The 56,024-nt window shown below is 75.2% G+C and carries 55 protein-coding genes, 1 tRNA gene, 2 pseudogenes and 1 riboswitch (2 of these 59 only partly in view); of the genes and pseudogenes, 30 read left to right on the plus strand and 28 right to left on the minus strand.

Annotated elements, in window-relative coordinates:
* Nucleotides 1-88, minus strand: the 5' portion of a protein-coding gene (locus CLV35_RS18170; protein ID WP_121194921.1) for a citrate synthase 2. It extends 986 nt beyond the left edge of the window; 88 of the gene's 1,074 nt are visible here — the first part of the coding sequence; the start codon lies at nt 86-88; its stop codon lies beyond the left edge, outside the window.
* A 112-nt stretch (nt 89-200) separates the two neighbouring features.
* On the opposite strand from CLV35_RS18170, the gene pdxH reads away from it, so the two are divergent.
* A complete protein-coding gene (gene pdxH, locus CLV35_RS18175; protein WP_121195014.1) occupies nt 201-821 on the plus strand; it encodes a pyridoxamine 5'-phosphate oxidase in 621 nt (206 codons plus the stop codon).
* An 11-nt stretch (nt 822-832) separates the two neighbouring features.
* Here the strand turns inward: pdxH and CLV35_RS18180 are convergent, their stop codons facing one another.
* Entirely contained in the window at nt 833-1,540 is a 708-nt protein-coding gene (locus CLV35_RS18180) for an ArsR/SmtB family transcription factor (protein ID WP_121194922.1), read from the minus strand.
* A gap of 99 nt (nt 1,541-1,639) precedes the next feature.
* On the opposite strand from CLV35_RS18180, the gene CLV35_RS18185 reads away from it, so the two are divergent.
* The 3 genes from CLV35_RS18185 (at nt 1,640) to CLV35_RS18195 (ending at nt 7,296) form a co-directional block, all read left to right on the plus strand.
* A complete protein-coding gene (locus CLV35_RS18185) occupies nt 1,640-2,935 on the plus strand; it encodes an MFS transporter (RefSeq protein WP_121194923.1) in 1,296 nt (431 codons plus the stop codon).
* Nucleotides 2,886-4,196, plus strand: coding sequence for a citrate synthase (locus CLV35_RS18190; RefSeq protein WP_121194924.1), 1,311 nt, complete (start codon nt 2,886-2,888; stop codon nt 4,194-4,196). Before CLV35_RS18185 ends, CLV35_RS18190 begins: the two co-directional genes overlap by 50 nt.
* Nucleotides 4,197-4,347: 151 nt before the next feature.
* Entirely contained in the window at nt 4,348-7,296 is a 2,949-nt protein-coding gene (locus CLV35_RS18195) for a S8 family serine peptidase (protein ID WP_121194925.1), read from the plus strand.
* Nucleotides 7,297-7,321: 25 nt separating this feature from the next.
* On the opposite strand, the gene CLV35_RS18200 is transcribed toward CLV35_RS18195, so the two are convergent.
* From CLV35_RS18200 to CLV35_RS18225, 6 genes are all read right to left on the minus strand, one after another.
* A complete protein-coding gene (locus tag CLV35_RS18200) occupies nt 7,322-8,209 on the minus strand; it encodes a hypothetical protein (RefSeq protein WP_121194926.1) in 888 nt (295 codons plus the stop codon).
* 2 nt (nt 8,210-8,211) lie between these two features.
* Nucleotides 8,212-9,009: a CDP-alcohol phosphatidyltransferase family protein gene (locus CLV35_RS18205; RefSeq protein ID WP_231122031.1), complete on the minus strand. Its 798-nt coding sequence runs from the start codon at nt 9,007-9,009 to the stop codon at nt 8,212-8,214.
* Nucleotides 9,010-9,277: 268 nt separating this feature from the next.
* Nucleotides 9,278-9,967 (minus strand): UdgX family uracil-DNA binding protein, encoded by a 690-nt coding sequence (locus tag CLV35_RS18210; RefSeq protein WP_121194927.1) that lies wholly within the window; start codon nt 9,965-9,967, stop codon nt 9,278-9,280.
* Nucleotides 9,964-10,260, minus strand: coding sequence for a hypothetical protein (locus CLV35_RS18215; protein ID WP_121194928.1), 297 nt, complete (start codon nt 10,258-10,260; stop codon nt 9,964-9,966). The genes CLV35_RS18210 and CLV35_RS18215 overlap by 4 nt, the downstream gene beginning before the upstream one ends.
* The gene (locus tag CLV35_RS18220; protein WP_121194929.1) at nt 10,257-11,087 is read right to left on the minus strand and encodes a ParA family protein; all 831 of its coding nucleotides are present in this window, start codon (nt 11,085-11,087) and stop codon (nt 10,257-10,259) included. Before CLV35_RS18220 ends, CLV35_RS18215 begins: the two co-directional genes overlap by 4 nt.
* A gap of 46 nt (nt 11,088-11,133) precedes the next feature.
* Nucleotides 11,134-12,477 (minus strand): cryptochrome/photolyase family protein, encoded by a 1,344-nt coding sequence (locus CLV35_RS18225; RefSeq protein WP_121195016.1) that lies wholly within the window; start codon nt 12,475-12,477, stop codon nt 11,134-11,136.
* Between the two features lie 106 nt (nt 12,478-12,583).
* On the opposite strand from CLV35_RS18225, the gene CLV35_RS18230 reads away from it, so the two are divergent.
* Nucleotides 12,584-13,363, plus strand: coding sequence for a metal-dependent transcriptional regulator (locus CLV35_RS18230; protein ID WP_121194930.1), 780 nt, complete (start codon nt 12,584-12,586; stop codon nt 13,361-13,363).
* A gap of 144 nt (nt 13,364-13,507) precedes the next feature.
* A riboswitch (cyclic di-AMP (ydaO/yuaA leader) is annotated at nt 13,508-13,668 on the plus strand.
* Between the two features lie 2 nt (nt 13,669-13,670).
* Nucleotides 13,671-14,726, plus strand: coding sequence for a C40 family peptidase (locus CLV35_RS18235; protein WP_121194931.1), 1,056 nt, complete (start codon nt 13,671-13,673; stop codon nt 14,724-14,726).
* A 101-nt stretch (nt 14,727-14,827) separates the two neighbouring features.
* Here CLV35_RS18235 and CLV35_RS18240 read toward each other — a convergent pair whose 3' ends face one another.
* On the minus strand, nt 14,828-15,409 hold the full coding sequence (locus tag CLV35_RS18240; protein WP_121194932.1) for a histidine phosphatase family protein: 582 nt from the start codon (nt 15,407-15,409) through the stop codon (nt 14,828-14,830).
* 63 nt (nt 15,410-15,472) lie between these two features.
* Here CLV35_RS18240 and CLV35_RS20875 point away from each other — a divergent pair, with 63 nt between their 5' ends.
* Nucleotides 15,473-15,601, plus strand: a complete 129-nt coding sequence (locus CLV35_RS20875; RefSeq protein WP_269203933.1) for a hypothetical protein — start codon at nt 15,473-15,475, stop codon at nt 15,599-15,601.
* A gap of 18 nt (nt 15,602-15,619) precedes the next feature.
* Here CLV35_RS20875 and mscL read toward each other — a convergent pair whose 3' ends face one another.
* Nucleotides 15,620-16,006, minus strand: a complete 387-nt coding sequence (mscL, locus tag CLV35_RS18245) for a large conductance mechanosensitive channel protein MscL (protein WP_121194933.1) — start codon at nt 16,004-16,006, stop codon at nt 15,620-15,622.
* On the minus strand, nt 16,003-16,752 hold the full coding sequence (locus CLV35_RS18250) for an RcpC/CpaB family pilus assembly protein (RefSeq protein WP_121194934.1): 750 nt from the start codon (nt 16,750-16,752) through the stop codon (nt 16,003-16,005). Before CLV35_RS18250 ends, mscL begins: the two co-directional genes overlap by 4 nt.
* Nucleotides 16,753-16,821: 69 nt before the next feature.
* On the opposite strand from CLV35_RS18250, the gene CLV35_RS20650 reads away from it, so the two are divergent.
* The gene (locus tag CLV35_RS20650) at nt 16,822-17,064 is read left to right on the plus strand and encodes a hypothetical protein (RefSeq protein WP_231122049.1); all 243 of its coding nucleotides are present in this window, start codon (nt 16,822-16,824) and stop codon (nt 17,062-17,064) included.
* 14 nt (nt 17,065-17,078) lie between these two features.
* Here the strand turns inward: CLV35_RS20650 and CLV35_RS20935 are convergent.
* From CLV35_RS20935 to CLV35_RS18270, 4 genes and pseudogenes are all read right to left on the minus strand, one after another.
* Nucleotides 17,079-17,258, minus strand: a pseudogene (locus tag CLV35_RS20935) (FmdB family zinc ribbon protein); the annotation flags it as partial.
* 46 nt (nt 17,259-17,304) lie between these two features.
* Nucleotides 17,305-18,678, minus strand: a complete 1,374-nt coding sequence (locus CLV35_RS18260) for an L-serine ammonia-lyase (protein WP_121194936.1) — start codon at nt 18,676-18,678, stop codon at nt 17,305-17,307.
* Nucleotides 18,679-18,714: 36 nt separating this feature from the next.
* Nucleotides 18,715-20,787 carry a phosphate acetyltransferase gene (gene pta / locus CLV35_RS18265; protein ID WP_121194937.1) on the minus strand — a complete coding sequence of 691 codons (2,073 nt, stop codon included), beginning with the start codon at nt 20,785-20,787 and terminating at the stop codon, nt 18,715-18,717.
* The gene (locus tag CLV35_RS18270) at nt 20,784-21,971 is read right to left on the minus strand and encodes an acetate/propionate family kinase (RefSeq protein ID WP_231122033.1); all 1,188 of its coding nucleotides are present in this window, start codon (nt 21,969-21,971) and stop codon (nt 20,784-20,786) included. The genes pta and CLV35_RS18270 overlap by 4 nt, the downstream gene beginning before the upstream one ends.
* A 70-nt stretch (nt 21,972-22,041) precedes the next feature.
* Here CLV35_RS18270 and CLV35_RS18275 point away from each other — a divergent pair, with 70 nt between their 5' ends.
* The gene (locus CLV35_RS18275) at nt 22,042-23,016 is read left to right on the plus strand and encodes a lysylphosphatidylglycerol synthase transmembrane domain-containing protein (protein WP_121194939.1); all 975 of its coding nucleotides are present in this window, start codon (nt 22,042-22,044) and stop codon (nt 23,014-23,016) included.
* Nucleotides 23,017-23,042: 26 nt separating this feature from the next.
* Here the strand turns inward: CLV35_RS18275 and CLV35_RS20660 are convergent.
* Together CLV35_RS20660 and CLV35_RS18285 are read right to left on the minus strand one after the other, a co-directional pair.
* Nucleotides 23,043-23,708 (minus strand): annotated as a pseudogene (locus tag CLV35_RS20660) (phosphatase PAP2 family protein); the annotation flags it as partial.
* Nucleotides 23,699-24,814: a glycosyltransferase family 4 protein gene (locus CLV35_RS18285; protein WP_121194940.1), complete on the minus strand. Its 1,116-nt coding sequence runs from the start codon at nt 24,812-24,814 to the stop codon at nt 23,699-23,701. The pseudogene CLV35_RS20660 and the gene CLV35_RS18285, both read right to left, overlap by 10 nt.
* A gap of 20 nt (nt 24,815-24,834) precedes the next feature.
* Here CLV35_RS18285 and CLV35_RS18290 point away from each other — a divergent pair, with 20 nt between their 5' ends.
* The 3 genes from CLV35_RS18290 to CLV35_RS18300 are packed head-to-tail and all read left to right on the plus strand — an operon-like array spanning nt 24,835 to nt 27,702.
* A complete protein-coding gene (locus CLV35_RS18290; protein ID WP_121195017.1) occupies nt 24,835-25,650 on the plus strand; it encodes a PIG-L family deacetylase in 816 nt (271 codons plus the stop codon).
* 46 nt (nt 25,651-25,696) lie between these two features.
* The gene (locus CLV35_RS18295) at nt 25,697-26,233 is read left to right on the plus strand and encodes a SigE family RNA polymerase sigma factor (protein ID WP_121194941.1); all 537 of its coding nucleotides are present in this window, start codon (nt 25,697-25,699) and stop codon (nt 26,231-26,233) included.
* The gene (locus CLV35_RS18300; RefSeq protein WP_147432012.1) at nt 26,230-27,702 is read left to right on the plus strand and encodes a hypothetical protein; all 1,473 of its coding nucleotides are present in this window, start codon (nt 26,230-26,232) and stop codon (nt 27,700-27,702) included. Before CLV35_RS18295 ends, CLV35_RS18300 begins: the two co-directional genes overlap by 4 nt.
* An 81-nt stretch (nt 27,703-27,783) precedes the next feature.
* Here the strand turns inward: CLV35_RS18300 and CLV35_RS18305 are convergent, their stop codons facing one another.
* From CLV35_RS18305 to CLV35_RS20665, 4 genes are all read right to left on the minus strand, one after another.
* Complete coding sequence (locus CLV35_RS18305; RefSeq protein ID WP_121194943.1) at nt 27,784-28,695, minus strand: ribonuclease Z; 912 nt, start codon at nt 28,693-28,695, stop codon at nt 27,784-27,786.
* Nucleotides 28,692-30,968, minus strand: coding sequence for a HelD family protein (locus tag CLV35_RS18310; protein ID WP_121194944.1), 2,277 nt, complete (start codon nt 30,966-30,968; stop codon nt 28,692-28,694). The genes CLV35_RS18305 and CLV35_RS18310 overlap by 4 nt, the downstream gene beginning before the upstream one ends.
* Before the next feature lie 14 nt (nt 30,969-30,982).
* Nucleotides 30,983-31,807 (minus strand): endonuclease/exonuclease/phosphatase family protein, encoded by an 825-nt coding sequence (locus tag CLV35_RS18315; protein ID WP_121194945.1) that lies wholly within the window; start codon nt 31,805-31,807, stop codon nt 30,983-30,985.
* 140 nt (nt 31,808-31,947) lie between these two features.
* Nucleotides 31,948-33,201 (minus strand): M23 family metallopeptidase, encoded by a 1,254-nt coding sequence (locus CLV35_RS20665; protein ID WP_231122034.1) that lies wholly within the window; start codon nt 33,199-33,201, stop codon nt 31,948-31,950.
* 77 nt (nt 33,202-33,278) lie between these two features.
* On the opposite strand from CLV35_RS20665, the gene CLV35_RS18325 reads away from it, so the two are divergent.
* A complete protein-coding gene (locus tag CLV35_RS18325; RefSeq protein WP_121194946.1) occupies nt 33,279-33,713 on the plus strand; it encodes a CBS domain-containing protein in 435 nt (144 codons plus the stop codon).
* A 7-nt stretch (nt 33,714-33,720) separates the two neighbouring features.
* On the opposite strand, the gene CLV35_RS18330 is transcribed toward CLV35_RS18325, so the two are convergent.
* Nucleotides 33,721-35,208, minus strand: a complete 1,488-nt coding sequence (locus CLV35_RS18330) for a potassium/proton antiporter (RefSeq protein WP_121194947.1) — start codon at nt 35,206-35,208, stop codon at nt 33,721-33,723.
* Nucleotides 35,205-35,873: a 5-formyltetrahydrofolate cyclo-ligase gene (locus CLV35_RS18335; protein WP_231122035.1), complete on the minus strand. Its 669-nt coding sequence runs from the start codon at nt 35,871-35,873 to the stop codon at nt 35,205-35,207. Before CLV35_RS18335 ends, CLV35_RS18330 begins: the two co-directional genes overlap by 4 nt.
* Nucleotides 35,874-35,957: 84 nt before the next feature.
* Between CLV35_RS18335 and CLV35_RS20880 the strand changes: the two genes are divergently transcribed.
* From CLV35_RS20880 to CLV35_RS18370, 7 genes are all read left to right on the plus strand, one after another.
* Nucleotides 35,958-37,880, plus strand: a complete 1,923-nt coding sequence (locus tag CLV35_RS20880) for a GGDEF domain-containing protein (protein ID WP_121194948.1) — start codon at nt 35,958-35,960, stop codon at nt 37,878-37,880.
* Nucleotides 37,877-39,103 carry a molybdotransferase-like divisome protein Glp gene (glp, locus tag CLV35_RS18345; protein WP_121194949.1) on the plus strand — a complete coding sequence of 409 codons (1,227 nt, stop codon included), beginning with the start codon at nt 37,877-37,879 and terminating at the stop codon, nt 39,101-39,103. Before CLV35_RS20880 ends, glp begins: the two co-directional genes overlap by 4 nt.
* Entirely contained in the window at nt 39,100-39,579 is a 480-nt protein-coding gene (moaC, locus tag CLV35_RS18350) for a cyclic pyranopterin monophosphate synthase MoaC (protein ID WP_121194950.1), read from the plus strand. The genes glp and moaC overlap by 4 nt, the downstream gene beginning before the upstream one ends.
* Nucleotides 39,576-40,079, plus strand: coding sequence for a MogA/MoaB family molybdenum cofactor biosynthesis protein (locus CLV35_RS18355; RefSeq protein ID WP_121194951.1), 504 nt, complete (start codon nt 39,576-39,578; stop codon nt 40,077-40,079). The genes moaC and CLV35_RS18355 overlap by 4 nt, the downstream gene beginning before the upstream one ends.
* Nucleotides 40,076-40,681: a GNAT family N-acetyltransferase gene (locus CLV35_RS18360; RefSeq protein ID WP_121194952.1), complete on the plus strand. Its 606-nt coding sequence runs from the start codon at nt 40,076-40,078 to the stop codon at nt 40,679-40,681. The genes CLV35_RS18355 and CLV35_RS18360 overlap by 4 nt, the downstream gene beginning before the upstream one ends.
* A gap of 105 nt (nt 40,682-40,786) precedes the next feature.
* Nucleotides 40,787-41,761, plus strand: coding sequence for a gephyrin-like molybdotransferase receptor GlpR (locus CLV35_RS18365; protein ID WP_121194953.1), 975 nt, complete (start codon nt 40,787-40,789; stop codon nt 41,759-41,761).
* 59 nt (nt 41,762-41,820) lie between these two features.
* Nucleotides 41,821-41,893 (plus strand) — tRNA-Ala (locus CLV35_RS18370).
* On the opposite strand, the gene CLV35_RS20885 is transcribed toward CLV35_RS18370, so the two are convergent.
* The gene (locus CLV35_RS20885) at nt 41,885-44,293 is read right to left on the minus strand and encodes a hypothetical protein (RefSeq protein WP_121194954.1); all 2,409 of its coding nucleotides are present in this window, start codon (nt 44,291-44,293) and stop codon (nt 41,885-41,887) included. The genes CLV35_RS18370 and CLV35_RS20885 overlap by 9 nt on opposite strands.
* Nucleotides 44,294-44,400: 107 nt before the next feature.
* Between CLV35_RS20885 and CLV35_RS18380 the strand changes: the two genes are divergently transcribed.
* Nucleotides 44,401-44,736, plus strand: coding sequence for a DUF3817 domain-containing protein (locus CLV35_RS18380; protein WP_231122036.1), 336 nt, complete (start codon nt 44,401-44,403; stop codon nt 44,734-44,736).
* 7 nt (nt 44,737-44,743) lie between these two features.
* On the opposite strand, the gene CLV35_RS18385 is transcribed toward CLV35_RS18380, so the two are convergent.
* Both CLV35_RS18385 and CLV35_RS18390 read right to left on the minus strand, forming a co-directional pair.
* Nucleotides 44,744-44,944, minus strand: coding sequence for a hypothetical protein (locus CLV35_RS18385; protein ID WP_121194955.1), 201 nt, complete (start codon nt 44,942-44,944; stop codon nt 44,744-44,746).
* Between the two features lie 24 nt (nt 44,945-44,968).
* Nucleotides 44,969-46,561 carry a dolichyl-phosphate-mannose--protein mannosyltransferase gene (locus tag CLV35_RS18390; RefSeq protein ID WP_121194956.1) on the minus strand — a complete coding sequence of 531 codons (1,593 nt, stop codon included), beginning with the start codon at nt 46,559-46,561 and terminating at the stop codon, nt 44,969-44,971.
* Nucleotides 46,562-46,597: 36 nt separating this feature from the next.
* On the opposite strand from CLV35_RS18390, the gene rsmI reads away from it, so the two are divergent.
* From rsmI to CLV35_RS18435, 9 genes are read left to right on the plus strand one after another with little or no spacing between them, the layout of a single operon-like run.
* Nucleotides 46,598-47,473: a 16S rRNA (cytidine(1402)-2'-O)-methyltransferase gene (gene rsmI, locus CLV35_RS18395; protein ID WP_121194957.1), complete on the plus strand. Its 876-nt coding sequence runs from the start codon at nt 46,598-46,600 to the stop codon at nt 47,471-47,473.
* Nucleotides 47,474-47,482: 9 nt separating this feature from the next.
* Entirely contained in the window at nt 47,483-49,270 is a 1,788-nt protein-coding gene (metG, locus tag CLV35_RS18400; RefSeq protein ID WP_121194958.1) for a methionine--tRNA ligase, read from the plus strand.
* Nucleotides 49,267-50,139, plus strand: coding sequence for a TatD family hydrolase (locus tag CLV35_RS18405; protein ID WP_231122037.1), 873 nt, complete (start codon nt 49,267-49,269; stop codon nt 50,137-50,139). Before metG ends, CLV35_RS18405 begins: the two co-directional genes overlap by 4 nt.
* Nucleotides 50,136-50,984, plus strand: a complete 849-nt coding sequence (gene rsmA / locus CLV35_RS18410; protein ID WP_231122038.1) for a 16S rRNA (adenine(1518)-N(6)/adenine(1519)-N(6))-dimethyltransferase RsmA — start codon at nt 50,136-50,138, stop codon at nt 50,982-50,984. The genes CLV35_RS18405 and rsmA overlap by 4 nt, the downstream gene beginning before the upstream one ends.
* 53 nt (nt 50,985-51,037) lie before the next feature.
* A complete protein-coding gene (locus tag CLV35_RS18415; protein WP_121194959.1) occupies nt 51,038-51,952 on the plus strand; it encodes a 4-(cytidine 5'-diphospho)-2-C-methyl-D-erythritol kinase in 915 nt (304 codons plus the stop codon).
* Nucleotides 51,953-51,957: 5 nt separating this feature from the next.
* Entirely contained in the window at nt 51,958-53,745 is a 1,788-nt protein-coding gene (locus CLV35_RS18420; protein WP_121194960.1) for an ABC-F family ATP-binding cassette domain-containing protein, read from the plus strand.
* Between the two features lie 46 nt (nt 53,746-53,791).
* Nucleotides 53,792-54,187: a hypothetical protein gene (locus tag CLV35_RS18425; RefSeq protein ID WP_121194961.1), complete on the plus strand. Its 396-nt coding sequence runs from the start codon at nt 53,792-53,794 to the stop codon at nt 54,185-54,187.
* Nucleotides 54,188-54,242: 55 nt separating this feature from the next.
* Nucleotides 54,243-54,800 carry an RNA polymerase sigma factor gene (locus CLV35_RS18430; protein WP_121194962.1) on the plus strand — a complete coding sequence of 186 codons (558 nt, stop codon included), beginning with the start codon at nt 54,243-54,245 and terminating at the stop codon, nt 54,798-54,800.
* Nucleotides 54,797-55,297: a hypothetical protein gene (locus CLV35_RS18435; RefSeq protein WP_121194963.1), complete on the plus strand. Its 501-nt coding sequence runs from the start codon at nt 54,797-54,799 to the stop codon at nt 55,295-55,297. The genes CLV35_RS18430 and CLV35_RS18435 overlap by 4 nt, the downstream gene beginning before the upstream one ends.
* Here CLV35_RS18435 and CLV35_RS18440 read toward each other — a convergent pair.
* A complete protein-coding gene (locus CLV35_RS18440) occupies nt 55,294-55,788 on the minus strand; it encodes a MarR family winged helix-turn-helix transcriptional regulator (protein WP_121195023.1) in 495 nt (164 codons plus the stop codon). The two genes, CLV35_RS18435 and CLV35_RS18440, sit on opposite strands and share 4 nt — an antisense overlap.
* Nucleotides 55,785-56,024, minus strand: the 3' end of a protein-coding gene (locus CLV35_RS18445) for a TetR family transcriptional regulator (RefSeq protein ID WP_121195024.1). It continues 357 nt past the right edge of the window; 240 of the gene's 597 nt are visible here — the last part of the coding sequence; its start codon lies off the right edge, out of view; it ends in the stop codon at nt 55,785-55,787. The genes CLV35_RS18440 and CLV35_RS18445 overlap by 4 nt, the downstream gene beginning before the upstream one ends.

Below are 56,024 nucleotides of genomic sequence, written 5' to 3' on the forward strand. Positions count from 1 at the left end.
AGCGCAGGGCGCCGCCCTCGCGGTCCGGCTCGGCGATCTCGGTCTCGAACGCGACGACGCCCTCGAGCCCGGGCTTGAACTCCGACATGCTGGCTCCTCTGCCTTGGTCGCACTCCTGCGCCCATCGTCCCCGGTCCGCGACCGGGACGTGTACGCGGGCGGCGTGAGATCGTTCACTCGTGAGCCTCGACCCGGCGTCGATGCGCCGTTCCTACGAGCGCGCGGCGCTCGACGCAGCCGACCTGGCGGCCACGCCGGCGGAGCAGTTCGCGCGCTGGCTCGCCGACGCCGTCGCCGCCGGGGTGACCGAGCCCAACGCGATGACGCTGGCGACCGCCGACGCGCAGGGCCGCCCGAGCGCGCGGACGGTCCTGCTCAAGCACGTCGACGAGCTCGGGTTCGCGCTCTACACCAACCTGCTCTCCCGCAAGGGCCGCGAGCTGGCCGCGAACCCCTACGCCTCCCTGGTCTTCCCGTGGCTCGCGCTCGAGCGCCAGGTGGTGGTCGTCGGCCGCGCCGAGCTGGTCGCGCGCGAGGAGGTGGCCGCGTACTTCGCCTCCCGCCCGCACGGCTCGCAGGTCGGCGCGTGGGCGAGCCACCAGTCGCAGGTCGTCGACTCGCGCGCGACGCTCGAGCAGCGCTACGCCGAGCTGGCCGCCCGGTGGCCCGACGAGGTCCCGGTGCCGGAGCACTGGGGCGGGTGGCGCGTCGTCCCCGACACCGTCGAGTTCTGGCAGGGCCGGCCGAGCCGGCTGCACGACCGCCTGCGCTACCGGCGCGGGAGCGACGGCGGGTGGCGGGTGGAGCGGCTCGAGCCCTGAGGCTGCGCCCCTCAGGCCCGGAAGCCGTCGAGCAGCTGGGGCAGCTCGCGCCTGCCGCGGGCGGTGAGGAGCAGCCCGCGCTCGCCCGCGCCACGGCGTACCAGTCGTCGGCGCGTGAAGGACTCGAGGACCGCGGCGCCCAGCGCGCCGCCGAGGTGCGGCAGCCGGTGGCTGCGGTCGAGGCACGCGGTGGCGAGCTTGCGTCGCGGGTCGACGGCGTCGATGTCGACGCCCAGCGCCGCGAACGCGTCGAGGCCGGGTCCCGGGCGCAGCTCGTCGGTGCTGCCGTCGGGCGGCACCAGCGCCTCGCGCCCGACCAGGGTCGTGTAGACGGCAACGCCGAGCCGGCCGGCCACGTGGTCGTAGCAGGTGTGGGCGACGTCGGCCTGCGTCGGGCTCTCCCGCGTCACCGGCACCGCGCGGGCGTGGGCGAAGCGGGCGAGCGCTGTCAGCACGTCGGCGAGCTCGGGGGCGGCGACGCGGTAGACCGCGTGCCGGCCGCTGTGCTCGACCGCCACCAGCCCGGCCGCGCGCAGCCGGGCCAGGTGGTTGCCGAGCCGGGCGGGCGTGATGCCCATGGCGCCGGCGAGCTGGGTGGAGGTGTGCGGCCCCTCGGCCGAGAGCAGCTGCAGGGCGGTGAGCCGCACCGGGTCGGCGAGCTCGGCGGAGAGCCCCGTGACCTGCGCGAGCACGGGGTCGGCGGCGTCGACCCAGGACATGGTCCGACTCTACCCTTCACGCCCCCGTGAAAGGTGGTTGCGGAGCACGCCTGTGCACGTCTACCGTCACCGTTCACGACTCCGTGAAAGGTGGCGGCGATGGATCCGCGGCTCAAGCCGTTGCTGTGGGGCAGCGCGGTCTCAGCGGTGGGTGACGGGCTGTGGTTCACCGTGTCGGTCGTCTTCTTCGTGCACGAGCGGCACTTCTCGGCCTCGGCGGTCGGCGTCGCCATGACCCTCGCCGGTCTGGTCGGCATGCTGACGGCCATCCCGCTGGGCGGCCTGGCCGACTCGCGCAGCCCGCGCGGCGTGCTGGTCGGGCTGACGCTCGTCCGCGCCGCCGCCATGGCCGCCTACCTGCTGCCCGCGGGCGTCTGGGCGTTCGGAGCGACCACCGTGGTCTTCGTGTCGCTGAAGAACGGCATCAGCGCGATCCGCGTCGCACTGGTCGCCGGTGTGGTGCCCGGCGGCGAGGCCCGGGTCGCGGTCCTGGCCCGCGCCCGCGTCGCCCAGCACGTGGGGTACGCGGTGGGAGCCGCCATCGGCTCGGCCGTCCTCACCCTCGACCGGGCCGGCCTCTACACCGCCACCGTGCTGCTGAACACCGCGACGTTCCTCGTGCTGGCCGCCTTCAGCGCGCGGCTGCCCGCGGGTGCGGCCGCGTCGCGCCCGGGGAGCGCGCTCGGTGCGTACGCGGTGCTGCGCGACCTGCCCTTCTGCGCGGTGTGCGCGGTGACGGCGGTGCTGTCGCTGTGCTGGGCCATGCTCTCGACCGGCCTGCCGCTGTGGGTCTCGGGCTCGACGCGGCTGCCGCTCGCGCTCTCCGGCGCCGTCGTGGTGGTCAGCTCGGTCGGCATCGCCGCGCTGCAGGTGCCCGCGGGCCGGCTGGTGCGTACCCCGCGCGCCGCGGCGCGCACGGCCGCCGGTGCGGGGTTCGTGCTCGCGCTCTCGTGCCTCGTGCTCGCGACGACCTCGGGGGGCAGGGGGCCGCTCGCCGCCGCGGCGGTGCTGCTGGCCGGCGTGCTGCACCTCGCCGGCGAGCTCGGCTACGTCGCGGCCTCCTGGACGCTCACGACCTCCCTCATGCGCGAGGAGGCCAAGGGCGCCTACCAGGGTGCCGCGGAGTCGGCGACCGCGACGGTGCAGGTCCTCGGGCCCGGGCTCTTCGCCCTCGCGGTCGGCGGGGCGGGCGCCGGCGGGTGGCTCGCGGTGGGAGCGGTGTTCGCCGCGGCCGGCGCCGGGGTACCCGTCACCGCACGGTGGGCGCAGCGCAACAGGGGCGTCGGTCAGCGTCCGCTGCGCCAAGTAGGGTGCCCGGAGAGCACGCCGGAGAGAGGGACTACGCATGTCGGAGACGAGCGCGCAGGCGCCGAAGTCGGTCGTCCTGCGCCGTGAGGGCGCCGAGGACCTCGAGCTCGCGGTGCTGCCCACGACCGAGGGCGCGCCCGGCGTCGACATCTCGCCGCTGCTCTCGAAGGCCGGCCTGGTCACCTACGACACCGGCTTCGCCAACACCGCCAACACCACCTCGGCCATCACCTACATCGACGGCGACGCGGGCATCCTGCGCTACCGCGGCTACCCGATCGACCGGCTCGCCGAGCAGGCCTCCTTCCTCGAGGTGAGCCACCTGCTGATCTACGGCGAGCTGCCCGACAAGACCCAGCTCGAGACCTTCGACCAGCGCATCCGGCGCCACACGCTGCTCGACGAGGACCTCAAGCGGTTCTTCGACGGGTTCCCGCGCAACGCGCACCCGATGCCGGTGCTCTCCTCGGCGGTCTCGGCCCTCTCCACCTTCTACCAGGACTCGCTCAACCCGTTCGACGAGACGCAGGTGTCGCTCTCGACGGTGCGCATGCTGGCGAAGGTCCCGACGATCGCCGCCTACGCCTACAAGAAGTCGGTCGGGCAGCCGTTCCTCTACCCGGACAACTCCCTCGGCTACGTCGAGAACTTCCTGCGCATGACCTTCGGCGTCCCCTCCGAGGACTACGTCCCCGACCCGGTGGTCGTGCGGGCGCTCGACCTGCTCTTCACGCTGCACGCCGACCACGAGCAGAACTGCTCGACCTCCACCGTCCGGCTCGTCGGCTCGGCCCAGGCCAACCTGTTCGCCTCCGTCTCCTCGGGCATCCATGCCCTCCACGGCCCGCTGCACGGCGGCGCCAACCAGGCGGTCCTCGAGATGCTCGAGTCGATCCGCGCCCAGGGCGGCGACGTCTCCGACTTCGTGCGCCGGGTCAAGGACAAGGAGGACGGCGTCCGGCTCATGGGCTTCGGCCACCGGGTTTACAAGAACTACGACCCGCGCGCGGCGATCATCAAGAAGACGGCCGACGAGGTGCTCTCCGCGCTGGGCAAGCGCGACGACCTGCTCGACATCGCGATGGAGCTCGAGGGGGTCGCGCTCTCCGACGACTACTTCGTCTCGCGCAAGCTCTACCCGAACGTCGACTTCTACACCGGCCTGCTCTACCGCGCGATGGGCTTCCCGACCCGGATGTTCACGGTGCTGTTCGCCATCGGCCGGCTGCCCGGCTGGATCGCGCAGTGGCACGAGATGATCGAGGACCCCAAGACCAAGATCGGTCGCCCGCGCCAGCTCTACACCGGGCCGGCCGAGCGCGACGTGGTGCCGCTCGACCAGCGGTAGCCAGGACGGTCCCGGTCCCGGTCCCGGTCCCTGTCCATGACGGGCCGGAGGTCCCCGCCCGATCGGCCCTGCACCTGCGGCCCGGCGCCGCCGATGCATGGACCAGTAGCCGTGCCGCCCGTGGCACGCCTGGTCCGGGGCGGTCCTCGACGTGGTGCTGAACCTGCTCGTCAGTCGCAAGGCATCACTGCTGGCCGGTGCGGCGGTCCTGGTCGCCGGCGGCGGCGCGGGCTGGCTGCACGCGACGGCTGCCAGGCCGCCGTCCGTCAACGCGTGGCAGGGCGCCGACGTCGGCGACGGGCTGCACCGCTTCGTCGTCACCCTGTCCGGACCGGGCGGCGCTGCGGGGTCCTCCGCGCCGCTCGCGCCGGCGCGCGGAGCCGGGCACCTCGACGCGGCCGCCTACGCCCGCGCCGTCGCTCAGGTCGGGGCCGGCGGGACGCTGCACCGCACGCCCGCCGGAGCCCTCGTCTACGCCCGCGGCTCGGCCTCGGCGGTCGTCACGCCCGCGCCCGCCGGGCCGTCGCGCCCGCCACGCCGCACCTCCGGCGACGCTCCGGTCGAGACCCTCGAGGCGGTCCGCGGGGTCGACTCGGTGCAGCGGCTCGACGCGCGGTCGGCGCTGGTCGCCACCCGGCTGTCCGAGGACGCGGTGACCGGGCTGCCGGGGGTGCACGGCGTGCGCGCCCCGCAGTCGGGGCGCTTCGCGTTCGCCGACCCCGACGACCCGGGCTTCTCCAGCTCCTGGCACCTGCGCAACACTGGCAGCGCACCCGGCCAGCCCGCCGTACGCGGTGCTGACGTCGACGCGCTGTCGGCCTGGGACGCGACGCTGGGGCAAGGGACGGTCGTCGCGGTGCTCGACAACGGCTTCGACGCGAGCCACCCCGACCTGCAGGGCGCGCTCTGGGACAACCCGGCCGAGGCGTGCGGCGCCGGCGACCAGGACGGCGACGGCAAGGCCGGCGACTGCCACGGCTGGAACTTCTACCGCAACAACGCCGACCTGCTCAACGGCGACGGCGGTCACGGGACCACCACCTCCGGAGCCGTCGCCGGGCGCATCAACAACTCCGAGGGCTCGACCGGCCTCGCGCCGGGAGCCAAGGTCATGCCGCTGGTCATCGGCAGCTCCGTCGCGGCCTACCCCGAACTCGCAGCGCTCGCGGTGAGGTATGCCGTGGACCACGGTGCCACCGTCATCAACGGCTCCTTCGGCGGTGGCTACTGCGCACTGCTGGAGGACGCCATCCGCTATGCGCAGTCGCGCGGGGTGCTGTTCGTGGCAGCAGCGGGCAACGACGGGGGCAACCGCGACAGCAGCGGGTTCTTCCCCGCCTCCCTGCCTGAAGACAACATCATCTCGGTCGGGTCGAGCACCGCGATCGACACCGTGTCGAGCTTCTCCGGCTACGGCGCGACCAACGTGGACCTCTTCGCGCCCGGCGAGAAGATCTACGGGCCGTGGAGCGGCGGCGGCTACCAGCTGGTGTCCGGCACGTCGCTGTCGGCACCGCTCGTCTCGGCCGCGGTCGCGCTCTACAAGAGCGTGCATCCGTCGGCTGCGCCCGCGGAGGTGAAGGCGGCCCTGCTCGACCACTCCATGAAGCTGCCGGCCTTCGCCGGCAGGTCGGTGTCGGGTGGGCGGCTCGACCTCTCGTTCCTCGCGAGTGCGTCGTCGGGCGGCGTCCGCTACGTCTTCAGCGGTGCCGGCGCCCAGCCGTCGGGCACCGCCCACCCGCGCATCCTCGTTTCCGGTGCGGCGCCCGGCGCCGACGGCGTCCGGCTGACGCTCGTCACCCGCGAGTCGGGCCAGGTGTGGGCGCTCGCCGACGCTGACGTCACCGTCGGGGGCGTCACGGGCACGACGGGCGAGGACGGCAGCGTCACCTTCCCCCTGGCCTACCGGGGCGCCAGCACCCTCTTCACGTCCGTCACCCTGCCCGACGGCGAGTACGCGGTGCTGGCCCAGCTGACGCAGGCAGGTACGCCGTTGACCCGGCCCTACGCAGCGCCCCTGGTCCTCGGCCGCACGGCCGCAGCGGCAGCGGGTGGCGCGGGAGCGGGTGGGGGAGCGAGCGGGTCGGTCGGCGCTGCGGGCTCGGGCGGCGCTGCGGGCTCGGGCGGCGCCGCCGGGTCGGGCGGCAGTGCCGGTTCGGGCGGCACGGTCGGTTCGGGCGGCACGGTCGGGGCGGCCGGTTCAGTCGGCAGTGCCGGTCCGGGCGGAGCAGTCGGCTCGGCCGGTTCGGGCGCGGCGGAGCCGGGCAGCGCAGGGGGGACCGTCAGCGCCGGGGGGACCGGCAGCGCCGGGGGGACCGGCAACGCCGCGGGGAGTGGCAGCGCCGCGGGAGCCGGCGGAAGCGCTGGAGGTGCCGCCGCTGGCGGTGCCGTCCCGAGCGGTGGCGCCCCGGGCGGTGGCGGTGGCGCGCCGGTGGCCCCGGCGGCGCCGCCGGCCGGCTCATCCGGCAGCCGCCCCGTACGCACGCCCGTCCTGACGTCGGTGTCGCCGTCCTCGCTGCTCGTGAGCCAGGCGGGGAGCTTCCTGACGCTGTCCGGCAGCGAGTTCCCGAGCGACCCGGCGGTCCTGCTCGGAGGCAACGCCCCTGCGTCGGTCGTCTCGGCGAGCCCGACGACCATCGTGGTGCGGGCGCCTGCTCTGGTGGCCGGCACCTACGACGTGACCGTCGCCGGCACGGCGAGCTCGGCCCGGCTGGTCGCCGGCTTCCGCTACGTCGACCCGACCAGCAGCGGCCCGGCCCCGGTCTTCCGCGCCCCAGCGCCGGTGGCCGCTCCCGGACCGGTTCCAGCTGCGGCTCCTGCGCCGGTCAGAGCCCCGGCTCCAGCAGCGGCGGCCCCGGCTCCAGCAGCGGCTGCCCCGGCTCCCGCAGCAGCGGGCCCGGCGCCCGCAGCGGCTCCGGCTCCTGCGGCGCCGGCTCCGGCTCCCGCCGCGGCAGCCCCGGTGCCCGCACCTGGCGGCGGGACGGGCAGCGCTCCGGCGCGGACGCCGCGCAAGGTCGCCGACGCCGTCGTCGGTGGCCTGGACCAGTCGCTGTGGTCGCAGGGCGGCTGCGGCAACGGCTGCGACGGCGTCCAGGTCTGACCGCTCCAGCGAGGCCTGGAGACCGTCACGCCCGAGGTGCTCCAGGGGTCCGGAGCTCGGGCTCGGGCCCGGGCGCGGGCTGCTGCCCGGCGAGGGCCTGCGGGTCGAAGCGGGCGAGCGCCACCGCGCCGAGGCCGGCCAGCGCGATGCCGAGGACGGCGACGGGGGCCCAGCCGCTGCGTACCTCGTCGCCCAGCGCGAGCACGCCGACCAGCGCCGGGCCCGCGGTCTGGCTCAGCACCATCGCGGCGGTGCCGGTGACGGCCGAGCCGCGCTGGAGCGCGGCCGAGTAGAGCAGGAAGGCGGTGGCCCCGGCGAGCAGCAGGGCGTAGGCAGCCGGGTCGCGCACGACGACCGACGGCGCGAAGCTCGGCAGCAGCCGCGCCGAGATCGCCACGACGGCGAAGCCGCAGCCGGCGACGAAGCCGAGCAGCAGCGGCTCGGCGCGACCCGGGGCGCGGCCCGCCGCCGCGCCCGCCAGCACGATGCCGGCGGTCACCGCGAGCAGCCAGGCGCGCTGGCCGACGGTGCTCGACACCTCGCCCGAGTCGCCCGCCGCCCCGCCGATGAGCGCGAGGCCCGTCACGACGGCGACCACCGCGACCCGGTCGGCGAACGTCAGGGCCGTGCCGAGCACACGGGCCGCCAGCAGCGCGGTCACCGCGACGCTCGAGCCGATGATCGTCTGGGCCAGGAACAGCGGCAGCGTGCGCAGCGCGGAGAAGTGCAGGCCGAACCCGACCAGGTTGAGGGCGAGGGCTCCGGCGAAGGCGGGGTGGCGCAGCAGGCGCAGCAGCAGCCGCGGGTCGACGACCGAGGTGGCGGCCTCCGTGCGCACCGAGAGCGCCTGCAGCAGCGCGGCGACGCCGAACGCGACGGCCGCCGCCACCGCCGCGAGCAGGCCGAGCAGCACGGCTAGGCGGCGACCGCGCCCGCGGGCTGGCTGCGCCGCAGGCTGGTGAGGTAGAGGCTGATGCCGACGTAGTAGACGAGGTAGGCCAGCGAGACCGCCTCGACGACGGCGTTGGGGTCGGGCATCTGCCAGAGCAGCACCGCGTAGGTCACCAGCCACACCGCAGTCACGACCAGTGTCGGCACCTGCAGGACGACCGTGCGCGAGGGGTAGACGTAGCCGATCGGCACGAAGACCAGCACGGCGCACACCAGCAGGACCACGGTCACCGTGGTCGAGCCCAGGCCGAGGACCACCGCGTAGAACGCCACGATGTTCCAGTAGCTCGGGAAGCCGGTGAACAGGTGGTCGTCGGTCTTCGCGTCGGCCCGGCAGAACTGGTAGCAGGAGGCCAGCAGCGGCACTGCAGCCACGACCGCTCCCCAGGCGCCCGAGGGCAGGTAGCCCGCCGTCCAGAGCAGGACGATCGGCGCGAACGCGTAGGTGAGGTAGTCGACGATGTCGTCGAGCCGCGCGCCGTCGAACTCCGGCACGACCTCCTTGACGCGGACCGCGCGGGCGAGGGTGCCGTCGGTGCCGTCGATGACCAGGGCGAGCAGGGCGAGCCAGAGGGCGCGCACGACGTGGCCGTCGATCGCGGCGAGGACCATCAGCAGGCCGACGGCCGCACCGCTGGCGGTGAACGCGTGCACCGCCCAGGCCGCGAGCCGCTCGCGGACGGAGTACGACGTGCGGGGCGTCGTCTTCTGCGTCTCGATGTCCGACTCCTGCGCCGTGGTTCGGCTGCCGCTCGGCGCCACCGTCTGTCGGGCGATCCTACGCCGGGGATGGAAGAACCCGCGGGCGGTCGTCAACGACCATGTGCCGGGGGGACTGATCCCCGACGCCCGCGGGTTCCGGTGACTGCCTGGGTATAGCCGGCCGCGCCTGCGACCGGTTGCCCGGGAGTCGTGGCTAGCTGGCAGCCACCTCACGAGTCCGATAACTACTCAAAGTCTCGAACCACCTCCCTTCCCGTGTACGAGAACCGTACGTCGTGCGCGCCGGATCCGCCACTGCATTGGTCGGTCAGGCGAGGGCGGCGGCCACCACGCGCAGGTCGGCGACCAGCCCGTCGAACGCCTGCGCCCGGGCGGCCTCGGCGTCATCCGTGCCGACCCCGGCGCGGAGCACCGCCGACGGGTGGATGGTGGCCATCAGCCAGCCCGACTGCACCGCGGCGGCCTCGCCCTCGTCGGCGACGAGCCGCGGGAACAGCTGGCCCCGGCTCTTCGTGACCCGGAAGGAGGGCCCGAGCAGTGCCTTGGCGGCCGTGGCGCCGAGGCAGACGACCACCTCGGGGTCGACGACCGCGAGCTCCGCGCCCAGCCACGGCCGGCACGCCTCCACGTGGACCCGGTCGGGCGACTGGTGGATGCGCCGCTTGCCCGGCGCCGACTGCGTGAAGCGGAAGTGCTTGACCGCGTTGGTGACGTAGGCGTCGGTGCGCGCGACGCCGGCCGCGTCGAGCGCCTCGTCGAGCAGGCGGCCGGCCGGCCCGACGAAAGGCTCCCCGGCGCGGTCCTCCTGGTCGCCCGGCTGCTCGCCCACCAGGGCGACCCGCGCGGTCGGCGAGCCGGAGGAGAACACCACCTGGGTGGCCGGCTCCCACAGCTCGCAGCCGCGGCAGGCAGGGGCGGCCGAGCGGAGCCCGTCGAGGCCAACCCCCGCCGGCACCCACTGCGCCGCTCCGGGTCGTGCCTCGCTCGGTGCGCTCATCGCTGCAGCCAGCTCCGGATCAGGTGGTAGGTCGCGTCCTCGGCGGTGTACCCGGCGGCCTCCGCCTGCGAACGCAGCCTCTTGCGCAGCGAGCGAGGCAGCCGGACCGTCAGCGTGACGACCTCGTCCTTGCCCTTCTTCGGGCGCTTGTCGGGCTTCTCGGTGGGCCGGTCGCGCGTCGTCTCGCGGGCTGGCGGCAGCTGCGCCTCGAAGGAGGTGAGCCGCTCCGGGGCCGGGCGGGCGGTGCCGCCGGCGCCGGTGCGGAACGCCGGCCTCGGGCGGGGGTCGGTCACCTGCGACCTGCCTTCCTGGACGAGCGCCCCGCGAGCGGTCCCGAGCCGAGGTCGGTGCCCAGCAGGTGGGTCAGGTGCGCGTCGAAGGCGGCGGCCGCCTCCCGGGCTCCCGGCGAGCGCAGCGCCTGCACCGGCAGGTAGGCGCCGGCAGCCTGCTGCAGCGCGCTGCGGTCGAGCACCGGCGGCTCGAGCAGCAGCTCGGGGAAGGCCTCGCGCAGCTCGCCCAGCCGGTGCCGGTGCTCGGCCGAGCGCGGCCGCACCCGGTTGACGACGATGCCCGCCGCGGCCAGCCGCAGGTTCGAGCCCTGCCGCACCGCCTCGACCGCGTCGAGCGCCTGGGCCGCGCCGTGCAGGGCGAACAGCGCCGGCTCGGTGACGACGAGCGCGCGGTCGGACGCTGCCAGCGCGTTGCGCGTCAGGTGCCCGAGCGCGGGCGGGCAGTCGAGCAGCACCAGCGCCGGGGCGGGGGAGCCGTCGGCGTAGCCGGCGTCGAGGCGCCCGAGCGCGCGGCGCAGCCGCAGCGGGTCGCGGTCGCCGGCCGCCTCGCGGGCCGACAGCGAGGTCTCGGAGACGACGACGCGTACGTCTGCCCCCCACCCGCTCGGCACCGCAGCCGCCGCGACGGCGCCGGAGCGCGCCTGGTCGAGGACGTCGGCGGCGGTCAGCGCCGCGGCGTCCGGATCGAGCACGGTCGAGGCGTTGGACTGCGGGTCGAGGTCCAGGACGAGCACGCGTACGCCGCGGCGCAGTGCCGCGCCCGCCAGCCCGAGGGTCACCGTCGTCTTGCCCACGCCGCCCTTGAGGCTGACGACGGAGATGACGATCACCGAGCGGAGCCTAGGGCCCGCGCGGTGCCGACGCGGGCAGGCGCGCTCAGGAGCGGGTCGCCTCGTAGCGGCGCAGCGCCTCGAGCCGCTCGGCCGCGTGGTCGACGATGCGCTCGGGGTAGCCCTCGCGCAGCCCGCCCGGCAGCAGCCAGGGCTCGTGGACCGCCTTGCCCGGCACGCCGCGCAGCTCGGGCACGTAGCGGCGGACGTAGTCGCCGTCGGGGTCGTACTGCTTGCCCTGCGTCACCGGGTTGAAGACGCGGAAGTAAGGCGCCGCGTCGGTGCCGGTGCCCGCCACCCACTGCCAGCCGTGGTTGTTGCTCGCGAGGTCGCCGTCGCGCAGCCCGCGCATGAAGTGGCGGGCGCCCAGCCCCCAGTCGACGTGCAGGTCCTTCACGAGGAAGGACGCGACGACCATGCGCACCCGGTTGTGCACCCACCCGACGGCGGCGAGCTGGCGCATCCCGGCGTCGACGAACGGGTAGCCGGTGCGCCCCTGCGCCCAGGCCGTGAACCGCCGGTCGGCGTCGGCGCCCTCGTCGAGCTGGATGCCGGCCATGTCCGGCTTGAGCGAGCGGCGGGCGCTCTCGGGCTGCCGCCAGAGGACGTCGGCGTAGAACTCGCGCCAGCACAGCTCGTTGCGGTAGGTCGTGGGGCTCTTGCCCGGCAACCCGGCCAGGTCGGCGAGCAGGGTCCGCGGGTGCACCTCGCCGTACTTCAGGTGCGCGGACATCGCCGAGGTGCCGTCGAGGTCGGGCCGGTTGCGGGTGTCGGCGTAGTCGCGCAGCGCGCCGTCGCGGAACGCCCGCCACCTGGCCAGGGCCGCGCGCTCGCCGACCGGAGGCAGCTCCACCTCGGCGATGTCCGGCTCCGCGGGGACGCCGTCGCCGCGCAGGTGTGCGAACGACGGCTTGCGCGGCGAGGCGACCGGCGCCGGCCAGCCGTGCTGCGCCCACGCGCGCGCGAAGGGGCTGAAGACGCGGTAGCCCTCGCCCGAGCCGTTGACCACGGTGCCGGGGTCGACGGCGTAGGGGCTGCCCGTGCGCACGAGCGCGCGGTCGCCGCTCGCGCGCAGCGCCTGCTCGACGGCGGCGTCGCGGGCACGGCCGTGGACGCCGAAGTCGGCGGCGACGTGCACCGCGCCCGCCTCCACCTCGGCGGCGACGGAGGGTACGACCGTGGCCGGGTCGCCGTGGCGCACGACCAGCGCGCCGTCGAGGCTCTCGTCGAGCGCGTGCAGCGAGCGCACCAGCCAGGCGCGCCGCACGTCGCCCGACGGCCCCCACAGCGCGGGGTCGACGACGAACAGCGGGACCACCTGCTCGCCGTCGGCCACCGCGGCCCGCAGCGCGGGGTTGTCGCGCACGCGCAGGTCGCGCCGGAACCACATCACGCTCGCCTTCGCCACGCCCCGACGCTAGGCCCCCGCGTCCCGCGCAGCACGTCGGGCTCGGCACACCGGACGGGGGTTGTCCGGACAGAGCACACTTGTAGGCGTGAGCGACCTCATCGACACGACCGAGATGTACCTCCGGACTATCTACGAGCTCGAGGAGGAGGGCGTGCCGCCGATGCGCGCGCGCATCGCCGAGCGGCTCGGCCAGAGCGGCCCGACGGTCAGCCAGACGGTCTCGCGCATGCAGCGCGGCGGGCTGGTCGACCTCGGCGAGGGCAACCGGCTGGTCCTCACGGCGGTCGGCCAGGCGACGGCCATGCGCGTCATGCGCAAGCACCGGCTCGCCGAGTGCCTGCTCGTCTCGGTCATCGGCCTCGACTGGGAGCACGTCCACGAGGAGGCGTGCCGGTGGGAGCACGTCATGAGCGAGGCCGTCGAGCGCCGCCTGCTCGAGCTGCTCGACCACCCCACGCACTCGCCCTACGGCAACCCGATCCCCGGGCTCGACGAGCTCGGCGACGCCGACCCGCACGAGGCCTTCCGCGAGGGGCTGGTGCCCCTGCCCTCGGCCGCGGTCTCGGAGGAGACCCGCTCGGTCGTCGTGCGCCGGCTCGGCGAGCCGGTCCACGACCCGGACGCGCTCGCGGTCCTGCGGCGCATCGGCGTGCAGCCGGGCGCCGTCGTCTCCGTGCGCCGCACCCCCACCGGGGTGCTCGTGGCCTCCGGCGGCGAGAGCGCCGAGCTCACCGACGCCATCGCGGCGCACGTCTTCGTCGCCGCGGGCTCGATGCCGCTCGACGTGCCGGCCGGTGCAGGTCTGGAGGAGGCCGGGCTCGCCGACGCGGGCTTCGAGGAGGCGGCGTCCGTGTCGCGGGGGTGAAACGCCGGTGAACTGTGGCGTGCGCCACTTCGACGCGCAAACACCCCGGGGCTCTGGACGCGGGCCGTGACCCTCCCGTAACCTCCGACGTGCCTCCACCAACCGGCGGAGGCGCTTCCGGTCGGACGCCGAGTCCTGCCCCGGGCGGAAGCAGGGCCGTCTCGAGCGACCGTTCGGCAGGAGCGGGGGACCCACGTGATGTGGGCGCTCTTCGGAGCGTCCTTGGGGTGAAGTCGCGACAGCGACCGGGTGACTCTTCCACCCGAACCCGACAGCTCACCTCGCAGGCGTCGGAGAAGGACTACGCGTGTCGTCTGCCGTCGTCGTGCGCCCGCTCGCCCTGGGGACACCTTCCGACCACCTCATCGAGGTGGTCCCGGCACCTGTTCTGCCCTCTCGCACTCCCGCCGAACCGCGCGGCCGCCGCCGCGCCGGCGCCCACCGCCGGCCCTCGACCGCCGGCCGCACCGCTGCCCGCGCGGCCGTCGTCCCCGCTGTCGCCGCCGCCCTGGCCGCCCCCGTGGTCGGCGCCGGCGCCGCGCACGCGGCCCCCGGCTCGCACTCCTCGGCCCGCCTGGTGCACGCGACCACGACCGGCGCCCGCTCGGCCGTCGCCGCGCACACCTCGCTGCTGAAGGCCTCGCCCTCGGTGACGCGCGTGGTCACGAGCCACCCGTCCCTCGACGGCAAGGCCCGCGGCGGCGCCGTCCGCTTCGTCCAGCGCCGCCTCGGCGTCAAGCCGACCGGCAAGTTCGGCACCGCGACCTCGCGGGCCGTCGCGCGGCTGCAGCGGGCCGCGGGCCTGCAGGTCACCGGGGTCGTCGACTCCGCCACCTGGCGCGCGCTCGGCGTGGGCTCGCACTCGACCAGCCCGGTCCGCACCCGCACCGCCGCCAAGAGCACCACCGCCAAGAGCACCACCGCGAAGAGCTCGGCGAAGAGCTCCGACCGCGTCGTCGCCAAGGCCGACAGCGGCCGCTCGGTCCGTCTCGAGAACGGCCCCGGCAGCCTCGCCTTCGGCAAGCTGGTCCTCGCCGCCGCCCGGCACAACGCCGGCGGGCCCTACCGCTACGGCGGCACCTCGCCCCGCGGCTTCGACTGCTCGGGCTACGTGAGCTACGTCTTCCGCCAGCTCGGCGTCTCGCTGCCGCACTCCTCGGGCGCCATCCGCGGCGAGGTCAAGAAGATCTCGCGCTCGCAGGTCCGCCCCGGCGACCTCGTCTTCGTCTCGAAGCACGGCCGCACCAGCCACGTCGCGATCTACGCGGGGGGTGGCTACTGGTACGAAGCCAGCCACCCCGGCAAGCCGGTCGGCAAGAACAAGGCCTGGACCTCGTCGGTCAGCTACGGCCGGGTCGCCTGACCCGACGCCACCGCGCGGGACCACCCCCCTCCTGGTCCCGCGACCCGACGCCCCGCCGCCCGTCCTGGGCTGCGGGGCGTCGGTGCGTCCGCGCCCGGCCGCTAGGCCCAGGCGCGGGCAGGCACGTTCCAGGCGGTGACGGCCGGCCGGCCGTGCTCTCGGCCCAGCGTGGCGACGGTGCCCGTGTCGAGCACGAAGCCGCTCCCGGCCGCCGGCTCGAGCTCGAGCCAGCGGGCCGTGAGCACCCGCAGCAGGTGGCCGTGCGCCACCAGGCACGCGTCCTGCCCGGCGTCCAGCGCCGGACGCACCCGGTCGAGCACGCGGTCGGTGCGGGCGCCCACCGCGGCCGCGCTCTCGCCGCCGGGAGCGCCGTCGTGCCACATGTCCCACGACCCGACGCGCTCGAGGATCTGCGGCGTGGTGATGCCCTCGTAGTCGCCGTAGTCCCACTCGACGAGGTCGGCGTCGGTCTCGGGCTGCAGGCCGGCGAGCTCGGCCGTCGTGACGGCTCGGGCCAGCGGGCTGGCCAGCACGAGCCCGAAGTCGAAGGCCGCGACGGCCGGGCGCAGGCTGCGCGCCTGCTGCTCGCCCCGCCCGGTCAGCGGGACGTCGGTGCGCCCGGTGTGGCGGCCGTCGCGCGACCACTCGGTCTCGCCGTGGCGGAGCAGGACCAGCGTCGGCATGGGGAGGCACCTCTCGTCGGCGGGGCAGGGACGTCGGGGAGCGCGTCGCGCACACTGGGTGTCATGCACGATCCGCTGCTCCCCGACACCACCACCGACGAGCGCGACGAGGGCTGGGGCGAGCGCCCCGAGCCCAGCGACGCCGACGACGAGCGCCTGCGCCGCGAGGTGCCGCCCCACCACGGCGACTAGCCTGGCACGGCGACCAGCTCAGCCGTTGCGCTGGGCGAGCAGCGCGTCGCGGATCTCGCGCAGCACGATGACGTCCTCGGGCACCGCCGCCGGCGGCGCCTCCTGGCCGCGCTGGAGCCGCTCGAGCAGCTTCTTGGTGGGCACGACGACCAGGAAGTAGACCACCGCGGCGGTGATGAGGAACGTCAGCGCCGCGTTGATGACCGCCCCGAAGTCGAAGGTCTGCCCGTGCCACTTCTTGGTGCCGCCGGACACGCCGCCGCCGAGGAAGATGTTGATCAGCGGCTGGAGCAGCGACTTGGTGACCGCCGTGACCAGTGCCGTGAACGCGGTGCCGATGACGACGGCGACCGCGAGGTCGACGACGTTGCCGCGCAGGACGAAGTCGCGGAACCCCTTGATCATGGTGCCCTCCGTGTGTCACCGGACCGCCAGGGCGACGGTCCGGGCCGATCATCCCGCGGCACGACCACCAGCGACAGGCGGGAGCCGGTCGCCGCGCCGACCAGTTGGAGAGCCTCCGCCGGCGTGACGGCCAGCAGGAGCGGACTCGCCGCCGCGGCGCTGCCGAGCAGCCCGGACGGACCGGTGCCGGAGGGCGCGGCGAGCACCCGGGCGGCCGCGGCCACGCGCCGTGGAGCTGAGCCTGGAGTCGCCTCGTCGCCGTAGCCCGCGCCGCCGCCGGCCGCGGCCAGCACGTCGACCCGGTCACCGGCGCGCACGAGCCGTCCCTCGCCCGGGTCGGAGAGCACCACCGGTGCGAGCACTCTCCCCGGGCCGACGGCGTCGACCAGTCCGGCGCCGGTCAGGCGCAGGTCGGTGACGAACTCGCCGGCGCGCACGCCGGACGCGAGCCGGCGGCCCACGGCCGCGGACAGGTCGAGCGCCGCGGCCGGCACGAGCGCGGGCGGGACGAGCAGCGTACGCAGGTCGCCCGCACCGAGGACGGCGCCCGCGGGCAGGTCGCGGGCGGCGACGGCAGCGCGCCGCTGGGCGGGCGCAGGAGGGGCGAGGGCGAGCAGCGCGGCCGCGACGGCCGCCCCGAGGCAGCCGGCGCCGAGCGCGCGACGGTGCCAGCGCAGCCGTCGCCGCAGCTGCCTCCACGCCGCCCGCGCTCGTCGGGCGAGGTCGTCGGCAGCGGCACGATGCATGCGCCGGACGCTAGGGGCCGGCGGCCCCCCGCGTCAGCGCACGGGCGCGGCCCTGTGGACGACCGACGGGTGGCTCGCGGCCGGCTGTGGACGAGCGGGGCCGCTCAGGCGGCGCTGGTGCCCGACGTCGGGGGCGTCGACGAGCTGGACGATGCCGACGAGGTGGAGGAGCTCGACGAGCTGGAGCCGGAGTCCGACGACGAGGACGCGGCGGGGGTGCTGCTCGAGGGCGACGCAGCCGACGAGTCGGAGCCGCCGGAGCTCGAGCTGCCCGACCCCTTGGCCGAGGAGGAGCGGCTGTCGGTGCGGTAGAAGCCCGAGCCCTTGAAGACGACGCCGACGTTCGAGTAGACCTTGCGCAGCTTCTGCCCGCACTCGGGGCACTCGGTCAGCGCGTCGTCGCTGAACGACTGGACCGCTTCGAAGCGGTGGTCGCAGGCGGTGCAGGCGTACTGGTACGTGGGCACGAGGTCCTCCGGCGGGGCTGCTCTGCGATTGGCACTCACGAGACTCGAGTGCCAATGATAGGGGACAGCGGCGCCGGCCGGGCGCTCAGCACTCGATGACGTTGACCGCGAGCCCGCCGCGGGCGGTCTCCTTGTACTTCACGCTCATGTCGCGGCCGGTCTCCCGCATGGTGGCGATGACCTGGTCGAGCGAGACCTTGTGCTCGCCGTCGCCGCGCAGCGCCATGCGCGCGGCCGTGACCGCCTTGACCGCTGCCATGCCGTTGCGCTCGATGCAGGGGATCTGCACGAGCCCGCCGATCGGGTCGCAGGTCAGGCCGAGGTTGTGCTCCATGCCGATCTCGGCGGCGTTCTCGACCTGCTGCGGCGAACCGCCCAGCACTGCGGCCAGCGCGCCCGCGGCCATCGAGCACGCCGACCCCACCTCGCCCTGGCAGCCGACCTCGGCGCCCGAGATCGAGGCGTTCTCCTTGTAGAGCAGGCCGATGGCCCCGGCGGTGAGCAGGAAGTCGACCACGCCGTCGTCGTCGGCGCCCGGCACCCGGTCGACGTAGTACATGAGCACCGACGGGACCACGCCGGCCGCGCCGTTGGTCGGCGCGGTCACCACGCGCCCGCCGCTGGCGTTCTCCTCGTTGACGGCCATGGCCCACAGCGTCAGCCACTCCATCGCGTTGGCCGGGTTCTCGGTCTCGAGCGCCAGCGCGCGGGCGAGGTCGGGGGCGCGGCGGCGTACGCGCAGGCCGCCCGGCAGCGTGCCCTCGTTGCGCGTGCCGGCCTCGATGCACGCGCGCATCACGCGCCAGATCTCGAGCAGGCCGGCGCGCACCTCGTCCTCGGTGCGCCACGCGAGCTCGTTGTCGAGCATCAGCTCGGCGACATCGAGACCGCTCTCGGCGCACAGCGCCAGCAGCTGCGCGCCGGTGCGGAACGGCCGGCGCAGCACGGTGTCGTCGGGCTTGACCCGCCCGGCGCCCACGGCGCTCTCGTCGACCACGAAGCCGCCGCCGACCGAGTAGTACGTCTTCTCCATCAGCGGGGCGCCGGAGGCGTCGAAGGCGTGCAGCCGCATGCCGTTGGGGTGGAAGGGCAGCGACTCGCGCCGGTGCATCACCAGGTCGGTGTCGAGGTCGAAGGCGATCTCCGGTCCTTCTCCGCCCAGCAGGCGCAGCCGCTTCTCAGCGCGGACCCGCTCGAGCGCCACGGCTCCCAGCGCGGGGTCGACCGTGCGCGGCGAGCAGCCCTCGAGCCCCAGCACGACAGCGCGCGGGGTGCCGTGCCCGTGGCCGGTGGCGCCGAGCGAGCCGAACAGCTCGGCGTGGACGTGCGCGACGCCGGCCAGCAGTCCCTCGGAGCGCAGCCGCCTGGCGAACATCCGCGCAGCGCGCATCGGACCGACGGTGTGCGAGCTGGAGGGCCCGATCCCGACGGTGAACAGGTCGAACACGCTCACGGCCACGGTCTGCGCCTCCTCCCCTGCAGCGTACGGCCGCCGTCAGTCGAGCATCGAGGCCTGGATGGCGGTGAGCGCGATCGTGTAGACGATGTCCTCGACCAGCGCCCCGCGCGAGAGGTCGTTGACCGGCTTGCGCAGCCCCTGCAGCATCGGGCCGACGCTGACGACGTCGGCGCTGCGCTGCACGGCCTTGTAGGTCGTGTTGCCGGTGTTGAGGTCGGGGAAGACGAACACCGTCGCCCGCCCGGCGACCGCCGAGTCCGGCGCCTTGCTGCGCGCCACCGAGGCGATGGCGGCCGCGTCGTACTGCAGCGGCCCGTCGATCGCGAGGTCGGGCTCGCGCAGGCGCGCCAGCCGTGTCGCCTCGGCGACCTTCTCGACGTCCGAGCCCGACCCCGACGTGCCCGTGCTGAAGCTGATCATGGCGACGCGGGGCTCGATGCCGAAGGCCCGGGCCGAGCGCGCGCTCTGCACGGCGATGTCGGCGAGCTGCTCGGCGTCGGGGTCGGGGTTGACGGCGCAGTCGCCGTAGATGACGACCTGGTCGGGCAGGCACATGAAGAAGACCGACGAGACGAGCTTGGCCCCGGGCGCCGTCTTGAGGATCTGCAGCGCCGGCCGTACGGTCGCGGCCGTCGTGTGCACCGCGCCGGCCACCAGCCCGTCGACCGCTCCGGCGCGCAGCATGGTCGTGCCGAGCACGATCCGGTCGGCGAGCGAGTCGCGGGCCACCTCGGGGGTCAGCCCCTTGCTCGCGCGCGCCTGCACCAGCTCGTCGACGTAGTCGTCGAGCACGTCGCGGGGGTCGACGACGTCGAGCCCGTCGGGCAGCGAGAGGCCCAGGCCGCTGGCCGTGGCCCGGATCTCGGCGGGGTCGCCCAGCAGCACCGGGCGGGCGATGCCGCGCTCGCTGCACAGGATGGCGGCGCGCAGGGTGCGCGGCTCCTCGCCCTCGGGCAGCACGATGCGCCGGTCGGCTGCGCGCGCCATCGTCGTGAGCCGCTGGCGGAAGGCCGCGGGGCTCAGGCGCGTGTGGGTACGCGTCGGCAGGGTCGCCAGCCACTCGTCGTCGACCGCGTCGGCGACGTTCTGCGCCACCAGCTCGGCCCGCTCGCGGTCGTCCGGCCGGATGCCGGGGTCGACGCCGTGCACCGCGTTCGCGGTCTCGTAGGTGTAGTCGCGGGAGAGCAGGATCGGCAGCCCGGTGGCTGCCGCCGGCCGGGCCAGCTCCCACACGCGCGGGTCGGGGGCCTCGCCGACCGTGAGCAGCAGCGCCGCCAGGCGGATGCCGTTCATGGCCGCGAGGCACGCCGACAGGACGACCTCGTGGCGGTCGCCGGGCACGACGACCAGGCGGCCCTCGCGCAGCAGCGGCAGCAGCGCGGGCACCGACTGGGCCGCCACGATCACGTCCTTGACCCGCCGGTCCTGGTCGCCCTCGTTGAGGACCTCGAGGTCGAGCTCGTCGCGCAGGTCGCGCACCCGCGCCCAGCCGAGCTCCTCGTGCAGCGGCACGGCTGCCACGAGCCGCACCCCGCGCGCGGCCAGCGCCTCGCGCAGCCGCTCGGCCCGCTCGTGCGTCGGCTCCGGAACCGCAGAGACGACCGCGCCGATGACCCGGTCGTCCTCGCCGGCGCGGAAGGGCCCGCCCGCGATCGCGATGCTCTCGCCGATGCGCTCGAGGTCGCCGTCGCCCCACGGGGCCACGAGCAGCACGTCGGCGTCGAGCGCCTTGGCCAGCGCCGCGTTGGCCCGCCCGGCGTAGGCGAGCTCGGGCGCGGGGGTGAGCCCCTCGACGACGACCACGTCCGAGGCGGCGGCGACCTCCTCCGCGCCCGCGACGACGTCCTCCATGAGCGAGTCGATGCCGCCCGAGCCCAGCAGCCGCTCGACCTGCGCGGCCGGCAGGGACTCCGGAGGCCGCAGGGTCGAGACGAGGCGCACGAGCGCGGTCGACGGGTCGCTCGCGCCGTCGTCGGCGCCCGGCTGGGCGAGCGGCTTGAGGTAGCCGACGCGTACGCCTGAGAGGTCGAGCGCGCGCACCAGCCCGAGGCAGGTGGCGGTGAGCCCCGCGCCGTGGCCGGTCGAGACGACCAGCACCGTGCGGTTCACCGTGCGGCCCCGACCAGCTCGCGCGCGTCGCGCGCGATGACGAGCTCCTCGTCGGTGGGGATGACCAGGACGTCGACGGGGGAGCCGGGCGCCGAGACCCGCCGCGCCTCCTGCGACCGCACCGCGTTGGCCCCCTCGTCGGCCCGCACGCCCAGGTGGGCGAGGAGCTCCTGCACGCGCGCCCGCACGCCGGTGCTGTTCTCGCCGATGCCGCCGGTGAACACGAGCGCGTCGAGCCCGCCCAGCGCGACGGTCAGCCCTGCCACGTGCTTGGCCAGCCGGTAGCAGAACAGCTCGAGGGCGAGCTGCGCCGGCGCGTCGCCGGCGAGTGCGGCCGCCTCCAGCTCGCGCATGTCGCGGTGGCCGGAGACGCCGAGGAGCCCGCTCTCGCGGTTGAGCAGCGCGACGACCTCCGCTGCGGAGACGCCGAGCCGGCGGGCCATGTGCTCGACCACCGCAGGGTCGATGTCGCCGGAGCGCGTGCCCATGACGAGCCCCTCGAGCGGCGTCAAGCCCATCGTCGTGTCGACCGAGCGGCCGTGCAGCACCGCCGCGGCGCTGCAGCCGTTGCCCAGGTGGGCGGAGACCAGGCGCAGCGACTCGAGCGGGCGGTCGAGCACCTCGGCGGCGACCGCGGTGACGTAGCGGTGGCTGGTGCCGTGGAAGCCGTAGCGGCGGACCCCGTGTTCGGCGTACCAGTCCTCCGGCACCGCGTAGCGGTAGGCCCGCTCCGGCATCGTCTGGTGGAACGCGGTGTCGAACACCGTCACCTGCGGCAGGTCGGGCAGCACCGAGAGCGCGGCCTCGATGCCGGCGACGCCGGGCGCGACGTGCAGCGGTGCGAGGTCGGTGAGCCCGCGCAGCTCCGCCAGGACGTCGTCGTCGACGACGACCGAGCGCGTGAAGCGCGCGCCGCCGTGCACGATGCGGTGGCCGACGGCGACCAGGCCGCTGCGTACGTCGTCGGGGAGCTCCTCGAGCGCGACCGCCAGCGCGCCACGGTGGGACGTGTCGTCGGGGGTGCGGGTCGTCGTGCCGACCCGCACGCTCGCGTCCGGTGTGCCCACGCGGTCGGCGAGCCCGGCGAAGGGCCGCTCCCCGGTGTCGGGGTCGACGACGGCGAGCTTCACCGTCGAGCTGCCGCAGTTGACCACCAGCACGCGACCGGCCGCGCCGTCACCCACGTCGAAACCTCCGTCCCGCACCTGCGCACGTCGCCGGCACGAGGGCAAGCATGCCTGGCACACTGGCGGCGTGCAGGTGCCGGTGCCGTCGCTGCGCGCCCTGCTCACCCTGAGCATGCCCGTCGCCGTCGTCGTGCTGGCGGTCCTCGACCGGCACGCCGTGGCCAGCGGCGTCCACAGCGTCCTGGCCGCCCGCCCGGGCTGGCTGCTCGTGGGCCTGCTCGGGCTCGTCGCGATGTGGGTCGCGGGCACGCTCACCCAGCTCGGCGTCCTGGCGGTGCGCCCGCCGCTGTCGCTGCTGTTCGCCGTGCAGGTGGCCGGCTCCTTCGCCAACTCCGTGCTGCCGGCGGGTGCAGGAGGGCTGGCCGTCAACGTGCGCTTCCTGCGCCGGCTGGGCCTCAGCCGCGAGGCGGCCTGCGCCTCGCAGGCGCTCAACACCAGCGCCGGTGCCGTCACCCACCTGCTTCTCGTCGCGGTCGTCGCCGCGCTGGCGCCCCACCGCCTGCTCGAGGAGGCCGCCACCCGGCTCGCCGGCTCGACCCGGGCGCTCGAGCCGTGGGCGGCGCCGGCCGTCGTCGCCACGGCAGCAGTGGTGGGGCTCGGCGCCTGGCTGAGCGCGCACCACGAGCACCGCTGGCTGGCCGCGGCACGGGTCGGCACCCGCGCGATGCTGGCCGAGCACCGGGCGCTCCACCGGGTCGTGCGCGACCCGGTGCGCGCGCTGCAGCTGTGGCCGGCGGCGATGAGCGTGCCGGTGCTGCACTCGCTGGTGCTGTTCGCGGTCCTGCGCTCGATCGGCGCGCCGCTGCCGATGCGGACCGTGCTGCTGACCTACCTGCTCGTCTCCGCGCTCAGCGCGATCGTCCCGTCGCCGGGCGGCGCGGGCAGCCTCGACGTCGCGCTCGTGGCCGGGCTCGCCGCAGCCGGGCTCTCGGTCGACTCGGCGGTGGCCGCGCTGGCGGCGTACCGCTTCCTCACCGTCTGGCTGCCGCTCGTGCCCGGCGCCTGCGTGCTCGGCGTGCTCGTGCGCCGCGGCGTGGTCTGACGCGCCGTGACGGCGGTCGCGGTCAGGCCCACGGCGACGCCCGCCACCACGTCGAGGACGTAGTGGTTCGCCGTCACCACCGTGACGAGCGCGGTGGTCACGGGGTACGCGGCGGCCAGCAGCCGCCGGCGCCCGTGGAAGGCGCGCACGAGGACGAGCGCCACCCACGTCGCCCACCCCAGGTGCAGCGAGGGCATGGCGGCGAACTGGTCGGCGCTGACCGGGCCCACCGGCGAGGTGCCGAGACCGGCGGCGGCCACCGCGTCGACGAAGCCGGCGCCGGGCAGCAGCCGCGGGGGGCTCACGGGGTAGGCGAAGAACACGACGAGCCCGGTGAGGTTGACCAGCACGAGCGCGTTGCGCGCGCTGCGGTAGAGCTCCGGCCGGCGCCACCAGCACCACGCCAGCACGCCGATGGTGACCGGGATGTGCACGAACTGGTACCACGAGGACGCCAGGTACGAGAGCGGCTCGTGGTGCGTGGTCCAGGTGTTGAGCGCGTGCTCGGCGTCGAGGTGGAGCACCCGCTCGAGGTGCTCCACTCCGCGGGCGTGGGCGTAGGCCTCGGAGCTGCGGGTGGCCGAGAGCTGGCGCACCCAGTCGTAGACCCGCACGAGCAGGAGCACGACCAGCAGCTCGAGCCAGAGGCGGGGCCGACCGTCGGGACGGGCCAGCCGGTCGCTCACCCGCACGGAGCCGCCTTCGCCGCCGCCGCCGCGTAGGCCGCGTCGACCCGGCCGAGAACCTGCGCCCAGTCGACCGGCGGGCAGGTGGTGCGGTTGTGCTCGGCCATGGCCAGGCGCAGCTCGGGCATAGCCACCAGCCGGGCGACCGCGGCCGCCAGCTCGGCGTCGTCGTGCACGAGCAGCCCGTTGACCCCGTCGACGACGAAGCTCTCGACGCCGCCGTCGGCACGGGCGACGACGGGCACCCCGGCGCAGCGGGCCTCGAGCGGCGCGAGGCCGAACGACTCGAGCCGCGCCGGCGCCACGAACACGTCGGCCCGGGCGAGCAGCTCTCGCACCTGGGGCCGCGGCAGCCCGCCCGCCAGCTCGACCCAGCCGTCCATCCCGTGGGCCGAGAGGTAGGCCTGCATGGCCGGGCGCAGCGGCCCGTCGCCGGCGACCACTGCCCGGAGGCGCACGTCGCTGGCCGTCTGCGCGCGCACCTGGCGCAGGACCCGCAGCAGGTGGAGGGGGCGCTTGCGCGGCACCAGCCGCATGACGGCCACGACGAGCAGCTCGTCGGGCCGGTCGGCCGGGGCGTCGGTGCGCCAGGCAGCGGTGTCGATGCCGTTGGGCAGCACCTCGACCGGCCGGTCGCGCAGCGCCCGGCGCAGCGGGGCCGCCGCGGCCGGGCTCACCGCAGTCCAGTGCACCGGCGAGCCCGACCAGCGCGTCGCGGTGTCGAGCGCCCGGAACGCCGGGGCCAGCGTCGCCATCACCGAGTGCATCGTGACCACGACCGGGATGCCGGCGCGTACGGCCGCGCGCCCCACCGTGGCGCCCAGCGGCGAGATGCCGCCGGCGTGCACGTGGAGCACGTCGGGCTTGAGCTGCTCGAGGGCCGCCCCTACGCGCAGCAGCGCGCCCGGGTGCAGGGGGTGGCGCAGCGGGCCGGCGGGCGCGAGGCGCACGACGCGTACGCCGTCGTCCTCGCTGCTGCTGCCCGGGGCGGTCGAGGTCAGCACGCCGACGTCGTGGCCCTCGGCCGACTGCAGCCGCGCGAGGTCGCGGACGTGCAGCTCCACGCCGCCGATGCGCGGGAGGTAGAAGTCGCTGACGTGGACGACCCTCACCGGTGCGGCACACTCTCGCCGTGAGCTTCACGCTGGTCGCGTTCCACGCCCACCCCGACGACGAGGCGCTGCTCACCGCCGGGACGATGGCGCGCGTGGCCGCCGAGGGCCACCGCGTGGTGCTGGTCGTGGCGACCACGGGGGAGCAGGGGCTGGCCAGCTCCGACTACGCCGACGGGCTCGCGACGGTGCGCACCGCCGAGCTCGAGCGCTCGGCGGGCGTGCTGGGCTGCGCGCGGGTGGCGTGGCTCGGCTACGACGACTCGGGCATGGAGCGCCCGGTGCTGCCCCGCGCGGGCGCCCGGCCGTTCGCGCTGGCACCGGTGGAGGAGGCCGCGCAGGCGCTGGCGGCCCTGCTGCGCGAGGAGGGCGCCGACCTGCTGACGGTCTACGACCCGGCGGGCGGCTACGGGCACCCCGACCATGTGCAGGTCCACGCCGTCGGCGTGCGCGCCGCAGAGCTCGCGGGCACGCCGGTCGTGCTGGAGGCGACGGTCGACCGGCGGCTGCTGCAGCGGGTGCTGCGCGTGGTGGCGCGCCTGCCCGGCGTACCGGCGGACTTCGCCGCCGAGCGCTTCTCCCACGCCTACTCCGCCCCTGCCGACATCACCCACCGGGTGCACGTCGGTGCCTACGCCGGCCAGAAGCGGGCGGCGATGTCCGCGCACGCGAGCCAGGGTAGCGCCGACACGGGCGTTCGTACGCTCGCCGTGCTGCTCCGCCTGCCGCGGCCGCTCTTCCGGGTGGTGTTCGCCCGCGAGTGGTACGTCGAGCGCGGCCGGCGCCCCGGCGGCAAGCCCCTCGACGACGTGTTCGCCACGCTGCGTCGGCGCTGACCGTGTCGGGTGTAATCCGCGCGGCACGAGCGGCGTCTCTGCAGACGTGAGCGAGCCTCAGCAGTTGCCGGCCTTCGACGAGTACGTCGTCGCCAGGTCAGCGGCCCTGCTGAGGTTCGCCTTCGTCCTGACGGGGGATGCGCATCTCGCAGAGGACCTCCTCCAAGGAGCTCTGCTCAAGGCACACCGGAACTGGCAGCGGGTGGCGGCGACCGACCATCCCGACGCCTACGTCCGCCGGATCGTCGTCAACGACCACCTCTCGGACTCGCGGCGGCGTCGGGTCCTCGAGTCCTTGACCGCCGTGCTGCCCGACCGGCTCGCGGCCGGTGCCGGTGGCGACCCCGCTGCGCAGGTGGGGGAGCGCGACGAGCTGAGCCGCGCCCTCGAGACGCTGCCGGGCAAGCAGCGCGCGGTCCTCGTGCTCAGGCACTACGCCGGCTACGACGACGAGGCGATCGCCGAGACCCTCGGCTGCAGCGTCGGAGCCGTACGTGTGAACGCCAGTCGTGGCGCCGCACGGATGCGCGCACTGCTACGCCCCCGAGACGCATTTCCAGCGACCACCGGAGACGAGCGATGAACCCCTCTGGAAGCTCGGGCCCAGACAACGTCCCCAGGGACGAGATCGACGACCTGCTGGTCGCGGCGATGGCTCATCTCGCTGATGCGGCACCGCGCCCGGGTCGACGACTAGAACCTGCGGCGCTCCACCGCGAGAGGACCCGGCGCACCCGCCGTCGCGCCGGTGCGACGGTCGCTGCGATCGCCGCGACAATCGCCGTCGTCGCCGGCCTACCCGCACTCGTCGGCCACTCGAACACCCGTCGCAGCGCGCCTGCCCTGCCGCCGGTGGTCGCTCCTGCGGACTGCACGGCCTTCCACGGCGAGAACGACGGCATCGACCAAGCGCGCAACCACGTTCACCCGTTGTTAGCGAGCAGCGCGTTGTTGCACCCTGAAGACCTGACCGGAACGTGGTCCTCCCATGTGCTCACCCAGCAGGACACGGCCGTCTTCGCCTCGCCGCTGACCCGCGTCCCCGGCTCCTCTGCCGTCGCGACCGCGTCTGGCTTCCTCCAGCGAGCAGATCGTGCGCCGCTGTGGCAGGTCTACGACTCGGTGGCTCAGTACGCACCTGGCACCACCTCCAGCGCCTTCGACCACCTGCTCGCTGTCCGGATGTGCGAGGGCACGCCGGTCGACCTCCGCCCGCGCTCGAGCCCGCGGCCGGCGCAGGGCGTGCGCGTCTTGGTCGACGAAGGAACCGCGACCGACCGGGTGGTCGCCTTCGTCGTCGAGGAGCGTGTCGCCATGGGAGAGTCCGGCGGCGATGCCTGGCGCGTCCTGGTCCGCCACGGCGACGAGATCGGCCTCGTGCGGATGAACCGCTCGGGCGGTGGCTCCGACGTGCGCAAGGTCGATCCCGACGCCGCGCTGTTGCGCCAGATCGGGACCGCGCTGCTCACACGGATGGCAGGCAGGCCCGTACCCGCACCCGCGACCTTCGGCGCGGTCTCTGGCCCGGCGGTCCCTCCCGCCGCAGCGATGCTCACCGCCGCAGACCTGGGGAAGGGCTGGACGGTGCAAGAAGGCACCGCGCTGCCGGCGAGCAACCTCGACGACTTCAGCCACGACTGCGCTGCCCAGGAAGACGGACATGCCGCGAACCGCTCCGTCGTCCTCTCCGCTCCGACCGTCGTCCCGAGGGGAGCCGACGGGTTCGAGAACGTGTCCAAGTTCTCACCAGGTGAGGCAGCGTCGTTCGTGGCGCGCGTCCGTCGGCACCTCTCTGACGGATGCGCTGCGTACCTCGAGCGACCGCCGGCCGCCGACGAGGTCGGTGACGACCTGCTGTTCATGAGAGGACGACGCCCCAGCCAGCAGGACGTCGCCCTCGTGCGCAGCGGCGACGTCGTGGTCGAGGTCAGCTTCCCTGTCGACGGGCGGACTGCGGCAGCCCGTTCAGAGTGGGAACTCGCCGTGGCCCGCGCGGCGCTCGCCCGTGTGAACGCTGCTGCTGCGACAGAGCCCTCGCCAGGCTCGTCCTGACGTTTGGCGCTATGCGCCATCGTGGCGAACCTATTGGCACCATGCGCCATCGTGCCAAACGGATGAGGGGGTGGAGCTGGCTCAGCGCCGCCGCGGGAAGGTCATGCGCTCGAGGTCGCGCAGCGCCTGCACCCGACCGAACACTGGCCGCGCCTCCTCGGCGAAGCCCTCGACGTCGTCGCCGTAGCGCTGTGAGAAGTGGGTGAGGAGCAGCTGCTCGGCTCCTGCGTCGCGCGCGATGCCGGCCGCCTGGGCCGCTGTGCAGTGCGCGTAGGCCTGCGCGAGCTCGGCGTCGGCCTCGAGGAACGTCGACTCGCAGACCAGCACGGTCGCGCCACGCGCCACCTCGACAGCGCCGGGGCAGGGCCGGGTGTCCATCACTAACGCGAACGACTGCCCCGGCCGCGGCACCGTCACCTCGTCGACTGTGACCCGCCGGCCCTCGACCTCGAGCGAGCCGGCGGCCAGCAGCGCGCCGACGGCGGGACCGCGTACGCCCAGTGCCGCTGCCCGCTCGGGCAGCACCCGGCGTCCGTCGGGCTCGTCGACCCGCCACCCCAGCGCTGGTACGCGGTGGTCCAGTTCCGCGCACGACAACCGCCAGGTGCCCGCGTCGTGCACGAGCCCGCCGCCCTCGACGGGGTGGCGGACCACGCTGGCGGCCGCCGGCCCGGACGCGACGAGCAGCGCGTCGACCATCGTCGACGCGGCCGCCGGGTAGTAGAGGTGGACCGGGGTGCGGGCGCCATCGAGCACCCGGCGCTGCACGACGCCAGGCAGGCCGAGGCAGTGGTCGCCGTGGGCGTGGGTGATGCAGATGACGTCGACCGCGGAGGCCGGGACGCCGGCGTGGGTCAGCTGTCGCTGGGTGCCCTCACCGGGGTCGAACAGGATGCCGGTGGAGTCCCACCGCAGGAGGTAGCCGTTGTGGTTGCGCGTGCGCGTCGGCACCTGCGACGCAGTGCCGAGGACGACGAGCTCCCGGCCGCTCACCGACCGGCGAGACCGCGCAGCACAGGCGGCAGCGCGCGCGAGTGCAGCACGCCGAGCCGCCGGGTGGTGCGGGTCAGCGCGACGTAGAGGTCGTTGAGCCCGCGCGGCGTCTCCTCGAGCAGCGCCTGCGGCTCCACGACCAGCACGCTGTCGAACTCGAGGCCCTTCGACTGCTGCACGGACAGCACGGTCACGGGCGCGTCGAGGGCGGTCAGCCCGCCGCCGACCGAGGCGTCGGGGACGGCGGCGACGACGGCCGTACCGATCGCGTCCAGGAGCGAGCGCGGCGCCAGCACGGCGACCTTGCCGTCGCCGACGGCCGCCCGCTCCTCGGCGGCGGCCTGGGCGACGGCTGCCACGACGTCGCCCGCCTGCCGAGCCCACGGCTCGATCCCCGACTCGCGGACCGCCCGGGCCGGCGTCACGTCGGCGTCGAGCTCGGTGAGCACCGCGTTGGCGACGTCCATGACCTCGAGCGGGGTGCGGTAGTTGACGGTCAGCTCGGCCAGGCGCCAGCGGTCCTGCACGTGCGGCGCGAGCACCGCGCCCCACGAGTGGGCGCCCGCCAGTGCGGCGGTCTGCGCGACGTCGCCGACCAGGGTCATCGACTTGGTCGGGCAGCGGCGCATGACCACGCGCCAGGCCATCGGCGAGAGCTCCTGCGCCTCGTCGACGACGACGTGGCCGAAGGCCCACTCGCGGTCGCCGGCGGCGCGCTCGGCGGTGGTGAGGTAGTCCTGCGCCTGGGCGTAGCGGCCGGCGAGCTGCTCGGCCGAGACCATGCCCTCGAGGCCCAGCACGCCGAGCACCTCCTCGGCGTAGGCGCGCTCCCGGCGCTCCTGCTCCGCGCGCAGCGCCTCCTCCTCGTCGGGGTCGGTGTCGCTGCCGAGCAGCTCGGCCGCCTCGTCGAGCAGCGGCACGTCGGCCGGCGTCCACGGCCCGGGCCCGCGGCGGGGCGTCGGCACGAGCGGACGGTGCAGCAGCTTGCGCTCGGCCTCGGGCAGGTCGCGACCGGCGCGGGCGAGCGCCTCGGGCGAGGCGAACAGCTCGCCGAGCAGCCGCTCGGGCGTCAGGTGCGGCCACAGCTGGTCGACCGCGTCGCGCACCGCCGGCTCGGCGCGCAGCTCGGCCCGGATCTCCGCGACGTCCTCGGCGTCGAGCGCGCGCGAGCCGTGGGCGGCCACCACCTGGCGGGTCAGCTCGTTGACGACCTCGCGGACGAAGACCTTGCGGGCGGCGTTGTGCGGCCGGCGCGAGCGGCGCGCCTTCTGCCGGGCGCGGTCGACGACCTGGCGGTCGAGGCGCAGCGTGTCACGGTCGACGACCAGCTCGAGCGCCTTGCCGCGGGGGAGCCGCTGCCGCTCGCGCACCGCTGCGGCGACCAGCTCGACCATGCGCAGGTCGCCCTTGAGCTCGGCGACCTCGGGAGCCTCGTCGGCGACTGCGGTGACGCCCGGGTAGAGCTCGCCGACCGAGCTCAGCAGCACATCGGTCTCGCCGAGCGAGGGCAGCACCTGCTCGATGTAGCGGACGAACGCCGGGCTCGGGCCGACCACGAGCACGCCGCGGCGGGCCAGCCGGTCGCGGTAGGTGTAGAGCAGGTAGGCCGCGCGGTGCAGCGCCACGGCGGTCTTGCCGGTGCCGGGGCCGCCCTGCACGACCAGCACGCCGTCGAGCTCGTCGCGGATGATGCGGTCCTGCTCGGCCTGGATCGTCGCGACGATGTCGCCCATGCGCCCGGTGCGACTCGCCGAGAGCGCTGCCAGCAGGGCCGCCTCGCCGTTGAGGGTCTCGCGGTCCTCGTCGCTGAGGGAGTCGAGGTCGAGCACCTCGTCGTCGACGCCGGTGACCGAGCGCCCGCGGGTGGAGATGTGCCGGCGTCGCACGACGCCCTCGGGGTTGGCGGCCGTCGCGCGGTAGAACGCCTGTGCGGCCGGCGTGCGCCAGTCGACCTGCAGCTGGTCGAGCGCGTCGTCCGAGAGCCCGAGCCGGCCGACGTAGAGCCGGTCGCCCTCCACCCGGTCGAGGCGGCCGAAGCACAGGCCGTTCTCGACCGCCCACAGCTGCGCCAGCCGGTCGGTGTGCAGGGAGGCGAAGGCGTCGCGCTCCGAGCGGTTCTGGTGGGTGCCGGAGGTGTCCTGGCGGCGTACGTCGTCGAGCGCCCGCGCGGTGCGCTCCCTCAGCTCGTCGAGCCGGGCGTAGAGGCCGGCGACGTAGGCCTGCTCGCGCGCGAGCTCGGAGCCGGCCGGCTGCGCAGGTGTCTCGGCCGCCACGCGTCCATCCTGCCTCAACCGCCGACGGGGGACTCCGCCCGGTCGTTCGCCAGGTCGACCACGAGCGCGCGGTGGTCGGAGAGCGGGAGCTCGAGGGCGTACGCGTCGCGCACCTCCGGCACGTCGCCGCGGCCGAGCACGTGGTCGAGCTGCGCCCGGGGCACGTGCGTGGGCCAGGTCTTCTCGGTGGCGAGCATGGTCCAGTCGCGGCACAGGTCGCGCGGCAGCTTCCCCGGCATGTTGAGGTCGCCGACCAGGAAGTGCGGGCGCGGCTCGTCGGCGAGCGCGGCGACCAGGCGGCGCAGCTGCGCGGCGTTCCAGCCCGGGATGAACGAGAGGTGGGTGTTGGCGACGGTGAACGGGCCGTCGGGCCCCTCGATGACGGCGACCACCGCCGCCCGCGGCTCGTCGCGCACCATCACCAGCCGGCGGCGCCCGGCGTCGTTGCGCAGCAGCATCGGCGTGACCACGGGAACGGGGCGCAGGTGGACGACCCGCCAGCGGACCACCGGCAGCCGTGAGGCGATGGCGATGCCGTAGGCCGCCGGCTGGTGCGAGCCGCCCTCGTCGCTCTCCTCGTCCTGCGGGCCGGCCGCGCGCCAGGTCTCGCCCGGCGTGCCGACCAGCGCGGGCACGAAGCGCCAGTGCTCGGCGCGCATGGCCTCGGCCACGAGCGCGGTCTGGTCGATGCCGCCCGAGCGGACCTGGTGCCGGTCGACCTCCTGGAGGGCCAGGACGTCGGCGTCGATCTGCTGCACGGCGGCGCGCAGGACGTCGGGGTCGGCCGCCTCGGAGCCCATGGCCCGGCCGGAGAGCAGGTTGAAGGTCGCGATGCGCACGTGCCGCCCTTACCCACGTCCCCCGCCAGCGCACGCACGCTCGTCGTGCCGTCGGGACGCGGGGAGGCGTGCGTGATCTGCACCCGCCAGAGCGGGGTCAGATCACGCAGGCTTGCCGGGGCAGGGCTCCGGGGCGGGCGTCAGGGGGCGAGGAACGGCGCGGGGTCGACGTACTGCCCGTGCGCGATGACCTCGACGTGCAGGTGGCACCCCGTGGAGTAGCCGGTGGTGCCGGAGATGCCGATCACCTCGCCCCGGGTCACCTGCTCACCGGGAGCCACCAGCGACTGGGTCAGGTGGTTGTAGGTCGTCGCCAGGCCGAGGGCCGCGTGCGTGACCACGACCCGGTTGCCGTAGGCGGTGTTCCAGGCGCTCGAGTGCACGATCCCGTCGGCGGCGGCGTGCACAGGGGTGCCGCACGGGACGCCGAAGTCGGTGCCCGTGTGCAGCTTGTAGGCGCCGGTCACCGGGTGCACCCGCATCCCGAACGGCGAGGTCACCGGCCCGTCGGCGGGCCGCAGCAGGGAGCCCGGCCCGGCGCGTACCTCGCCGAGGTCGCCGACGGCGGACTGCGTACGCGTTCCCTCCGCCGCCTGCGCGGCGGCGAGCGCCGCATCCTCCGAGCTCGCAGCCCGTGCCTCGGCGAGGGCCTGCGCCTGGGCCGCGACTGCAGCGGCGAGCGAGGCGGCCGCCTGCTCCTGGGCGGCCTGGGTCGCCTGCAGCTCCTGCAGCGTCTGCGCCGCGTCCTCGCGGGCGAGCCCGAGCCGTCGGGCGGCGTCGCCGGTGCTGGCGAGCCGGGCGGCAGCAGCGTCGGCCCGCGCGTCGGCGCGGGCGAGGGTGAGCGTCTGCGAGCGGGTGGCGCGGCTGACGGCGACGATCTGGTCGCGGGCGTCGGCCGGGTCGTCGGCGGTGAGGATGCGGGCCAGCGCGCCCAGGCCGGTCAGGCCGCCGGAGCGGTAGGCCTCTCCCGCGAGCCGGCCGCGCGCCGCGCGGGCAGCGCCGGCCGCGCGCGCGGCCTGCTCGCTGGCGTCCTCGGCGCGCGTGACGGCCACCTGGGCGTCGGCTGCCGAGGCGGCAGCGCGGTCGTAGGACTCCTGGGCGGCGGTCGTGCGCTCCTGGGCGGCCGCCGCGGCCGCACGGGCCGCCGCCAGCGCGGAGCCGACCTGCGCCAGCCGCGCGGTCGCCACTGCCAGCCGGGCGCTGACCTCGTCGCCCTGGGGAGCGGGTGCAGCGGTCGCCGACGGCGTCGGCGAAGGCGTCGGGTCGGCCGTCGAGGCGCCCACGCCGAGCGTCACCGAGCCCGCTGCCAACAGCGCGCCGAGCGCGAGGGTGCGCGAGCGTACGACTGCGGGCGCGCGGTGCCGGCCCGGGCGGGCGGAGCGGGTGGAGGCCATGGTGCTTGCGACATCGGCACGGCGCGGTCGCCGCTTGACCCTTGCCGGGCCCGCCGGCGAGGCGCACTGTGTGGGGCATGAGGGCCATCGACATCTTGCGCGCCAAGGGCGGCGCCACCGTCACGATCCCGCCCGACGCCGACGTCCGCACCCTGCTCGACCTGCTCGCCGAGCACCGCATCGGGGCCGTCGTGCTCTCGCCGGACGGCACCACCATCGCGGGCATCGTCAGCGAGCGCGACGTCGTGCGCGCGCTCGCGGCGTCGGGGCCCGGCGTGCTGGACCAGCAGGTGAGCAGCATCTGCTCCCCGGAGGTCCACACCGTCGGGCTCGGCGTGCACATCGACGCGCTGATGCGCCTGATGACCGACCAGCGCATCCGCCACATCCCGGTCGTGGCCGACGGCACGCTGCAGGGCATCGTGAGCATCGGTGACGTCGTGAAGCACCGCATCGTCGAGCTCGAGGGCGAGCGCGCTGCGCTCAGCGACTACATCTCCGCCTCGGGCTGACCCTGGCTCAGCCCGACACCCGCCAACGGGCGAGACGTCCGCTGCGCGAGACCTCGCGCAGCCGGCGCTCGGTGAGCTCGCGCGCGTCGGGCGTGACGACGAGGAGCAGCTCGTCGCCCACCCGCAGCACGGTCTGCGGCGTGGGCACCTGGGCGACGCCCTCGCGCACGACGAGCGTCAGCGTGGCGCCGCGCGGCAGCCGCAGCTCGAAGACCTCGATGCCGGCGAGCCGGGAGCCGGCAGGTACGCGCGCTTCGAGCAGGTCGGCCCCGAGCCGGCCGAGCGGGCTGGCCTCGACGTCGATCTCGCGGGCGGCCACGGGGTCGGCGAGCCGCAGCCAGCGCGCGGCCAGCGGCAGCGTCGGCGCCTGCACCAGCGTGCAGACGACGACCAGGACGAGCACGACGTTGAAGAGCCGGGGCGCGTCGTCGACGCGCTCCACGACCGGCAGGGTCGCCAGCACGATCGGCACGCCGCCGCGCAGGCCCGCCCACGAGAGGAAGGCCTGCTGGCGCCACGGCAGCCGGAACGGCGCAGCGCTCACGAGCACGCCGAGCGGACGGGCCAGCAGCAGCAGTACGGCGGAGAGCCCCAGCGCGGGCAGCACGACCCCCGGCAGCTCCGACGGGTCGGCCAGCAGGCCGAGCATGACGAAGAGCCCGATCTGGGCGAGCCAGCCCAGCCCCTCGACGAACCCGCGCGTCGCGGGTCGGTGGGGCAGGCCGGCGTTGCCGAGCACGAGGCCGGCGAGGTAGACCGCGAGGAAGCCGCTGGCGTGCAGCTGGGCGGCGCCGGAGTAGGCGACGACGCACACCGCGACCACGGCCAGCGGGAAGACACCGGCCGGGGGCAGGGCCACCCGGCGCAGCGCCCAGGTGCCGGCTGCTCCCACCAGCAGCCCGACCGCGGCGCCGGCGCTCAGCTCGTAGACGAGCAGCACGGGCAGGTGCCAGACGTCACGGCTGGTGAGGGCGTGCTCCGAGAGCGCGACCACGAGGATGACGACCGGGGCGTCGTTGAACCCCGACTCGGCCTCCAGCGCGCCGGCGAGCCGGTGCGGCAGCGGCACCTGGCGCAGCACGCTGAAGACCGCGGCCGCGTCCGTCGAGGCGACGATGGCGCCGAGCAGCAGCGCGCGCCGCGAGTCGAGGTCGAGCAGCGGCATGGCGACCGCCGCGGACACCGTGAGCGAGACCGCCACGCCCACGGTGGCGAGCGCCGCCGCGATGGGCACGGCGCTGCGCACCGACCGCCAGGGCGTCGTGAGCCCGCCCTCGGCCAGGATGATCACGAGCGCCGCGTAGCCCAGCACCTCCGCGCGCAGCGGGTCGTCGAACTGCACGCCGAACCCGTCCTCGCCGAGCACCATGCCCAGCGCGACGTAGACGAGCAGCGAGGGCAGCCCGGTGCCGGCCGAGAGCCGCGAGGTGGCGATGGCGAGCAGGAGCACCAGCGCGCCGACGAGCAGCGTCGCGTCCAGCTGGGCGACGGTCACGGCGGGCCGGAGTGCCGCAGGCGCACGACGCGGGTCGGGGTGACGGCGAGGTCGACGCGTACGTCGTGCGGCTCGGCGGGCAGCTCCTCGACCACCTCGTCGTCGCCGACGAGGGCGACGAGCAGCGCGGAGGGGCGTGCGCGGAGCAAGGCGCGGTCGTAGGACCCGCCGCCCTGGCCGAGCCGTGCGCCGCCCGGTGCGACGGCCAGCGCCGGCACGACGACCACGTCGGCGTCCGCGAGCGCGTCGCGGCCGAGGCCCCGGCCGGCCGGCTCGCGCAGGCGCGGGCGCACCGGCGAGGCGACGAGCGCGCCGCCGTGCCACTCCGCCCAGTCGAGGTCGAGGTCGGGGAGCAGGCGGGGGAGCAGCACGCGTACGCCGCGCTCCCTCAGCGCCGCCACCGCGGCCGCCGGGTCGGGCTCGGAAGGCACCGCGGCGTACGCGGCCACGCACCCCGCCGCCCGCAACTCCGGCAGGGCGAGGAGCGCGGCGCAGCGGGCGGCGTCGTCGGCCGCAGCGGACCCGGCGGCCCGCTCGCGACGGGCAGTTCTCAGCGCGTCGCGCAGGGTGATCTTGGAATTCGTTGCAGCAGCACCCATGCTGGTGCCGCCCACCGTCGCCGGCTCGCCGGGCGCAGGCGGCGTGCGGGGCGGGGATGGCAGCATCCCCGAAGGGTAGGCGAGCCCCCACGGCGGGTGCGATCGCGCGTGCGGCCCGCCCGCGCGCCTTGACGAGAGGAGACCGCAGGCGTGGGCTTGCGCTACCGGCTCTGGCTGGTGCTCAGCGCCGTCGTGCTCGTCCCCCTCGTCGTCGCCGGTGTGGTCATCGTCCGCACGGTCAGCGCCGAGCGCGACGCGCGCGTCGCCGCCACGGGCGACGTGACGGCCCGGGCGGTCGGCAGCAGCCTGCAGCTCGAGTGCCAGCGGCTCGGCGCGCTCAGCGCGCAGCTCGCCGCCGAGGCCCAACTGCGGCCCGCGGGCCGTGGCGTCGACGCCGCCGTAGCGCGTGCCCGCACCGGCGAGGTCTCCTACGCCGCGGTCGTCACCGCGGCCGGCGAGGTCCACGACGGTGGGGTGCGCCGCCCCGCCGACCCGCGCACCGTGCGCTCCTGCGAGGTGCACCTGGACGCCCCGCTGCTGGTCGGCGTGACGCCGGTCGACGAGGTCGGGCGCGCGGTGGTGGTCGCCTCGGTCGACGGGGCGTGGCTGCAGCAGGCGCTGCGCGACGTCGACAGCACGGCCACCGTGACGGTGCTCGCCGACGGCCGGCCGGTCGCCAGCTCGCTGGGCGCCGGCGCCCCGCGCCGGGTCGACGGCGAGGTCGTCACCTCCCGGGCCGTCGAGCCGGGCTCCCGGCTCGTCGTCGCGGTCGCCCAGCCGGCGCCCGGGGAGCGCGGACTCGTCCTCGCCACCCTGCTCGCGCTGCTCGTCGCCGGTGCGCTGGTCGCCGCGCTGGTCCGCCTCGCGATCACGCTGCTCGTCAAGCCGCTGCTCGACCTCACCGAGGCCTCCGAACGGGTCGTCGCGGGCGACCTCGACGCCACCCTGCCCACCGCCTCCGACGACGAGGTCGGCCGGCTCGGTCGCTCCCTGAGCCTCATGACGGCGGAGATGAGGCAGTACCTCGGCCAGCTCCAGCGCAGCCGCGACGAGCTGCGCGACAACCTCGAGCGGCTCGGTGACGCCCTCGGCTCGACCCACGACCTCGACGGGCTCGTGCAGGTGGTGCTCGAGTCGGCGGTCGCCGCCGTCGAGGCGAAGGCGGGCGTCGCCTACGTCGCCGAGTCGGCCGGTGCGCTCACGCTGGTCGCCGCGCAGGGCATCGAGGACCTCGACGCCCCCGTGGCCCGGCGCCTGTTGCCGGGCCACGGCGTTCTCGGCCGGGTGGCCAGCGGCGGCGCTCCCGTGCGCGGCCGCCTCGGCACGTCACCCGGCGAGATCACGCCCGGCCCGGACGACCCGGCGGGCTGCGAGGTCCTGGCCGTGCCGCTGCGCGGCGGCGGCCGGGTGACCGGCGTCCTGGTGCTGCTCGACCACCTCGACGGATCCGGCTTCGGCCCGGCCGAGGAGGAGGAGATCCGCGGGCTCGCGTCGCAGGCCGGCATCGCCGTCGACAACGTGCTGCTGCACCGGGAGACCGAGCGGCTGGCCATCACCGACCCGCTCACCGGGCTCTGGAACTTCCGCTACCTCTCGATGAGCCTGGCCCGCGAGATCGAGCGCGCCACGCGCTTCGACCGCTCGCTCGCGGTGCTGATGCTCGACATCGACCGCTTCAAGGCGATCAACGACACCCACGGCCACGCCACCGGCGACGCGGTGCTGCGCGAGTTCGCGGCGCGTGTAGGCGAGAAGACGCGCGACGTCGACGTCCTGGCGCGCTACGGCGGGGAGGAGTTCGTCCTCGTCCTGCCCGAGACGCTGCTCGACGGCGCCGTGCAGCTCGGGGAGCGCGTCCGCGAGGCGATCCGCGAGCTGCCCTTCCCCGGGCCCGAGGGCGGACCGGGCATACCGGTCACGGTCTCGATCGGCATCGCCGCGTTCCCCGAGCACGGCGGGTCGCCGGCCACGCTGCTGCGCAGCGCCGACGCGGCCCTCTACGCCGCCAAGCGGGCCGGTCGCGACCGGGTCGTCGTGGGCGCCGGTTCGGTGGCAGGGTGGGACCCATCGTGAAGACCGTCGACGCCCACCTCGCAGACATCCTCGACCTCGTCGAGCCCCTCCCGCCGCTCGACCTCCAGCTGCTCGAGGCGCACGGCTGCGTCCTCGCCGAGGACGTCGCGGCGCCCACCGACCTGCCGGCCTGGGACAACTCGGGCATGGACGGCTACGCGGTGCGCCGCGCCGACGTCGCCACCGCGAGCGCCGAGCACCCGGTGCGACTGCCGGTCGTCGGCGACGTCCCCGCCGGCTCCCAGGTGAGCTACCGCGTGCAGCCGGGCCAGTGCGTACGCATCATGACCGGCGCGCCGGTCCCCGAGGGGGCCGACTCCGTCGTGCCGGTCGAGTGGACCGACCGCGGCACCGAGACCGTCGAGGTCCGGCAGGCGCCCGCCGCAGGCCAGCACGTGCGCCTGCGCGGCGGCGACGTACGCGCCGGTGACGTCGTCCTGACCGCGGGCACCCGCCTCGGTCCCGCCCACGTCGCACTGCTGGCCGCGGTCGGCCGGTCGCGCGCCCTCGTGCGCCCGCGCCCGCGCGTCGTGATGGTGTCGACCGGCAGCGAGCTGGTCGAGGCCGGCGCCGTGCCCGGGCACGGGCAGATCCCCGACGCCAACGGCCCGGGCCTCACCGCGGCGGCCCGCGAGGCCGGCGCCGTGGTCTTCCGGGTCGGGATCGTCCCCGACGACCCGCGCGTCCTGCTCGACACCATCGAGGACCAGCTGGTGCGCGCCGACCTCGTCGTCACCACCGGCGGCGTGAGCGCCGGTGCCTACGACGTGGTCAAGGAGGTGCTCAGCCGGCTGGGCACCGTCGAGTTCGGGCCGGTCGCCATGCAGCCCGGCAAGCCGCAGGGCTTCGGCACCGTCGGCCCCGACGCCACGCCGATCTTCACGCTCCCCGGCAACCCGGTCAGCGCCTTCGTGTCGTTCGAGGTGTTCGTGCGCCCGGCGATCCGCCGCATGCTCGGCGTCGAGCCCCTGCACCGGCCGATGGTCTCGGCCGAGTGCACCGAGGCGCTCGACTCCCGCGCCGGTGTGCGCCAGTTCCTGCGCGGCTCACTGACCGAGCGCGACGGCCGCCTCGTGGTCGAGCCGTCGCCCGGCGGCCCCGGCTCCCACCTGGTCGCCTCGCTCGCGAAGGCCAACTGCCTGCTGGTCGTCGGCGAGGATGTCACCCACGTCGCCGCCGGCGAGCAGGTGCCGGTCATGGTGCTCGAGCGGCGGACCTCGTGAGCGCGCAGCCGCGGCTCACGCACGTCGACGAGCGCGGAGCGGCGCGCATGGTGGACGTGTCGGGCAAGGCGGTCACCACCCGTACGGCTGTGGCGAGCGGCTTCCTGCGCCTCGGTCCCACGGTGATCGGGCTCCTGCGCGGCGAGGGCGTCCCCAAGGGTGACGCGCTCGCGGTCGCACGCATCGCGGGCATCTCAGGGGCCAAGCGCACCGCCGAGCTCATCCCGCTGTGCCACCCGCTGCCGATCCACGCGGTCGAGGTGGAGCTCGACGTGCGCGACGACGGCGTGTCGATCGTGGCCACCGTGCGCACGGCGGAGCGCACCGGCGTCGAGATGGAGGCCCTGACGGCGGTGACCGTGGCCGGGCTGACGCTCGTCGACATGGTCAAGGGCGTGGAGAAGGGCAGCGTGCTGACCGACGTGCGCGTCGAGAGCAAGACCGGTGGCGCCTCGGGCGACTGGAGCCGCACGTGAGCGCGCCGCGTGCCCTGGTCGTCGTCGCCTCCAACCGCGCGGCCGACGGCGTCTACTCCGACCGCGGCGGCCCGGTGCTGGTGGAGGGCCTGGCCGAGCTCGGCTTCGCCGTCGACGGGCCGCAGGTCGTGCACGACGGTCTCCCGGTCGAGCGCGCGCTGCGCGCGGCGGTCGAGCACGGCTACGACGTGGTGCTGACGACGGGCGGCACCGGCCTCTCGCCCACCGACCGCACGCCGGAGGCGACCGCCGCGGTGGTCGAGCGCCGGGTGCCGGGCATCGAGGAGGCGCTGCGCGCCGACGGCCTCCGCCGCGGGGTGCCGACCGCCATGCTCTCGCGCGGGCTGGCCGGCCAGGCCGGCACCACCCTCGTGGTCAACGTCGCGGGCTCGCCCGGCGCCTGCCGCGACGCCCTCGCCGTGCTCGGGCCCGTGCTCGTCCACGCCGTCTCCCAGCAGCGAGGCGGCGACCACCCCCAGCCCGCCGGCGAGGGGTCGTGACAGCGCCCGGCTGGCCCGCGGAGCTCGACGAGGGCCCCGTCGGACTGCGGCCGCTGCGCCGCCGCGACGCCGAGGCGTGGCGCGAGCTGCGCAGCCGCAACGCGCGCTGGCTGGTGCCGTGGGAGGCGACGGCGCCCGACCCGGGCTCGCCGCCGATCTCCTTCGCCGCGACGGTGCGCTTCCTGCGGGCCGAGGCGCGGGCCGGGCGGGCGCTGCCCTTCGTCGTGACCTACGACGGCGTCCTCGTCGGTCAGGTCACCGTCAGCGGCATCACCCGCGGGTCGCTGTGCTCGGCGCAGGTCGGCTACTGGGTCGACTCGGCGATGGCCGGCCGCGGCATCATCCCGACCGCGGTGGCCATGGTCGTCGACCACTGCTTCGGCCCGGTCGGCCTGCACCGCGTCGAGATCAACATCCGGCCCGAGAACGCTGCGTCGCTGCGGGTCGTCGAGAAGCTCGGCTTCCGCGACGAGGGGGTGCGCCGGCGGCTGCTCCACATCGACGGCGACTGGCGCGACCACCGCTCCTTCGCGCTGCTGCGCGAGGAGGTCCCGGGTGGTCTGCGCTCGCGGTGGCGCGCGGTCCGGCAGTCCTCCGGCTGAGCGTCCGCCCCGTCGCGGTGCGGTTGTGACGGCTGTGACTGGTGCGACACGCCGGGCGTCCCTCGGATGCGGCGACGCCGCTGGTCAGCGCCCTAGCGTGGGCACGTGACCGGCCTGATCTTCGGGACAATCGTCGCCGCCTGGGCGGCTGTCCTGGTCCCCATGTGGCTGCGACGTCACGACGAGCGCAACGAGGCCCGCTCGGTCGAGCGGTTCTCCTCGGCGATGCGCGTGCTCTCGCGCCGCGGGCCGGCCACCTCGGGCCCCGCCGCGCCGGGTCGGCGCGCCGTCGTCATGCCGGCCCGCCCGCGGGTCGCCGACGTCCACGTCACGGGTCCCTCGCGCGAGCGGCGGCCGATCGTGCCGCTGCGCACGGTGCGCACCGCCACGACGACCGCCCCCACAGCCGGAAGGTCCACCCGCGTGACATCCCAGCCCCGGCCCGCCCGCCGCTCCGCGCCGCTCGCTCCCGTCGTCGCCGCCCTCGGCCGGCTGCGCCCCCGCGCGCCGCGCTCGACCGCGCCCGTCAGCCTGGTCGTGCGCCGCCGGCGCACGCTCGTGGGCCTGGCCGCGCTGCTCCTGGTCGTCACCGTCGCCTGGCTGCTCGGCCCCGCTCCGGTCTGGCTGCCCGTCCTCGCACTGCTCGCGCTGGTCGGCTACGTCGTCCACCTGCGGGCCCAGGCCCGCGTCAGCTCCGAGGCGGCCCGCCGCCGCGCCGCGGTGGAGCAGCGCACGGCGGCCCGCGCCGCACGCCGCTCGTCCACCGACCGGGTGCGCCGCGCCCGCGCCGCCGGCATCCCGGTGCCGGAGGCCGTCGACGAGGCGACCCTCGACGAGATGCTCGACGACGGCTGGGACCCGCGGGAGGTGCCGCTGCCCACCTACGTCGCCAAGTCGGCCGCGCCGCGCCTGCCCGACGCCGACGTCGCCGCCTTCTGGGGCGACCCGGCCCGCGACGACGAGTCCCCGCTGCCCGTGGGCTCGCCGGCTCCCGCGCCCGCTCCGGTCGACGAGGCCGACGAGGCGCTCGACGACGAGCTGGGAGCCATCCTCGAGCGCCGCCGCGTCGTCGGGGAGTAGGTCGTGGGGAGCACGTCGCAGCCGGTCCCACCGGGTCGGCTATGCTTGCCGACGTTCTTGGGGCTGTAGCGCAGCTGGTAGCGCACCTCGTTCGCAACGAGGGGGTCAGGGGTTCGAGTCCCCTCAGCTCCACCCAGACGTGCTCGCCGCGCGAGCGCGCAGCACCTCCGCCAGCCGGTCGGCGTACGCGTAGGTCTGCGGGTCGCTGAACCAGTCCGAGTGCGCGTGCACCGGCACTGCGACCGGCGAGGCGTCGGTCCAGAGCACCGGCGGGTCGTGCACCCAGGCGTCCACCGCCGGCTCGGTGCCCGGCGTCAGGGCCAGGCCGCCGATGTAGTCGCTGCGCCGGGCCAGGTTGGTCCAGCGCCCCACGCCGTCCTCGGTCAGCGCGTCGCGCAGCAGGCGCAGCTGGTCCTGGCCGAACCAGGCCGGGAACGCCCGGCCGTAGAGCCGGCTGACCGGTGCGGCGAGCGTCAGCAGCGCGGTGTGCGCGCGCACTGCGGCTGGCAGCTGGGCCATGACCGCCACCGAGATGGGCGAGCCCTGGCTGTAGCCGGTGAGCAGGACCGCCACGTGCGGCTCGACCTGAAGCGGGTCGGGCAGCGCCTCGGGTGCGCCGCACCGCCCACGCTCGGTGTCCTGCTGGCCGACGGCCGGGTCGCGTGGGACCAGCTCCGCAGCTCCCACGATGCGGCGGATCCGGGTCACGAGCTCCGGCACCGATCGCTCGGCGTAGCTCGGCGGCGCCAGCGGGTGGACCGCGCGCGGCCAGAACGTGATGACGTCCCAGACGAGGCTCACCTTCTTGCGCGCCGCGGTGTCGACCAGCGCGCGGCGCACCTGGTTGACGAACGCGGCGGTCACCGCAGCAGCTGCCAGCGCCCCGAACTGGCCCAGCGAGCCGAGGTCGCGCTCGCGCCGGGCCGGCACGACGTCGTAGTGCACCAGCCAGAGGTCGGCGACGAAGGCCACGCAGGCGACGACGGTGAAGGTGGCCAGCGCGTAGGGCAGGTAGTCGGTGAGCCGCGCCCGCGCCCAGACCTTCGCGACGGCGCGGCGGCTGACCGAGTGCGCCGGCGTCGGGTCGTAGTCGGCCACGATCTCGGCCGCTACAGGTCCCGAGCGCAACAGGCGCAGACCGAGCGGCAGCACGGCGAGGACGAGCACGGCGACGACGGCGACCGCCAGGAACGCGACGCCCGAGGCGAAGACCGTGTAGGGCAGGCCCAACTGGTCGTGCGTGGTCTGACCCGCGTCCTTCGGCTTGCCCAGCACGTTGCTCGTCAGCAGCAGCAGCGTGGCCGAGAAGATGCTGGCCACCATCACGGCGAGCAGGGCCACCACCGGCGCGGCGAACCCCGCGAGCATCCCCTCCTGGTGGCGCCACTGCCGACGCACGCACCCGGCGAGCGCGACGACGCACACCAGCCCGACCTCCACCAGCACCAGCAGGTCCTGCATCATCCGGTCGCCGCGCATCGGCTGGCCGTCGCTGCGGGAGGGGGAGCAGGCCAGCACCACGACCGCGACTCCGGCGACCACCGTCGACGACGCGGCGAGCGCCCGGTACGCCGACAGCGGCAGCGCCTGCGACCAGCCCTCGATCTGCGCCGTCCGGTCGGCGCCGCTCAGGACGCTGAGCACGACGGCGACCGCGGCGTACGCACTGGCGAGCGCCCACGCGGTGGTGCGGAAGGCGCCCCACGAGGAGTGCGGCAGCCCGGCGTACGCGGTGACGACCGAGGTGCCGACGCAGACGTGGAGGCAGCGCTGGCGCACGAGGGTCTGCTCGCCGTCCCAGAAGCGCGGCTGCGCGAGGCGCCACCCCGGCGGGCCGTCGGCGCCCGTGGAGCCGTCCCACCGCTCGTAGTTGCGGTTCGTGCGCCGGCCCAGCTCCCACAGCACGCCGACCGCGAGCAGCACCGCGGCGAGCGCCGCCGCCACCAGCACGCTGCGCCGGACCTCGGCGAGCAAGCCGATCGCGTGGGGCAGCACCGGCGGCGTCTTCGCCGCCGCCTGCCAGGCCACCAGGTCGACGAGCACGTAGCCGAGCGTCGCCACGAACGACGCGGTGAGGGCGAGGGCCAGCAGGCGCAGGGCCGCGCGGGCGGTCCGCGACTCCCAGCTGCGGTCGACCCGGAGCAGCATCCAGTGCGCCAGGTTGACCAGCGCGAAGGGCAGGAGGAGCCCCCACAGCGCGGTGACCCAGCCCGCGTAGTCGAGCTTCCCCCAGCAGTAGGTCTCGTGCTCCATCGTGCGCGCCGGCGCCCGCGAGCCCGGGTACCACGACCGGTAGAACCCGGCGCTCGAGTCGCCGGCCACCTGCAGCGTCGACGGGGTCTCGAGGTTGGTCTCGGCGCTCGCCCCGCCGACGCCGTGGACGCGGATCTCCAGCACGGGCAGCGGCGCGCCAGGCGGCCGGCACAGCGAGGACACCTCGCCCCTGCCGTGCGCTGCCCAGACGCCGGTCAGGTCGGCGCCGGAGTAGCCGAAGGCGTGGCCGAGCCCGATGCCCGGCTGCTCCAGGTCCATGCCGTCAATGTCCGGCGGCGGGAGCGCGCTGTCCAGAGCCGGAGGGGCAGGAACCGGCGACGCCCGTAGGCTGGAGGCACACCCGTTGACCTGCGAGGAGTACTGCTGTGAGCTCTGCCACCACCGACGCTGCGCCGATCACCCTGCGCACCGCCGACGGCCGCTTCCGCATCGCCGCGGTCGCGGAGGCGTGCTCCTGGGCGGCGCTGCTGATCGGCATGTTCTTCAAGTACGTCGTGGTGAAGAACCAGGTGGGCGTGCAGGTCTTCGGGCCGATCCACGGCGCGTTCTTCATCGCCTACGTGGTGTCGACCCTGCTGGTCGCCCGCGCCCACCGGTGGTCCGCCGGCGTGACGGTGGTCGGCCTGCTCGCCAGCATCCCGCCCTTCGGGACGCTGGTGTTCGAGCGCTGGGCCGCGCGCAACGGCCGTCTCTCGCGCTAGCGGTCGCTCAGAGCAGCGCGACGACGACCCAGCCGAGCCCGACCGCGAGCAGCGGCGTCGCGATGCGCCTCAGCACCGTGCGCTGCCCGCGAGGGTCGGCGTCCCGCTCCGCCGGGGAGCGCTGCCGCAGCCGGGCCAGGTCGACGGCGAGCACGACGGCTCCGATGGCGAAGAGCACCAGGCCGAAGGTGAGCCGCGATCCGTCCATGCCGTCGAGTGTGCCAGGGCAGCGTCAGATCCAGCTCTGGAACCACATCCGCGACAGCCAGTCGTGGTCGGGGATCGACTGGCTCGTGAGGATCGGGTAGAGGTAGGCGAAGTTCGCCACCACGAGCAGGACGTAGGCGCCGGCGGCAGCGGCCGACCACGTACGCCTGGTGACCGACGCCCGCGCCCCCCCGAGCGCGAGACCGATCACCATCGTGACGGCGAGCGCGATGTAGGGGGAGAAGACCACCGCGTAGAACGAGAAGATCGTGCGGTGCTGGTAGTTGAACCAGGGCAGGTAGCCGGCGCCGATGGCCGTGAGGATCGCTGCCGCGCGGTAGTCGCGCCGGCCGACCATCCGGTAGAGCAGCACGCCGATCGCGGGGATCGACGCCCACCACAGCGCCGGGGTGCCTAGGGCGGTGACGACCTCGTCGCAGGTGCCGGCACCGCAGTGGTACTGCGCATCGGTGCCCCGCTGGAACCAGAAGGCGGTGGGCCGGCCGAGGATGAGCCAGCTCCACGGGTTCGACTTGTAGGCGTGGAACTTCGCGAGTCCGACGTTGAAGTCGTACATCTCGTGGTGGTAGTACCAGAGGCTCTTCAGGGCGTCGGTCGGCAGCAGCGGGTAGCGCCCGGCGTTCTCCGGCTTCGCGGCCCACCCGCGGTCCCAGGCGTGCGCCGGGTCCGAGAGGAACCACCCGGTCCACGAGGCGATGTAGACCACCAGCGGGAGCAGCGCCAGGTAGACCACGAAGACTGGTACGTCTCGGCGCAGCGTGTCGAGGTAGGGCCGCTCGGCTCCTGCGGTCCGCCGGGCGGACGTCGTCCACACCAGCGCCAGCAGGCCGTAGGCGACGACGAAGAAGGCACCGTTCCACTTCGTGCCGCACGCCATCCCGAGGAACAGCCCGGCGCCCAGCAGCCACGGCCGGAGGCCCAGCGACGCCGAGCTCGCGCTGTGGTCGCGGCGGTTGGTCACGGTGTCGGCCAGCCGGCGCCGCACCCAGTCGCGGTCGACGACCACGCAGGCGAAGGCGCACAGCGCCCAGAACGTCAGCACGGGATCGAGCAGCGCGGTCCGGCTCTCGACGAGGTGCAGCCCGTCGGTGGCGAGCAGCAGCCCAGCCACGCAGCCCAGCAGCGTCGAGCGGAAGAGCCGGCGCCCGGTGCGCGCGACGACCAGCACGCCGAGCGTCCCCAGCAGCGCGACCGAGAACCGCCAGCCGAAGCCGTCGGGGTGCGCGCTGTGCAGGTGGTAGCCGAAGAGCTTCTCGCCGACCGCGATGACCCACTTGCCCAGCGGCGGGTGCACCACGAAGTCGGGGCCGGGTGTGGCAGGCGGCGGCCCGTCGTAGGGCACGGCGTACTCGACGCCGTAGTGCAGCATCGACTGCGCTTCCTGCGGGTAGAACTTCTCGTCGAAGACGATCGCAGCCGGCTTGCCGAGCCGCCAGAAGTGGAAGCACCCGGCCAGCGCCGCCACCAGCACCGGGCCGAGCCAGCCGATCACGCGGTCCGAGGGCATGGGCGTGACGAGCCGCTCGCGCACCGCCGAGGCGTAGCCGCGCGGGCGGGTCGTCAGGGCGCGGGGCGCTTCGGTGACGGTCGTCGACACGCGGTCATCGTAGGGCGCGGGCGTAGGGTCGAGGCTGTGAGCGACTCGACCGCCGGCGCCGGGCTGCTCGTCCTCGCAGGCACTCCCATCGGCGACGTCGCCGACGCCCCGCCGCGCCTGGCCGCCGAGCTCGCCGCCGCCGACGTCGTGGCCGCCGAGGACACCCGGCGCCTGCGCCGGCTCTGCGACGGGCTGGGGGTCGACCCGCCGAGCCGGGTCGTGAGCTACTTCGAGGGCAACGAGGTGGCCCGCACGAGGGAGCTGGCCGACGCCCTCACCGGCGGTGCGCGCGTGCTGCTGGTCACCGACGCCGGCATGCCCAGCGTCTCCGACCCGGGCTACCGCCTGGTCGCTGCCGCCGTCGAGCGCGGCGTGCGGGTCACCGCCGTGCCCGGCCCCTCGGCGGTCCTGACCGCGGTCGCGCTCTCGGGCCTGCCGGCCGACCGCTTCTGCTTCGAGGGCTTCCTGCCGCGCAAGGCCGGCGAGCGGGCCAGGCGGCTGGCCGAGCTGGCGGAGGAACCGCGTACGACCGTGTTCTTCGAGGCACCCCACCGGCTGGCCGCCGCCCTCGCCGACCTGGCCACCGCCTTCGGCGACGACCGGCCGTCGGCCGTCTGCCGCGAGCTGACCAAGACCTACGAGGAGGTACGCCGCGGCCCTCTCGGCGAGCTCGCGCGGTGGGCGGCTGAAGGCGTACGCGGTGAGATCACGGTGGTCGTCGCGGGCTTCGTGGCGCCCGCCGGCGACGAGGTGGACGACGAGGCGCTCGCCTCGGCCGTCGCCGAGCGCGAGGACGACGGGCTCGACCGCAAGGCTGCGCTCGCCGCGGTGGCGACGGCGACGGGCGTGCCGAAGCGCCGGGTCTACGCCGCGGTCCTCGCGGCCAAGCTGGCCGACTCGCCCGAACACTAGGCTGGGGGCATGTCCCGCCCTGTGCTCACCGCGGTCGCGTGGCCGTACGCCAACGGCCCGCGCCACATCGGCCACGTCTCCGGCTTCGGAGTCCCCTCCGACGTCTTCAGCCGCTACATGCGGATGGCCGGCCACGACGTGCTGATGGTGAGCGGCACCGACGAGCACGGCACGCCGATCCAGGTGCAGGCCGACAACGAGGGCGTCACCGCCCGCGAGCTGGCCGACCGCTACAACGCGGTCATCGTCGAGGACCTGCGCGGGCTCGGGCTGTCCTACGACCTGTTCACCCGCACCACCACCGGCAACCACTACGCGGTGGTGCAGGGACTGTTCGAGACGCTGCACCGCAACGGCTACATCGTGGCGCAGACCACGATGGGCGCGATCTCGCCGAGCACCGGCCGCACCCTGCCCGACCGCTACATCGAGGGCACCTGCCCCATCTGCGGCTACGACGGCGCCCGCGGCGACCAGTGCGACAACTGCGGCAACCAGCTCGACCCCACGGACCTCATCGACCCGCGCTCCCGCATCAACGGCGAGACGCCGAACTTCGTCGAGACCGAGCACTTCTTCCTCGACCTGCCGGCCGTCGCCGACGCGCTGACCGAGTGGCTGAAGACGCGTGAGGACTGGCGGCCCAACGTCCTGAAGTTCTCGCAGAACCTCATCGACGACCTGCACCCGCGCGCCATCACCCGCGACCTCGAGTGGGGCGTGCCCATCCCGCTCGAGGGCTGGGCCGACCGCAACGACAAGCGGATCTACGTGTGGTTCGACGCGGTCATCGGCTACCTCTCGGCGAGCATCGAGTGGGCGCGCCGCTCGGGCGACCCCGACGCGTGGCAGAAGTGGTGGCGCAACCGCGAGGCCGACGCCTACTACTTCATGGGCAAGGACAACATCGTCTTCCACTCGGTCATCTGGCCGGCGATCCTGCTGGGCTACGACGGCAAGGGCTCGAAGGGCGGCGAGCCCGGGCCGCTCGGCGAGCTCGACCTGCCGACCGAGATCGTGTCGAGCGAGTTCCTCACGATGGAGGGCAAGAAGTTCTCGTCCTCGCGCTCGGTCGTCATCTACGTGCGCGACTTCCTCGAGCGCTACGACGCCGACGCCCTGCGCTACTTCATCTGCGTCGCCGGCCCGGAGAACCAGGACACCGACTTCACCTGGGCCGAGTTCCGCCGCCGCAACAACGACGAGCTCGTCGCCGGCTGGGGCAACCTGGTCAACCGCTCGATCTCCATGGCGGCGAAGTACAACGGCGCCGTGCCGACCCCCGGCGAGCTGACCGAGGCCGACCAGGCGCTGCTGCGCACCGTGGAGGCGGGCTTCGCGACCGTCGGCGAGCTGATCGAGAAGCACCGGCAGAAGAACGCCATCACCGAGGCGATGCGCGTGGTCGGCGAGGCCAACAAGTACCTCAGCGACCAGGCGCCTTGGAAGCTCAAGGACGATCCCGCCCGCCGCGACACCGTGCTCTTCACCGCGCTGCAGGCGATCTCCGACTGCAACACCCTGCTCGCGCCGTTCCTGCCCCACTCGGCGCAGCAGGTGCACGAGGCGCTCGGCGGCACCGGCACCTTCTCGCCGCTGCCGCGGATCGAGCAGGTCGACGACCTCGACGGCGGGCCGGCCTACCCGGTCCTCACCGGCGACTACTCGCAGGTGCCCACCTGGGAGCCGCGCCCGATCGCGGCAGGCACGCCGCTCCAGCCGCCGACGCCGATCTTCACCAAGCTCGACGAGTCGGTCGTCGCCGAAGAGCTGGCGCGGCTGGAGAAGCCTGAGTGACCGAGCAGCCGACCCGTGCTCGCCAGGCCGGGGAGCGCACCCGCGACCTGACCCCGCCGCCTGCGCCGGAGCCGCTGCCGCTGCCGGTCGCCGACGCGCACTGCCACCTCGACATCGCCGACGGTGACACGTGGACCCCGGCCGAGCAGGCGATCTCGGCGGCGGCCGCGGTGGGCGTCCCGCGCATCGTGCAGGTCGGCTGCGACCGCCCGGGCGTCGCCTGGGCGGTGCAGGCGGCCGAGCGGTTCGAGGCCGTGGTGGCGGCCGTCGCCATGCACCCCAACGAGGCGCCCCTGCTCGCCGAGAGCGGGCTGCTCGACGACGCCCTCGCGGAGGTCGACGCGGCTGGGTCGCACCCCCGCGTACGCGCCATCGGCGAGACAGGTCTCGACTTCTTCCGCACCGGCCCCGAGGGCCGGGCGGCGCAGGAGCAGAGCTTCCGCGACCACATCACGGTCGCCGACCGGCACGGCAAGCCGGTGATGATCCACGACCGCGACGCCCACGCCGACGTGCTGCGCGTGCTCGCCGACCGGGCGCCCGACCGCGTGGTCTTCCACTGCTTCTCGGGCGACGCCGCGATGGCGGAGCACTGCGTGCAGCGCGGCTGGTTCCTGTCGTTCGCCGGCACGGTGACGTTCAAGAACGCCGAGGGCCTGCGCGACGCCCTGCGGGTGGCGCCGCTCGAGAACCTGCTGGTCGAGACCGACGCGCCGTTCCTGACCCCGACTCCCTTCCGCGGGCGGCCCAACGCGTCCTATCTCGTGCCGCTCACCGTCCGGCTGATGGCCGAGGTCAAGGGCGTGGCGGTCGAGACGATGTGCGAGGCGCTCGCCGCCAACACCGAGCGCGCGTTCGGCGCCTGGTGAGCGACGCGCAGCTGCTCGGGCCCGCGGAGGTGCGCGCGCTGGCCGCCGAGCTCGGCGTCCGGCCGACCAAGCAGCTCGGGCAGAACTTCGTCATCGACCACGGCACCGTGCGCCGGATCGTGCGCACCGCTGGCCTGCGCGACGACGACGTCGTGCTCGAGGTGGGCCCCGGTCTCGGGTCGCTGACCCTCGCCCTGCTCCCGCACGCCGCCCGGGTGACCGCCGTCGAGATCGACCCGGTGCTGGCTGCGCGGCTCCCGCGCACGGTCGCCGAACGCGCCCCCGGGCTGGTCGACCGCTTCGAGGTCGTCAACGCAGACGCGCTGCAGGTGGAGACGCTGCCCGGCCCGCCGCCCACCGCCCTGGTCGCCAACCTGCCCTACAACGTCGCGGTTCCCGTGCTGCTCCACCTGCTCGAGCGCTTCGCGACGATCCGCACGACGCTGGTCATGGTGCAGAGCGAGGTGGCCGACCGGCTGGCGGCCGAGCCGGGCAGCCGGGTCTACGGCGTGCCGAGCGTCAAGGCGCAGTGGTACGCGTCGGTGGCCCGCGCCGGCTCCGTCGGCCGGGCGGTCTTCTGGCCCGCGCCGAACGTCGACAGCGGCCTGGTCGCTCTCGAGCGTCGCGACCCACCGGCCACCACCGCCACCCGAGAGCAGGTGTTCGCGCTGGTCGACGCCGCGTTCGCGCAGCGGCGCAAGGGGCTGCGGGCGGCGCTGGCCGGGTGGGCCGGTTCGCCCGCGGCGGCCGAGGAGCGGCTGCGGGCCGCCGGCATCCCGCCGCTCACCCGCGGCGAGGCGCTCACCGTCGCCGACTTCGCCCGGCTGGCGGCCACGGCCCCCTGAACGACACCTACGATCGGACGTCAGCAAGGCACGCCACGAAGGGATCCGTACGCATGGGGCACGTCGCTGTGCGCGTGCCGGCGAAGGTCAACCTCCAGCTCGCGGTCGGGCCCCTGCGTGCCGACGGCTACCACGACCTCGCGACCGTGTTCCACGCCGTCTCGCTCTTCGACGAGGTGCACGCCGAGGACTGCCCGGCGCTCGAGGTCGTGACCACCGGACCGCAGGCCGACGCGGTGCCCGGCGGTGCCGACAACCTCGCCGGGCGGGCGGCCACCCTGCTCGCGGCGCGTGCCGGGCGGGCGCCGGAGGTGCGGCTGACCATCCGCAAGGACATCCCCGTCGCCGGCGGCATGGCCGGCGGCAGTGCCGACGCCGCGGCCGCGCTGGTCGCGTGCGACGCGCTGTGGGGCCTCGACCTCGGCCGCGAGGCGCTCGCGGGGCTGGCCGCGGAGCTCGGCAGCGACGTACCGTTCGCGCTGCTCGGCGGCACCGCTGTCGGCCTCGGCCGCGGCGAGCGGCTCACCCCGGCACTGGCCCGAGGCGGCTTCACCTGGGTCTTCGCCCTGGCGCACCAGGGGCTGGCGACGCCGCAGGTCTTCGCCGAGTGCGACCGCCAGCGCGCCGGCACCGCCGTCCCGGAGGCTGCGGTCTCCGAGCCGCTGATGGCCGCCCTGCGCGCCGGCGACCCGGTGGCGCTGGGCCGGGCGCTGGGCAACGACCTGCAGCCCGCAGCCCTCGCGCTGCGCCCGGAGCTCGGAGCCCTGCTCGAGCTCGGCCGCGCGCACGGGGCGCTCGGCGCGGTCCTCAGCGGCAGCGGCCCCACCTGCGCCTTCCTCGTCGAGAGCCGCGACGCCGGCCTCGCGCTGGGCGACGTCCTGCTCGCGAGCGGCGACGTGCGCGACGTCCGGCACGCCCACGGCCCCGTGCACGGGGCCCGCACCATCACCCCGCGCGTGGAGGACTGATCCCGATGGCCGTTCGCACGCTCGCCGCCCTCGAGGGCGTCACGAAGTCCTGGGGCACCCGCACCCTGCTCGACGACGTCACGATCGGTGTGGCCGCCGGTGCCCGCATCGGCATCGTCGGCCGCAACGGCGGTGGCAAGACGACCCTGCTCGAGGTGCTCTCGAAGCTCACGCCGCCCGACTCCGGCCGCGTCATCCACGCGGGCGGGCTGCACCTCGGCGCGCTCACCCAGGTCGACGACCTGCCCACCGGCGTGGACGTGCGCACGGTCGTCGTCGGGAACCGCCCCGAGCACGAGTGGGCCGGCGACGCCCGCGTCCGCGACGTGCTCGACGGGCTCTTCGGCGGTGTCGAGCGCTTCGCCGCGCTCGAGCGCGACGCCAGCGGCCTGTCCGGCGGCGAGCGCCGCCGCATCGCACTGGCCCGCCTGCTGGTCACCAGCGAGGCGACCGACGACGACCTGCTGCTGCTCGACGAGCCCACCAACCACCTCGACGTCGAGGGCGTCGACTGGCTCGCCCGCCACCTGGCCCGCCGCCGCGGGAGCCTGGTGGTCGTCACCCACGACCGGTGGTTCCTCGACTCGGTGGTGGACCGCACGTGGGAGGTCTCCGACGGCCGGGTGCACGACTACGAGGGCGGCTACTCCGCTTACGTGCTGGCCCGTGCCGAGCGCGCGGCGCGCGAGTCGACCGAGGAGGCCAAGCGCCAGAACCTCATGCGCAAGGAGCTCGCCTGGCTGCGGCGCGGCGCGCCGGCGCGCACGAGCAAGCCGAAGTTCCGCATCGCCGCCGCCGACGCCCTGATCGCCGACGTGCCGCCCGTGCGCGACACCGTCGAGCTGGTGAAGTTCGCCAGCGCCCGGCTCGGCAAGACCGTGCTCGAGCTCGAGGACGTCACCGTGACCGTCCCCGGCCGCACGCTGCTCGACGACGTGACCTGGCGGCTGGGGCCCGGCGACCGGCTCGGCCTGGTCGGCGTCAACGGCGCGGGCAAGACCTCGCTGCTGCGGGTGCTGGCCGGCGCCGCCGCGCCCGCCGCGGGGCGCGTGCGCACGGGCAGCACCGTACGCATCGCCTACCTCTCGCAGGAGGCCGCCGAGCTGCCCGACTCCAAGCGGGTCATCGAGGCCGTCGAGGAGGTCAAGCAGTCGGTCGACCTCGGCAAGGGCCGCGAGCAGAGCGCGAGCCAGCTGCTCGAGACCCTCGGCTTCGGCCGCGACCGCCAGTGGACCCCGGTCGGCGACCTCTCGGGCGGCGAGCGGCGCCGGCTCCAGCTGCTGCGCCTGCTGATGACCGAGCCCAACGTGCTGCTGCTCGACGAGCCGACCAACGACCTCGACACCGACACGCTCGCCAGCCTCGAGGACCTGCTCGACGGGTTCGCCGGCACGCTGGTCGTCGTCTCGCACGACCGCTACTTCCTCGAGCGCAGCTGCGACAGCACCTGGGCGCTGCTCGGCGACGGCGCGGTCCGCCACCTGCCGGGCGGGGTCGAGGAGTACCTCGCGCGCCGCGAGGCCCTGGTCGTCGCCGAGGACGCCCGGGCCGCCGCGCCCGCCCGGCCGGCCGGCACGACCGCGAGCGCCGACAGCCGCGCCGCGCGCAAGGAGCTCACCCGCATCGAGCGGGCGCTCGAGCGGCTCACCACCCGCGAGTCCGAGCTGCACACGGCGATGGCCGACTCGGCGACCGACCACGAGCGCGTGCTGGCCCTCGACGCCGAGCTGCGCACCGTCAGCGCGGAGCGGGCCGACCTCGAGGAGCGCTGGCTCGAGCTGTCGGTCGACTGAGCGGGGCGTCCGCTACGGTGCCTGCACCCGACCCCGAGGAGCACCCGTGCGCCGTCTCGTCGCCGCCCTGACCTGTGCCGTCACCGCCGTCGCCAGCGCCGTCGTGCTCGCGGCGCCGGCCTCCGCAGCCGGTCACCAGACCTACACCGCCTACAGCGACGGCAGCCCGGACGGCACCAACCGCTCGTTGGCCGTCTTCTACTCCTACGGCGACCTGCTGGTGGGCTGCGACATGTCGAAGGACGGGCACCACTCGGTCGTCGTCTACTACGCGCGCGGGATGTCGGGATCGCGCGCGGTGCACAACCACAACGGCGCCGGCGGCCAGTGCACGCGCACCAGGCTCGACCTGCCCGAGGGCACCGACCTCGTCTTCCAGTCCTGCATCGGCGAGGGCTCGCGCATCTACGCCTGCGGCGACACCGTCGCGGCGACCGCCTAGCGGCCCGGGGCGGGTGCCTCCGTAACGCCAGGGGGTGCTCGTGGCATGTAGAGGTGTGACACCGACAGACAGCTCGCTGCTCCGCTCGGCCGGCCACGACCCGGCGGCCTTCCGCGCGCTCTACGAGCGCTACGCCGAAGCCCTGCACGGCTTCTTCGTGCGCCGCACGGGGGAGCCGGACGCGGCGCTCGACCTCACCGCCGAGACGTTCGCGCAGGCGTGGACCCACCGGCACCGGTTCGACGACGTCCACGACGGCTCCTGCGGTCCGTGGCTGTTCGGCATCGCACGCAACCTGCTGCTGCGCGCGGTGCGCGACCGGCGGCTCGCGATGGAGGCGAGCGAGCGCATGCGGCTCTCGCTCGCCCGCTCCGGCGCGACGCCCGGGCCGGAGTGGGTCGACGGGCTCGAGGTCGACCTGCTCGAGGCCCTCGCGGGTCTGCCCGAGGGCCAGCGCCGCGCTGTCGAGCTCCGCGTCCTCGACGACCAGCCCTACGAGCGGGTCGCTGCCGAGCTCGGCGTCTCCCCAGGCGCTGCGAGGGTCCGCGTGTCGCGCGGGATCTCGCAGCTGCGTACGTCCCTCGACCCCCACCTCGGGAAGGACCCCTCATGACCGCGCTGCCCCCTGCCCTCGCCGCCCTCGGCGACGACCTCGAGCGCGCCGTCGCGGCGCAGGTCGCCGGAACGGTGCGCACCCGGCGTACGCGTCGCCTGCGCTCGCGCCACGCGGTCGCCGCGCTCGTCGCCGGCGGTGTCGTGTCGCTGGCCGGCACCGCCGCCGCGGTCGTCGCGCTCGGCCCGGACGAGGTCGCCACCGGCATGCCGGCCGGCTCCATGGCCTTCGCCGGGGTCACGCCGGCGTGCACCGACGAGGGCCGCAGCACCTTCCGCTGCACTGTCGCCGGCGGTGTGCGCAGCACCGAGGTGAGCGACTGGACGGGCACGATCGAACCCTTCACCGACGCCCGCTCGACGATCGCCGGAGGCTGCGTGTCGCAGGACGCGAAGGGCGTGCTGTGGCTCTGCTACGGCGGTCAGAAGGCGGTCGACATGCAGCTCATCGGCCCTGACTACCTGGGCCAGCACAGCTCCGGCCCCAGCGTCGGCTAGTCGTCGAGCGGCAGCAGCAGGGTGCGCAGCGCCGCCACCAGCGCGCTGCGCGCCGGCTCGTCGAGGGGCGCGAGCAGCGCCCGCTCGCGGGCGACCAGGTCGCTCATCGCGCGGTCGACGGCCGCGGTCCCGCCCTCGGTGAGCAGCACGCGCACCGACCGCCCGTCGGCGGCGTCGGGTACGCGCTCGACCAGTCCCCGCTCGACCAGCCGGCTGATGCGGTGGGTCATGGTGCCGGAGCTGACGAGGTTCTGCGTGACGAGCTGGCCCGGGGTGAGCGGCTCGCCGGCCCGGCGCAGGGCGGCCAGCACGTCGAACTCCCAGGCCTCGAGGCCGGACTCGTCGAGGGCGGCGCGCCGCTCGCGGTCGAGGTGGCGCGAGAGGCGCGACACCCGGCTCAGCACCGCCAGCGGCGAGACGTCGAGCTCGGGGCGCTGGGCCAGCCACGCCTCGAGCAGCCGGTCGACCTCGTCGCGCCCGGCGGCGCTCAGCGCGACTCCAGCCGCGGCTTCGCCTCGAGGCCGGAGAGCCCGTTCCAGGCCAGGTTGACCAGGTGGGCGGCCACCTCGTCCTTGCGCGGCTTGCGCACGTCGAGCCACCACTGGCCGGTCAGGGCCACCATGCCGACCAGCATCTGGGCGTACATCGGCGCGAACTTCTCGCTGAAGCCGCGGGACTTGAACTCGGCCACCATGATGTGCTCGACCTGGGTGCCGACGTCGCTCAT

The organism is Motilibacter peucedani, assembly GCF_003634695.1.
Classification (GTDB): domain Bacteria; phylum Actinomycetota; class Actinomycetes; order Motilibacterales; family Motilibacteraceae; genus Motilibacter; species Motilibacter peucedani.

Bases quoted from the DNA above. Each gene is read 5' to 3' on its own strand.
- CLV35_RS18180 (WP_121194922.1), bottom strand. From the start codon at position 1,540: ATGTCCTGGGTCGACGCCGCCGACCCCGTGCTCGCGCAGGTCACGGGG.
- CLV35_RS18250 (WP_121194934.1), bottom strand. From the start codon at position 16,752: ATGCATCGTGCCGCTGCCGACGACCTCGCCCGACGAGCGCGGGCGGCG.
- mscL (WP_121194933.1), bottom strand. From the start codon at position 16,006: ATGATCAAGGGGTTCCGCGACTTCGTCCTGCGCGGCAACGTCGTCGAC.
- pdxH (WP_121195014.1), top strand. From the start codon at position 201: ATGCGCCGTTCCTACGAGCGCGCGGCGCTCGACGCAGCCGACCTGGCG.
- CLV35_RS18240 (WP_121194932.1), bottom strand. From the start codon at position 15,409: ATGCCGACGCTGGTCCTGCTCCGCCACGGCGAGACCGAGTGGTCGCGC.
- CLV35_RS18190 (WP_121194924.1), top strand. From the start codon at position 2,886: ATGTCGGAGACGAGCGCGCAGGCGCCGAAGTCGGTCGTCCTGCGCCGT.
- CLV35_RS18185 (WP_121194923.1), top strand. From the start codon at position 1,640: ATGGATCCGCGGCTCAAGCCGTTGCTGTGGGGCAGCGCGGTCTCAGCG.
- CLV35_RS18420 (WP_121194960.1), top strand. From the start codon at position 51,958: ATGGCCGTTCGCACGCTCGCCGCCCTCGAGGGCGTCACGAAGTCCTGG.
- CLV35_RS18225 (WP_121195016.1), bottom strand. From the start codon at position 12,477: ATGTGGTTCCGGCGCGACCTGCGCGTGCGCGACAACCCCGCGCTGCGG.
- CLV35_RS20875 (WP_269203933.1), top strand. From the start codon at position 15,473: ATGCACGATCCGCTGCTCCCCGACACCACCACCGACGAGCGCGACGAG.
- CLV35_RS18210 (WP_121194927.1), bottom strand. From the start codon at position 9,967: ATGAGCGCACCGAGCGAGGCACGACCCGGAGCGGCGCAGTGGGTGCCG.
- CLV35_RS18300 (WP_147432012.1), top strand. From the start codon at position 26,230: ATGAACCCCTCTGGAAGCTCGGGCCCAGACAACGTCCCCAGGGACGAG.
- CLV35_RS20885 (WP_121194954.1), bottom strand. From the start codon at position 44,293: ATGGACCTGGAGCAGCCGGGCATCGGGCTCGGCCACGCCTTCGGCTAC.
- CLV35_RS18415 (WP_121194959.1), top strand. From the start codon at position 51,038: ATGGGGCACGTCGCTGTGCGCGTGCCGGCGAAGGTCAACCTCCAGCTC.
- CLV35_RS20665 (WP_231122034.1), bottom strand. From the start codon at position 33,201: ATGGCCTCCACCCGCTCCGCCCGCCCGGGCCGGCACCGCGCGCCCGCA.
- CLV35_RS18435 (WP_121194963.1), top strand. From the start codon at position 54,797: ATGACCGCGCTGCCCCCTGCCCTCGCCGCCCTCGGCGACGACCTCGAG.
- CLV35_RS18325 (WP_121194946.1), top strand. From the start codon at position 33,279: ATGAGGGCCATCGACATCTTGCGCGCCAAGGGCGGCGCCACCGTCACG.
- metG (WP_121194958.1), top strand. From the start codon at position 47,483: ATGTCCCGCCCTGTGCTCACCGCGGTCGCGTGGCCGTACGCCAACGGC.
- CLV35_RS18335 (WP_231122035.1), bottom strand. From the start codon at position 35,873: ATGCTGCCATCCCCGCCCCGCACGCCGCCTGCGCCCGGCGAGCCGGCG.
- CLV35_RS18385 (WP_121194955.1), bottom strand. From the start codon at position 44,944: ATGGACGGATCGCGGCTCACCTTCGGCCTGGTGCTCTTCGCCATCGGA.